The sequence below is a fragment of the Streptomyces sp. NPDC052040 genome (assembly GCF_044548405.1).
Lineage (GTDB): Bacteria > Actinomycetota > Actinomycetes > Streptomycetales > Streptomycetaceae > Streptomyces.
On the sequence record NZ_JBIUBV010000003.1, the window covers coordinates 172,559 to 228,481 of the forward strand.

A 55,923-nucleotide genomic window follows, 5' to 3' on the forward strand; every position below is an offset into this window, starting at 1 on the left:
CTTCGCCGTGATCCTGTGCGCGGGCGCCGTGCTCGGGGTCATCGTGCCGCGGATCAACCGGGCGAGCCGACAGGCCCAGGATGCGGTCGGCGCGATGGGCGCGGTGCTGGAGCGGACGCTCGGCGCGCTGCGCACGGTCAAGGCGTCGGGTGCGGAGCGCCGGGAGGAGGAGGCCGTCCACGCGGCGGCGGAGGAGTCCTGGCGGCAGAGTGTGCGGGCCGCCCGGTGGACGGCGGCCGCGGGCAACACGGCGGGACTGGCCATGCAGCTCGCGTTCATCACCGTACTGGCGGTGGGCGGCGCGCGGGTGGCGACCGGGTCCATCGATGTGGGCACCCTGGTCGCGTTCCTCCTCTACGTCTTCTATCTGATGTCGCCGATCCAGCAGGTGGTGGGGGCGGTCACGCAGTATCAGACGGGCTCCGCGGCGGTCGCCCGGATCCAGGAGGCGCTGCGACTGCCCGCCGAACCGCCCCTGCGGTCCGCGCCCTTGCCGTCGCCCGGTGCGCGGCCGGCCTCGGTGGCCTTCAAGGAGGTGCGCTTCCGGTACGCCGACGACCTGCCGTATGTGCACCACGGTGTGACCTTCACGGTGCCGCCGCAGGGGATGACCGCCTTCGTCGGCCCCTCGGGGGCGGGCAAGACGACGGTGTTCTCGCTGATCGAGCGGTTCTACGACCCGGAGTCGGGCACCGTCGCGGTGGACGGCCGGGACGTGGCCGAGTGGGAGCTGTCCGAGCTGCGCTCCTCGATCGGCTATGTGGAGCAGGACGCGCCGGTGCTGTCGGGGTCGCTGCGGGACAATCTGCTGCTCGGCAGTCCAGAGGCGGACGAGGCCGAGATGGCGCGGGTGGTGAGGACGACCCGGCTGGACGGTCTGGTGGCGCGGCTCCCCCAGGGGCTCGACACCCTGGTCGGGCACCGTGGGACCAGGCTGTCCGGCGGGGAGCGCCAACGGCTGGCGATCGCCCGGGCGTTGCTGCGCCGTCCGCGTCTGCTGCTGCTGGACGAGGCGACCTCGCAGCTCGACGCGGTCAATGAGGCGGCACTGCGGGACACGGTCGCGGAGGTGGCGCGGTCGACGACCGTACTGGTGGTCGCGCACCGGCTGTCCACGGTGACGGCGGCCGACCGGATCGTCGTCATGGACGCGGGCCGGGTGTGCGCGGTCGGGACCCATCGCGAACTGGTGACCGGGGACTCGCTGTACGCCGAGCTGGCGGCGACCCAGTTCCTGGCGGCGGTCGAGTGAGGGTGCGGGAAGTGTCCGGGGCGGGTCGGCCTGTCGTCGGCCGTGTCAGGCACCGACCGCGTCATGTGGTGCGGGAGCGGACGGGCGGGGCCAGCCGTGGTCGGCCAACCGCCCGACGGCGTAGCCCCGTTGTTCACAGGTGTCGAGGATCCGCGGCAGTGCGCCCAGTGCGGAGCGCCAGGCGCCCGGTGCCGAGGTGCAGTCGGAGTCGTGCAGCAGGATGGTCCCGCCGCCGTCGAGGTCGGCCGTGACCGTGCGGTGGACGGAGTCCGGTGTGGCCCGTGCGGTCCAGTCCTCGCCCCAGCAGGTCCACAGCACCGGGGTGAGGGCGAGGCGGCGGGCGGCCAGATGGGCGGAGCCGGACATGAGGCCGTAGGGGGGCCGGAAGAGGCGCGGCTGCCGCCCGGTGAGGGCGGCGACGGTGTCGCGGGCGCGGGCCAGGTCCCGGTGGGTGGCGCGGGGGCCGCGCAGCAGCAGATGCCGGTGCAGCCAGCCGTGGACGCCGATCTCGTGGCCCGCCGCGGCGATCTCGCGGACCAGCCCGGGAGAGCGGTGTGCCTGGCTGCCGAGCAGGAAGAAGGTGGCGTGCACCCCGCGGTCGGCGAGCAGCCGGAGGAACTGCGGGGTGGACGCGGGGTCGGGGCCGTCGTCGAAGGTGAGGGCGACATGGCCGGGCCTGCCGCGGCCGGACAGCTGCGGCAGGACACGTCTGCGCAGCGGTCCGAGGGCGGAGACCACGGGGACGACCTGGACGGCGGCGAGGGCGGGCAGCCCGGCACGGGCGACTGTGCGCAGCAGGCGTGCGGTGGTCATGGGTCGTGTCCCTCCGGTCGTGGCCGTGGGGTGGCCACCAGGGGTGGTCATCAGGGATGGTCACCAAGGGTGGCCGTCCGGTCGGAGTGGTGGTCCGGTGCGGGGCCGTCCCGGGCCCGGCCGTCTCGGCATCGGGGGTCCGGTGCGAGGCCGTCCGAGCCCGGCCGTCTCGACAGCGGGGTCCGGTGCGAGGCCGTCCGAGCCCGGGGCGGTCCGTCCGGTGCCGGGTCCAGGATGGCAGTCCGAGGGGCCGGACCCGTGCTTCTGGGCGGCGGGCCGCCTTCCGGGTCGGCGGAGGGGCACGACTCGGACGGACCCGGAGGGCGTCACCGCATCCAGGCGCTGTACGACAGCACCTCACCGGCCTTCAGGCCGAAGGCGGGGTCGGACCTGGTGGCGGTGGTCTCCAGGCCCAGCACCGCGCCGTTCGCGGGGTCCAGGATCAGCATCCCCCGGTCGGCGGAGGCGGCGTCGTCGTAGACGTACGCCTGCCCCGGTCGGCCGAGTCGGTCGGTCACCGCGCCGACCGGTCGCAGTCCCCTCGCGTCGGCGAGGACCCGTGCCAGGGCGGCGCCCTCCCGCGAGCCCGGCGTCCAGTTGTCGAGCAACTGGGAGACCGCCTCGACGAGCCGGGGGGTGTTCATGGTGTCGGTGGTGTCGATGGCCTCCAGATAGGCGCGCAGGGCCCCGGCCGTGTGCGGGGGCCGTGCCTGGGGCGGGGCGTCGCTCCAACTGGGCCAGTACGTCTGCCGACTGAGCACATGGCCGTCCTCGACCGTGCGCGGGGTGCCGTCGGCGTCGGTGATGACGGGCCTGCCGGGGTGCCGGGGGTCGGTGGCCACGACGAGTTCGGTGTGGCTGCCGTCGGCCTTCCAGCGGACCACCCGCTCCTCGGGGAGCGTGATCGGCGGACGTGACCCGGGGCCGCTGCTCAGGCCCAGGCTCCAGGTCTGCACATGGGTGCCCTGACGCAATGGCAGCGCGTCCCCCGCCGAGGCCGCCCGTGCGGCGAGTTCCGCCAGGGGGACGGGGGCGGAACCGGCCCGCACGGTCAGAGGGCGGGGCGCGGCCACGGCGGGGGCGGAGGCCGGGCCGGACACCAGCAGGGTGGCGGTCACCGCGGCGACGGCGGTGGCCGCGGCGAGGGACCAGGCCCAGCGCCGCACCGGGCGTCGGCAGGGCGCGGGGGTGGCGCTGTGCAGCAGCCGGTGCAGCCGCCGCTCGGCCTCGTGGCCGAGGGGGCCGTCCTGGTAGCGCGGGTCCGCGGCGGGCACGGGGTTGGCGCGGCGCAGCAGGGCGAGTTCACCGGGCGCGCCGGGCTCCGCTCGGGTGCGGTGTCCGTCAGCCATGGTCGTGCTCCTTCGGGGTGGCACACCGGGACGCCAGGGCGCGGGCCGGTGCGTTCGGGATGTCGCGGGGCGGGGGCGCCAGGACGCCGGGGGATGCGCTCACCGGGGCGGACGGGGGCGCTACGGCGGCGGTGTGCGCCCTGGATGCGGTGGGACCGTCGGCGGCACCGCGCGTACCGGAGGGACCGTCGGGGGCCGGACCGGCGGAGGCGGGGTCCGTACCAGGGGGCGTGCCGGTGTCGGGGGGACCGCCGGGCTGCCGGGGGATCCCCATCCGGTCGATCTCCGTTCTCAGGCGGCGGCGCGCACGGTGCAGACGCATCGCCGCCGCCCGGCTGCCGCAGCCGAGGGCCACGGCCACCTCGTCGATGCCGAGTTGCTCCCAGGCGGTCAGCCGGAGCACCTCCCGGTCCGCCGGGGACAGCCGGGCCAGTGCCTCGTGCACCCAGCCGCCGGGGGTGTCCTCGTCGGGGCTCGCCACCAACTGCCGCCCCCGCGCCGTCTCGTCGTTGCCGAGCCGGTCGAGGAGACGGCGGCGCCGGCCGTGGCCGCGTACGGTGTTGGCCAGGCAGTTGCGCGCCACACCGTAGAGCCAGGGCAGCGGGGAGGCGGGCAGGTCGGCCCGGCGCCGCCAGGCCACGGTGAACACCTCGGCCACCACCTCCTCCACGTCACCGCCGCCGCCGTCGAGCCGCCGCGCGACATAGCGGCTGACCGCCCAGTAGTGCGCGCGATAGGCCCCGGCGAAGATCTCGTCGTCGCTCATGTCCCTTTGGTGTCCGGCAGGTTCGGGTCGGTCACGCCCGTCGGTGTGACGCTCGTCGCGTTCTCCCGGGCTCGTACGCGGATCGCGGCAGCACCCGGCGGTACGCGGATCGCGGCTGTACGCGGCGCGGCTGTACCCGGCGCGGCACAAAGCCGCCGGGCCGACAGTCCCGGCCGGACGCCCGGCGTTCGCTGTCGGCCCGGCGGCCCGGACTCACGTCAGGTGCCGGCCGAAGAACCGGCCCCCGTCCTCCACCTCGAACCATGGAGTGCCGGTGTGGCCGCCCAGGTTGGCGTGCAGCGTCTTCTCCTTGCTGCCGAAGGCGTCGAACAGGTCCAGGGCACGCTGCCGGGGGTTTCCTTCGTCGTCCCACTGGAGCAGGAACAGCAGCGGAACGGTGACCTGCCGGGCCTCCTCGCGCTGGGCTCGGGGCACATACCCCCCGGCGAAGAAACCGGCGGCGGCGATGCGCGGCTCGGCCGCCGCGAGGCCGATGCCGACGGCCGTCCACCCCGAGTACCCGACCGGGCCGCCGATCTCGGGCAGTTCAAGGAGGGCGTCCAGGGTGGTCCGCCATTCCGGGACCGCCTGGTGGACCAACGGGCCGATGAAGGACTCGAAGATCTCGTCGACCGGCTCACCGGCCCGCATCGCCCGGCGGAGGTCGGCGCGGGCCTGCTCGTCGCCGGCGGAACGGGGGCGGTCACCGCACCCGGGGGCGTCGATGGCGGCCACCGCGTACCCGCACGCCGCATAGTGCCGGGCCCGGGCCACCAGCCGGGGTTCCCCCTTGGGCAGGCCGTTGTTGGGGGCCATCAGGATCAGCGGGGCCGGTGCGGCTTCAGGCGTCCACAGGGTTCCGGGGATCTCGCCGAGGGTGAATTCGCGTACGCGGACGCCGTCGTCGAGGCGCTGCTCGGAGATGATGTGCATGGTCGTGCCTTTCGGGAGTGCTCACAGACGGCGCTCCCGGACGACCTATCGCTCGACCGTGACCCCGGAGGGGAGCACCCATGTCGAAACTGCGTTCACGGGTACCACCTCCTCGTTCTCTCGCACGGTCTCGGGAAACGTAGCAGGGGCCGCCCTGATCCGCCAACGAGTTTCCCCGGAGCCGCCGGGGTGCTGCCGGGTGCTCAGGCGGTCCGCGGGGGCAGGCGGTGCAGCCGTACGTCCATGAGCCTGCCCCCGGTCACCGTCGCGGTCATGTAGGTGCAGTCGGGCTGGCGGCGGCGGTCGGTCGGGGAACCGGGGTTGAGCAGCCGCAGCCCGCTGTCGGCGGTGGTGTCCCAGGGGATGTGGCTGTGTCCGAAGACCAGTACGTCCAGGTCGGGGAAGCGCGCTGCACAACGGCGTTCCCGCCCCTGGGCGGCGCCGGTCTCATGGACCACGCCGAGGCGCAGGCCGTCCAGGTCGGCGCGGGCCACCTCCGGCAGCCGGGCCCGCAGCGCGGGACCGTCGTTGTTGCCGTGGACGCCGACCAGCCGCACGGACCGGCTCTCCAGCAGATCGAGGGTGGCGGTGTCCACCCAGTCACCGGCGTGGACCACCACATCGGCACGCGGCAGTTCGGCGAGGAGCAGCGGGGGCAGCTCCCGGGCGCGCCGGGGGACATGGGTGTCGGCCATGAGCAGCAGTCGCACCCCGCCAGGGTGCCATGACACCGTCCGGATCCGGGGCCCTCGGCCTCAGCCGTGGGCGCGTCCGGGTTCCTGCTCCAACAGCACTTCCGCCCACACCTGTTTGCCGCCGCTGACCGGGAGTGTGCCCCAGGCCGCCGCCATGGCCCCGACGAGCAGGATGCCGCGGCCGCCCGTGGCTTCCCAGCCGATGCTGGTCGGCTTGACCGGTGTCCGCGGTGAGGCGTCGGCGACCGCGACCCGCAGCCTGCGGCCGAGGAGGGTGAGGTCAAGGCGGACCCGTCCGTCGGTGTGCACCAGGGCGTTGGTGACCAGTTCGGAGACGACGAGCAGCACGGTGTCGAGGTCCTCCTGTGCCACGCCCCAGGTGCGCAGCGAGCGCCGGGTGAAGCGGCGGGCGTGCCGGACCGCCTCCGGTACGCGCCACACCGTCCAGGTCTCGCGCAGCGGGCGTACGCCCATGCCGTCGTAGCGGAGGAGCAGGAGGGCGACGTCGTCGCTGCGGTTGGCCTCGGCGAGCAGGAGGTCCGCGACCGGCCCGAGGTGTCCGGGGTCGGCGGCGGACAGTTCCCGGGCCAGCCGGGCGAGGCCGTCGTCGAGAGTGGTCCGGGCGGTCTCCACCAGCCCGTCGGTGGTGAGGGCGAGGACCGTGCCCGGGTGCAGCCGCAGCGGGGTCATCGGAAAGTCGGCCTGGTCGGCGACGCCGAGCGGCGGCCCGCCCTCGGCCTCCACGATCTCCGTTCTGCCGTCGGGGTGGCGCAGCACCGGCGGGATGTGCCCGGCCCGTACGCACCAGGCGGTGCCCTCCTCCAGGTCCACGTCGACATAGCAGCAGGTGGCGAAGAGGTCGGACTCCATCTCCACCAGGAGCCGGTTGGCGTGCGAGACCACCACGTCAGGGGGGTGGCCCTCGGCCGCGTAGGCGCGCAGGGCGGTGCGCATCTGGCCCATCAGGGCGGCGGCGCCCGCGTTGTGGCCCTGGACGTCGCCGATGACGAAGGCGGCGTGGTGGTCGGCCAGCGGGATGACGTCGTACCAGTCGCCGCCGAGTTCCAGGCCCGCGGTGGTGGGCAGATAGCGGGCCACCGCGGCGGCTCCGGGCAGCCGGGGCAGGCGGCGCGGGAGGAGCGCGCGTTGCAGCATGCCGATGAGTTCGTGTTCGGCGTCGAAGGCGTGGGCGCGGACCAGGGCCTGTCCTGCGAGGCCCGCGACGGCGGTGAGCAGGGCGCGTTCGTCGGGGGTGACCTCGTGCGGGCTGTCCCAGCCGATGAGGCAGACCCCGGCGGTGCGTCCGCCCGCGGGCAGCGGCAGTACGACCAGGCCGCCGGGCCCGACCTCGGCGAGTGCGGGCTCCAGTTCGGCACCGGCGGGCCAGATCGCCGCACGGCCCTCGCGCAGCCCGGCGTCGAGGGTCGGCATGGCGCGTACCGGGGCGTCGGGCCACTCGGTGCGCCATTCGGCACGCCACAGCTCGGGCCAGGCCTCGGGTTCGGGCGGGTCGAGGACGGTGACCACGAGGCGGTCGGACTCCAGCCCGGCCAGGGCGACCCGGTCCGCCCGCAGGGAGGTGCGCAGGGCGGCGACCACCGCTCCGCTGACGTCGCGGACGGTGCCCGCGGTGGCGAGGGCGGCGGCCAGCCGCTGGATGCGGGTGACATCGCTGACGGCGGGGCGCAGCTTCGATGCCTCGGCGACCGTACCGACGAGCCGGGCGGACCGCCCCTCCTCCGCGGGCAGCAGCCGCCCGCGCAGCCGCAGCCAGGCGGGCTGCCCGGAGGGCTGAAGGATACGGAACTCCAGTTCCCGGTCGCCGGAGGTGAAACGGTCGGGTTCGACGACGGACATCAGGCCCGGCAGGTCCTCGGGCACGGTCCGGGCGAGCAGGGTTTCGACCCGGCCGTCGAAGGCGTCCGGGTCGATGGCGAAGAGGTCGAGCACCTCACCGTCGACCTCGACCCGTCCGCTGTCGACGGCGAGGCTGAAGGAGTTGGCGACCGGGGCGGTGGCGGCGGCCGGGGCGGGACCGGCGAGGGCGTCGGCGACCAGGTGGAGGCACTCACGGTCCTCGGTGTCGAAGCCGTCCGGCTGGTCGGTGACGGCGGCCAGGCAGCCGCCGTCGCGCAGGGGCAGCACTCCCAGCCAGAAGTCCGGGTCCGGCAGCCGTCCCGCGACGGCGCACCGGCCGAGCTCCTCGGGGCCCAGCCACAGGGGCCGTCCGGAACGCCGGGCGTCCGCGGCGGCGGAACCCGGAGGGAGGGGGTAGACGTCACGCAGTCCGTACAACGCCCTCGGTACGCCGACCGCCTCGGCGAGGCGCAGCGCCTCGCCGTCCTCGTGCGGGACGTAGACGGCGGTGAGGGTCGCCCCGGTGAAGGCGAGGGCCTGTTCGAGGACACGGCGCAGGCGCTCGCGCGGTTCGAGGTCGGCGGTGAGTGTCTTGAGCGCAAGTTCCGCTCGCTGCGTCCTCGTTCTGCGTCCCGCAGCGCTCTCACTGCCCACTCCGCAATTACAGCGCTTTCGCGACGCCCGCGCAGCCCCTGTGCGCGTGTCGGCGCAGCTCCCTGTGCGTTTCGGCGCGACTCTCCGTGCGTGTCGCCGCCGGTCCGGCCGATGTGGGTCCGCCGGTCCGGCCGACGTGGGGGGGCCGCCCTCGCGTCCGCACGGGGTCTCGCGACTCCCGCGGAGGTGAGGGGAGGTGACGGGGCGACGGGAACACCCTCGGGCTCGTCGCCCGCTCCGGCGGATGCCCGGTGAACGCGAGCGGTCCGGCCCTCCCGTCGGAGGGCCGGACCGCGTCCGGGGGGATGTGTCGGCCCAGGAGGTCAACGCCTCACCGGCAGAGGGGGTGTGCCGGTCCGATTCCGGTGCGTCCCCACGCACCGGCGCCTGGGCCGTTCAGTGGCCGACCGGCGACCGACCGGCGACCGGTCAGCGGCCGGTCAGCGGCCGGTCAGTGACTCGACAGCGAGGAGCCGTCGGACGCGCCGCCGCCCTGTGACTGCCCGTCACCCGGCGACTGGCCATAGCCCTGAGACTGCCCGGACTGATCGGCACCGGACTGACCGGCACCGGACTGACCAGCGCCGGACTGGTCGCCGCCGGACGGATCGGACGCGCCGCCCGACTGGTCCCCGGCACCGCTCTGGTCCCCGGCACCGCTCTGATCGCCCGCGCCGCTCTGGTCACCCGGGGTGGCGCTCTGGTCGCCCGGGGTGGCGCTCTGGTCGCCCGCGCCGCCCTGGTTGTCGCCCGCGCCGCCCGCGCCGCCCGAGCCGAGGGTCGCTCCGGTTGCCTTGAGGGCCGCGGTCACCGGCTGGAAGAAGGTCTCGCCGCCGGAGGTGCAGTCGCCGCTGCCGCCCGAGGTGAGGCCGACGGCGCTGCCGTCCTGGGTGAACAGGGAGCCGCCGCTGTCCCCCGCCTCGGCGCACACATTGGTCTGGATGAGGCCGGTGACGGTGTCGACCCCGCCCGGGTTGGTCTCGCTCTGGAAGTTGACAGTGGCGTCGAGTCCGGTGACGGTTCCGTCGTGCAGTCCGGTGGTGCTGCCCATCCGGAAGACCTGCTGGCCCACCACCGCGTCCGCGGCCTGGGTGATCTGGACCGTCTGCCCGTTGCCCGAGTTGACCTCGCTCGGGGCCTGGGTGTTGGGGTCGTCGTACTTGACGAGCGAGAAGTCGTTGCCGGGGAAGGTGGCCTGGTCGACCGTGGCGATCGGCTGGCCGCCCTGGGAGTCGGACCACTGCTTGGCCGCGACTCCGCAGTGACCGGCGGTCAGGAAGGCCGGGCTGCCGTCGCTCGCGGTGACGTTGAAGCCGAGGGAGCAGCGGACACCGCCGCCGTTCGCCTGGGCGAAGATGGCGTCTCCGCCGGAGACCAGCGTCTTGAACGTGCCGCCGGACTTCTTGAGGGTCGCCATGCCCGAGCCGAGGCTCTTGACCGTCGACTGCACCTTGTTCCACTTGGCGCCGGTGACGGTGCTGTCGGCGGAGACCCGGATCTCGTTGGTCCTGGGGTCCACGGACCAGGCGGTGCCGGGGACCGCGGCCTTGGCCCGGAGCGTTCTGGCGGCGCTGCGGAGCGAGGCGGTGCTGTTCTGCACCTGATGCGGGATCGCGCCCGCCATCTTCACGGCGTCGACGGCCTTGCTGTCGTCGCCGACCACATTGACGACGACCTGCTTCTTGTCGGCGTTGTAGTACGAGCCCGCGAAGGCGTCACCGAGCCGGGTGGCGAGCGTCGAGGCAAGGCCCGAGGCGTCGTTCGCCCGGAACGTCTTCGGGGTGGCGTCGGCCCCGTTCGTCTGGGACGCGTTGGCGTTGGGCAGAAGAAGGGCCGCCGCTCCGAGCGCCGCCACGCTTCCCGCCGCGATGGCGGCCTTGCGCTTGGGTATGCGTTTGTGACTCAACTTTTTGACCTCCTGGGGACGGGAGCGCGGTGCCGCCGTCCGGCAGCTGACTGGGGCGCCTGGATGCCCGTTGATACGCAAGTGCCGGGAGGGGTGTTCAACCGCAGTGCAAACTGGCCGAGTTGGCGTATGCGAAAGCGTGACATCACCGGACGTAGGCCGTGGCGGGCGGCCGGTCCCGCACTTCGGACGGAGAGCGACCGTACGGTGACGTTCGGTTGTGCACGGAGGGCGGAATCCCGGCTTCAGGGAATCTGCACATCGATTGCGCAAGCGGGTCACCGTACGCGGGGGATCTGCACAGGCGCCGGACAGGGTCCGTGCCATTGGACCAGGAGTGTCCTATTCCGCTTCCTGGCCGCCGGGGGCCGACGGGCCCCGCGGAGCCCCTCTGGAGCCCCGCATGTGAAGAACTGGCCGACACCGCGTGCCCGTACCTGCACCGATCACCCCGCCGGACCGGCAATTGCCCTGGTGAGAGCGTTGATTGATTGGAAGCGCCATGCTCCGCCGTGCTTTGATCCGTTGCACCGCGGGGGCTTCCCCCCATGGGACCCGGCAACGGGTTCCCGGCGCCCGCGGACGCGGCCGACCATCTGTCCCCCAGAGGGGGCCGCTCTCCCCCTTGTGAATACCCATATGAAGGGAAGTTCCATCATGAACTCCACCCCCCAGGTTGCGACCGCCGAGATCTCCGACGCCGAGCTGGACGCCGTTTCCGGTGGTCTCCAGGTGAACGCCGTTGGCACCGTCACCGGTCTGGTGGACGGCATTGCCCCGGTTTCCGGCCTGGTCGGCACGGCCGTCGGCACCGTTGAGGGTGTCACCGGTCTGCACACCGCCCCGGTCACCCAGCTGGTCGCCGGTCTCTGATCGCACCTGTTGTGCCGTTGAGTCCCGGAACCGTCCCCCGGTTCCGGGACTCTCGGATGCCGTAAATCTCTCCGGACAGGTGAGGGAAAGTCCCGTGCAGTTCCGCCAACAGGCCCTCGCCAAGCTCCAGTCGCCCGAAGAGCTGGACCTCCCGGTGCGCTTCGCCCGGCCGCAGGGCTGGCTGGTGCTCGCCGTGACGGTGGCCGCGATGGCCGCCGCGTCCGCCTGGGCCGTCACCGGCACCGTGGCCTCCACGGTCACCGCGCCCGCCATCCTCACGCACGCCGAGGGCAGTTACCTCCTCCAGAGCCCCGTCGCCGGACAGGTGACCGCGGTCCTCGCCAAGGAGGGCGAACAACTGGCCGCGAACGCGCCCGTGGTGAGGGTGCGGACGAGCCAGGGCGACTCCGTGGTGCGCACGGTCGCCGCGGGGCGCGTCACCGCGCTCGCCGCCACCATCGGCCAGATCATCCAGACCGGCACCAATGTCGCCGCGGTGGAGAAGGTCGCGCACCCCTCCGACCCGCTCTACGCGACCGTGTACGTGCCCGCCGAGAACGCCGCCGCCATCCCCGCGGACGCGCCCGTGGACCTCACCGTCCAGTCGGTGCCGACCCAGCAGTACGGGGTGCTGCGCGGCCGGGTGAAGTCCGTGGACCGCACCGCCGCGTCGGCGCAGCAGATCTCCGCGTACCTCGGCGACAGCCAGCTGGGCGAGCAGTTCACCCGGAAGGGCCGCCCGGTGGCGGTCCTGGTGCGGCTCGACACCTCCGCCGCCACCCGCAGCGGCTACCGCTGGTCGTCCGCGGACGGTCCCCCGTTCCCCCTCACCTCCATGACCATGGCCTCCGGTTCGATCCGCCTGGCCGATCAGCGTCCCGTCGATTGGCTGCTGCCGTGACCGCTCCCCCGGACGCCCCGCCCCCGGTGCGGGGCAGACGCCGTGCCGCCCCGCCGAAGCGCACCGCGCCCAAGGGCCGCACCAAGTCCGTCCGCACCCCCACCGTGCTCCAGATGGAGGCCGTGGAGTGCGGTGCCGCCTCCCTGGCCATGGTGCTCGGGCACTACGGCCGCCATGTCCCGCTGGAGGAGCTGCGCATCGCCTGCGGTGTCTCCCGCGACGGCTCCCGCGCCAGCAACCTGCTGAAGGCGGCGCGCAGTTACGGTCTGACGGCCAAGGGCATGCAGATGGACACGGCCGCGCTCGCCGAGGTGCGGGCCCCGGCCGTCCTCTTCTGGGAGTTCAACCACTACGTCGTGTACGACGGCATGGGCCGCCGCTTGGGCCGCCGGGGCGTCTATGTCAACGACCCCGGCAAGGGCCGCCGTTTCGTACCCATGGAGGACTTCGACACCAGTTTCACCGGGGTCGTGCTGGTGATGGAGCCGGGTGAGGGCTTCAGCCGGGGCGGCCGCAGGCCCGGTGTCCTGGGCGCCATGCCCGCACGGCTGCGCGGCACCTCGGGCACGATGCCCGCCGCGATCCTGGCGAGCCTGCTCCTGGTCGCGGTGGGCGCCGCGCTGCCCGCGCTCAGCCGGACCTATATCGACATGTTCCTGATCGGCGGGCAGACCTCGCTGCTGGGTGTGCTGTTCACGTCGATGGCCGCGTGCGTCCTGCTCACCGTCGTGCTGACCTGGTTGCAGCAGGCGAATCTGCTGCGCGGCCGGATCATCTCCTCCACCCTCTCCAGCGCCCGCTTCCTGCGCCATCTGCTGCGCCTGCCGGTGACGTTCTTCGCCCAGCGCAGCCCGGCCGACCTGGTGCAGCGCCTCCAGTCCAACGACGCGGTCGCCGAGACCCTGGCCCGCGACCTGGCGGCGGCGGGCGTGGACGCGGTCGTCGTGGTGCTCTACGCGGTGCTGCTGTACACCTACGACCCCCAGCTGACCTTCGTCGGGATCGGGGTGGCGCTGCTCAATGTGGTGGCGATGCGGGTGGTCGTACGGCTGCGGGCGACCCGTACCGCCAAACTGCGCGCGGACAGCGCCCGGCTCACCAACACCGCCTACACCGGCCTTCAGTTGATCGAGACGATGAAGGCGACCGGCGGCGAGGACGGCTACTTCCGCAAGTGGGCCGGGCAGCACGCCACGACCCTGGAGGAACAGCAGCGGCTCGGGGTGCCGAGCGCCTGGCTGGGCGTGGTCGCGCCGACGCTCGCCACGCTCAACAGCGCGCTGATCCTGTGGATCGGCGGGCTGCGGGCGGTCGAGGGGCACATCTCGGTGGGTCTGCTGGTCGCGTTCCAGGCACTGGTGACCCGGTTCACCGCGCCGATCACCCGGCTCAACGGGGTCGCGGGCCGTATCCAGGACTTCGCGGCCGATGTGGCACGCCTGAAGGACGTGGAGAACTTCCAGGCCGACCCGCTCTACGGGCGCTCCGGCCGCGGCGAGTCGACCCGGCGGCTGCACGGCCATGTCGAGCTGGAGGGCATCACCTTCGGCTACAGCCCGCTGGACAAGCCGCTGCTGAACGGCTTCAGCCTGACGGTCGGCCCGGGCCAGCAGGTGGCGCTGGTCGGCGGTTCGGGCAGCGGCAAGTCGACGGTGTCCCGGCTGATCTCGGGCCTGTACACCCCGTGGGAGGGCGAGATCCGCATCGACGGGCGGCGCCTCGAGGACATACCGCGCGGTGCGCTCGCCGCCTCGGTGTCCTTCGTCGACCAGGACGTCTTCCTCTTCGAGGGCACGGTCCGCGACAACGTGGCACTGTGGGACCCCTCGATCCCGGACGAGGCGGTGGTCGCCGCGCTGCGCGACGCCGCACTCCACGACGTGGTGATGCGCCGTCCGGGCGGTATCCACAGCCGGGTCGAGCAGGACGGCCGGAACTTCTCCGGCGGGCAGCGCCAGCGCCTGGAGATCGCCCGGGCGCTGGTGCGGGACCCCAGCATCCTGGTGCTCGACGAGGTGACCAGCGCCCTGGACGCGGAGACCGAGCAGACCGTGATCGACCAGCTGCGCAAGCGGGGCTGCGCCTGCGTGGTGATCGCGCACCGGCTCAGCACCGTGCGCGACAGCGACGAGATCGTGGTGCTCCAGCACGGCACGATCGTGGAACGCGGGCGGCACGACGCCCTGGTGGCGGCCGGCGGGGCCTATGCCGAGCTGGTCAGGGAGCGGTGAGATGACGGCGGTTCACGAGGGTGACCTCGTTCTCGGTGCCCTGGGCGCCATGGGCTCCCCGGTCGACTGCTCCGGTCTGGGGCGGCTCGACCTGGAGGGCCCCCAGGTGCTGTGGCTGGTCGCGGCGGGAGCGCTGGACCTGTTCGCGGTGGACGCCGCCGCGCAGGGCCACTGGCACCATCTCGGCCGTCTGGAAGCGGGCTCGCTGCTGCTCGGCCCGGTCGCGGGACCCCAGCACACCCTGGTGGCCCGCCCGGTGCGGGACTGCGCGGTGCGCCGCATCCAGCTGCGCGAGCTGTATCAGCAGGTCGACACCCAGACCTGGTCCTACGACAGCTACGGCAACCCGCAGTACGTACCGCCGACGACGAGTCCGCTGGAGTACGCGCTCGCCCTGGGCGTGGGCCGGAGCCTGTCGATCCTGTTCCAGGCGCCGACGGCGAACGAACGGGCGGCGGAGATCACAGACGACGACGTGTTCTGGATGCAGGTGCCGCCGGGCAGCGTCCAGTACGGCTCCCTGCACGGGGCGGAGGCGGCCGCCGATCTGCTGATGGACCCCTCGGTCTGGCAGGGCATGGTCGACCAGCAGTACCGGCTGCTCGCCACCCTCGACCGGTGGATCGAGCAGGTGGAGCGCAGCCACGAGAGCCGGACCGCGGCCGGGATCAAGGCGGGCGAGGCCGTCCGCGCCCAGGCCGACCGCACCCTGCTCGCCTCGATCGGCAGGCCCTCGGGCCCCCGCACCACGGCGGCCGACGCGGACGCCACGTACGCGGCCTGCCGACTGGTGGCGCGCGCGGCAGGCATCGCCCTGGCGGACCCCGGCGGGAGCGGCACCGGGAGCGACCGGCTCGACCCGGTCGAACGCATCGCCGTCGCCTCCCGGGTCCGCACCCGGGCGGTACGGCTGGACGGGCGCTGGTGGCGCGACGACATCGGGCCGCTGGTGGGCCACCGGGCGCTGTCGGGCGCGCCGGTCGCGCTGCTGTGGCGCCGCGGCGGCTATGTCGCCGTCCATCCCACCTCGGGCCGTGAGACCCCCGTCGAGAAGGCGAACGCGGCGGAGTTCGAGCCGCGGGCGGTGATGTTCTACCGGCCGCTGCCGGACCAGCGGCTCGATCCGCTGCGGCTGATGCGCTTCAGCATGCGCGGCACCCGGGGCGATCTGCTGGGCCTGGTGCTCAGCGGCCTGGTGACGGTCGCCATCGGGGCGCTGGTGCCCATCGCCACCGGCAAGGTGCTCGGCGAGTACGTGCCCAGGGCCCAGACGGGGCCGATCGTCCAGGTCTGTCTGGCCCTGCTGGTCACGGGCGTGGTGGCGGCGGCGTTCATGCTGCTGGAGAACCTGACCATCCTGCGTCTGGAGGGCCGGATCGAGGCGACGCTCCAGCCCGCGGTCTGGGACCGGCTGCTGAGACTGCCGACCCGCTTCTTCGCGGACCGCTCCACCGGCGAGCTGGCGAGCGCCGCGATGGGCATCAGCGCCATCCGGCGGCTGCTCGCCGGAGTCGCTCCGGTGGTCGCCCAGTCGGTGACGGTCGGCGTGATGAACCTCGGTCTGCTGCTCTGGTACAGCGTGCCCATGGCGCTGGCCGCCGTCGCCATGCTGGTGGTCATCGCGGCCGTCTTCCTGGGGCTCGGGCTGTGGCAGGTGCGCTGGCAGCGGCGGCTGGTGCGACTCGGCAACAAGCTGAACAACCAGGCCTTCCAGACCCTGCGCGGCCTGCCCAAGCTGCGGGTCGCGGCGGCCGAGAACTACGCCTACGCCGCCTGGGCGGGCGAGTTCGCGCGCAGCCGGGAGCTCCAGCAGAAGGTGGGCCGGATCAAGAACCTCACCACGGTGCTGGGCTCGGTGTATCTGCCGCTGTGCACCCTGCTGCTGTTCATGCTGCTCGCGGGCCCGGCCAAGGGGGCCCTGTCGGCCGCCGACTTCCTCACCTTCACCACCTCGGTGACCATGCTGCTGACCTCGGTCACCCAGCTCACCGGCGCGTTCGTGTCCGCGGTGGCGGCGCTGCCGCTGTTCGAGGAGATCCGGCCGGTGCTGGACGCCTCGCCGGAGGTGCGTACGGCGAACACCCGGCCGGGTGTGCTGTCCGGGGCGATCGAGGCCCGTCGGCTCTCCTTCCGCTACGCCGACGACGGTCCCCTGGTCCTGGACGATGTGTCCTTCGCGGTGGAGCCGGGCGAGTTCGTGGCGATCGTGGGTCCGAGCGGCTGCGGCAAGTCGACGCTGCTGCGGCTGCTGATCGGCTTCGACCCGCCCACCTCGGGCAGTGTCCTGTACGACGGGCAGGACCTCGCGGCGCTGGACCGGTCGGCGGTGCGGCGGCAGTGCGGGGTGGTGCTCCAGCATGCGCAGCCGTTCACCGGTTCGATCCTGGACGTCATCTGCGGCACCGAGCCCTATACGCCCGAGGAGGCGATGGCAGCGGCGGAGATGGCGGGACTGGCGGAGGACATCCAGCGGATGCCGATGGGCCTGCACACCATCGTCCAGGGCAGCGGTGCGGTGTCCGGCGGGCAGCGCCAGCGTCTGATGATCGCGCAGGCCCTGATCCGCCGTCCGCGCATCCTCTTCTTCGACGAGGCGACGAGCGCGCTGGACAACGAGACCCAGCGCCGGGTCATCGAGTCCACCCGGGCCCTGAACGCCACCCGTGTCGTGATCGCCCACCGGCTGTCCACGGTGCTGGATGCGGACCGGGTCATCGTGATGGAGGACGGCAGGGTCGCCCAGCAGGGGCCGCCGGACCGGCTCCTCGCGGACCCGAGCGGGCGGCTGCACGAGCTGGTCAGGCGGCAGCTGGCCTGAGCGGCCGGGGCAGCCGTCAGCTTCTCCCCCGGCCGCGCCGCCGGGCCATGACCGCGGCGATCCGGGCCTGTTGCAGGATCTCGTTCCGGGGCAGCGCGGGCCGGTAGACGACGAGCGCCCGGTGCCGCTTCTCCAGCCGCAGCGCGCCGGGGGCCGGAACGACCTCGCCGTCATAGGCACAGGTGTCCATGGGGCCGAGGTCCTCGATCCGTACCCCGGGCACCCGTTCGGCGACGTAGACCCGGGAGCGTCCGAGCGCTCCGACGAGGGCCGCGAGGACCACCCGGATGCGGGCCAGCCGGTGGTCCCCGTCGACCAGCCGCAGGTCGATCAGCCCGTCGTCGAGCCGCGGCCGGAAGGCGGGTGCGAAACCGTCGGGGACATAGCGGCCGTTGCCCGCGAAGAGCAGCCAGAGTCTGCGGGGGCGGCCGTCGAGGCGCAGTTCGGTGGGCGCCGCGGTGCGCAGCACCCGGACCAGCGCCAGGGTCGCCGCGGGCCATTTGCCCAGCCGTGGTTCCAGCCGCTCGCGCAGCCTGACGAGTTCGGGGTAGAGCCCGAGGGCGAAGGTGTTGAGGAACTCCACCGGCGCCGCGTCCGGGCCCTCGCCCGCCGTCGCGCCGGTCAGCGGGACGGCGGCCCCGAGGTCGACGGCGACCGCCTCCCCGCGGACGACCGCGGCGGCCGTGTCCTCGAGGTGCGGGACGCCCACGTCGAGGGCGAAGTGGTTGAGGGTGCCGCCGGGGAACACCGCCAGCGGCAGACCGTGCCGGGCGGCGGCCCGGGCCGCCGCGTTGACGGTGCCGTCGCCCCCGTGGACGCCGAGCGCACCGCCCCGGGCGAGGGCGCGGCGGACCGCGTGGTCGAGCCGGGCCCCGAAGTCGTCGTCCGCCGCGCAGAGGACGAGTTCCGCCCTCGGCAGCAGTCCCGAGAGCAGCGGCGGCGCCGGGGTCCCGGCGCCGGTGTTGACGAAGACGACGAGCCCCTCGCCGCCGGGCAGCGCGGGCGCCGGGGCGGCCGGCCGCTCGCGCTCGGGGTTCACCTGACGCGGCGGCCACCACCGGCAGGTCAGTACGGCGGCGCCGACGCCGATCGCCGCACCGGCCAGGACGTCCCCCGGGTAGTGGACGCCGACGTAGACCCGGGAGAACGCGACCGCGGCGGCCACCGGGGCGACCAGCGTGCCGTAGCGGGTGCATTCGAGGGCGACGCCGGTGGCGAAGGCCGCGGCCGACGCGGAGTGGCCGGAGGGGAAGGAGGTGGTGCGCGGCTGCCGGACGAGGTGGCGGATCGGCGGTACGGGGTCCAGGAGCGGGCGGGGGCGCCGTGCGGTCCACTTGGCGACGGTGTTCACGGTGACGGAGGCGAGGGCGAGCGAACCGGTTCCGCGCAGGGCCGCCCGCCGGGCGGTGCGCCCGCCGAGCACGGCGAGACCGGTCGCGGCCCCCAGCCACAGCAGTCCGTGGTCGGCCGAGCGGCTGAGCCGGGTGAGGGCGGGCCCGGCGCCCGGCAGCCGGGCGGTGGCGACCCGGGTGAACAGCCGCTGGTCGAGGTCGCCGAGGAAGCGCATGGTCCACGGCTACCCGACCGGGCCGCCGCCGGCATCCGGGACGCACCCGACCGGCGTACCCCCGGCGCACCGGGGGCCGTCCCGAGGGGCGGCTGCTCACCCGCGTAGGGCTGCTCCAGGGCGGCGATGTCCAGCTTGGACATCGCCGTCATCGGCCGGGTGGTCCGGGCCGCCGTCAACGCATCACCGGGGCGCGGCGGCCTCCCGGGGCGCGGCGGCTTCACCGGGCGCGGCGGAATTCGCGTGGCGCCCGGAGCGGCCGGGACTACGATCCGCCCCCATGACCGCCTCCACGGAATCCGCGTCCATCGAGCCGTTCCGCATCGACGTCCCGCAGTCCGACCTCGACGATCTGCACGACCGCCTCGACCGCACCCGATGGCCCGACGCGCTGCCGGACACCGGCTGGTCGTACGGGGTCCCCCCGGACTATCTGCGCGAACTGGCACGGTACTGGCGCCGGGACTACGACTGGCGCGCCGCCGAGGCCCGGCTCAACGAGTGGCCGCAGTTCACCACGGAGATCGACGGCGCCCGGGTCCACTTCGCCCATGTCCGCTCCCCGGAGCCCGATGCCACTCCGCTGGTCGTCACCCACGGGTGGCCGGGGTCCGTCGTCGAGTTCCTCGACGTGGTGGGCCCGCTCACCGACCCGGCGGCGCACGGCGGCGACCCCGCGGACGCGTTCCATGTGGTGGTGCCGAGCATTCCCGGTTTCGGTCTGTCCGGGCCCACCCGGGACCGGGGCTGGGAGGCGGGCCGGGTCGCCGACGCCTGGGCGGAGCTGATGCGGCGTCTCGGCTACGAGCGGTTCGGCGCCCAGGGCGGCGACTGGGGGGCGGCCGTCTCCCGCGAGCTGGGCCGCGCCCACCCGGAACGGCTGATCGGCGTCCATCTCAATCTCCTCCCGGGGGCGCAGCAGCTCACCGAGCCCACGAAGGACGAGCTGGCCGCGCTCGGTCCCGGGGAGCAAGAGCGCACCCTGCTGTCCTGGCGCCGCTGGGAGGAGTGGCAGCGCGAGGGCGCGGCCTACGCGTCGCTGCACGCGACCCGCCCCCAGACCCTCGCCTACGCCCTCACCGACTCCCCCGTCGGCCAACTCGCCTGGATCGTCGAGAAGTTCCGTGAGTGGACGGACTCCGAGGAGCTGCCGGAGGAGGCCGTGGACCGCGACCGGCTGCTGACCAATGTGATGCTGTACTGGCTGACCGGCACGGCCGGTTCGGCCGCCCGGATCTACTACGAGCGGGCCCATGCCACGGGCCGGGCGGCCGCCCCCGCCGAGCCGTCGACGGCCCCGACCGCGGTGGCGGTGTTCCCCGCCGAGATCCAGGTCCCGCTGCGGCACCGGGCGGAGCGCACGGAGAACATCGTGCGCTGGACGGAACTCGACCGGGGCGGCCACTTCGCCGCGATGGAGGAGCCCGACCTGCTGGTGGCCGATGTGCGGGCCTTCTTCCGGGGGCTGCGCGAGAAGGGCTGAGCGGGGCCTCTGCCCTCGGCGGATCTGCCGGGGGCAGAGAAACCGCCGCGGGCCGCCGCCGGGGCCCGAGGGTGGAGTCGACGGTATCCGTGCCACCCCAAGGAGATCCGATGACTCCCCTCAGCATGCTCTCCCCCCGGGCCGAGGAGGACGGCACCCCTCCCGGCCGGTTCGACGACCACCTCGCCGCCCAGTTGCTCGCCCGGCGCATCGTCCTGCTCGGCACCCAGGTCGACGAGGTGTCGGCCAACCGGGTCTGCGCCCAGCTGCTCCTGCTGTCGGCGGAGGACCCCCGCGCCGACATCGGGCTGTACATCAACAGCCCGGGCGGGTCGGTCACCGCCGGGCTCGCCGTGTACGACACCATGCGGCTCATCCCCAACGACGTGGCGACGCTGGCGATGGGCTTCGCCGCCAGCATGGGCCAGTTCCTGCTCAGCGTGGGCACGCCCGGCAAGCGGTTCGCCCTGCCCAACGCGCGGATCATGATGCATCAGCCGTCGGCGGGTATCGGCGGCACCACGGCGGACATCGAGATCCAGGCGGAGAACCTGGAGTACACCAAGCGGGCCATCGAGCGGATCACCGCGGAGCACACCGGGCAGAGCCCGGAGACCATCGCGCGGGACGGCGACCGCGACCGCTGGTTCACGGCCGAGCAGGCCCGCGAGTACGGCCTCGTGGACCGGGTGGTGGAGTCGCTCGCCGATGTCCGCCCGGACTCCCCCCGCCGACGGATGGGGCTCTGACATGGCGTCGTACCCCGTTCCCTACGTCCTGGAGCGCACCGCCCGGGGCGAGCGGTCCTACGACGTCTTCAGCCGGCTGCTCTCCGAACGGATCGTCTTCCTCGGCACCGGGATCGACGACGGCGTCGCCCATGCCGTCATTGCCCAGCTGCTGCATCTGGAGTCGGCCGACCCGGAGCAGGAGATCTCCGTCTACATCAACTCTCCGGGCGGCTCGGTCACCTCGCTGATGGCGATCTACGACACGATGACCTTCGTCAGGTCGCCCGTCTCCACCTTCTGCGTGGGGCAGGCGGCCTCGACGGCGGCGGTGCTGCTGGCCGGGGGCGACCCGGGCCGCCGGTTCGTGCTCCGCCACGCCCGGGTGCTGCTCGGTCAGCCCGCGGCCGAGGGGCAGCGCGGAACGGTCTCGGACCTGAGCCTCCGGGCACAGGAGATGGTGCGGATCCGCTCCCAGGTGGAGGAGGTCCTCGCCCGGCACACCGGGCACGCCACGGCGGCCCTGCGGGCCGACATGGACCGGGACCGGGTGTTCACCGCGGAGGAGGCCGTCGCCTACGGCCTGGCCGACGAAGTGCTGAGCAGGCGGGGCCCCTTCGGGTGAGCGGGAGCGTTCGGGCCGCACGCACGTGTCCGGCCCGAACGCGTCGGGCGGTGGTCAGGCGGCGAGGCACAGCCCGTCGTACCGGCCGCCGCCCGGCACGGTCCGGCCCCGGACCGGGCGGCTGCGGACCGCCCGCCGCGCCAACTCGTCCTGGGCGAGCGAGAGCAGGTCCGGGAGGCCGAGCCCGAGGGCCCGCGCCGCGGCCGCGAGGACCTCGGAGGACGCCTCCTTGCGGCCGCGCTCCACCTCGGACAGATAGGGCATCGAGATCCGGGCCGCCTCCGCGACATCCTTGAGCGTCCGCTCCTGGGCGCGCCGCTCGCGTCGCAGGGTGTCCCCGACGAGGTCCCGCCACAGCGGTTCCCGGGCCTCGGCGGGCGCATCCGGGAGGGGCCTTCCGGGGGTGCCCGCGGAAGGTGTCGCGCCGGTGCGGGAGGGCGTGTTCCCCGGGCGGAGGGGGATGACGCGGGCTTCGTCCTGCGGGTGGGGGCTCATCCGTCCAGCCTAGGGACACCGGCCGCGGCGCGAACGGTGCCGCGTTGCGCCCTGGGTGAACCGCGCGCCGCGGCGGGGAGCCCGCGGCGGCGTTCCGGGGCCGCCGCCCGGTAAGCCGGGGGCGGCCATTCGGGGGAAACCGTGCACATGAGATGCCAACTCCGGGGTATACGCGCTCACACGACGCTTCACAACGCCCAAGAGGCCGAAGAGTGAGTTTCCTGGGAGAGGTAGAAGTAATGGACACCGCCATGAGCCGGTCGACGGTCACCGATGACAGCCTCCGTACCAGGACCGGTGCGGAGCCCCTGCCGACCGTCACGGACCCGCAGGCCGTGGCTCCCCGTGACGCGCGGGAGCTGTCCCGGCAGTTCTTCCAGCGCCTGTCCGCGCTGGAGGAGGGCACGCCCGAGTACCAGTACGCGCGCAACACCCTCATCGAGATGAACATGTCGCTGGTGCGCTTCGCGGCCGGACGGTTCCGCAGCCGCGGCGACGACATGGAGGACATCGTCCAGGTCGGCATGATCGGCCTGATCAAGGCGATCGACCGGTTCGAGATCTCCCGGGAGGTGGAGTTCACCTCCTTCGCCGTGCCCTACATCGTCGGCGAGATCAAGCGCTTCTTCCGCGACACCACCTGGGCCGTCCATGTGCCGCGCCGCCTCCAGGAGTTGCGGGTGGAGCTGGCCAAGGCGCGCGAGGAGCTCTCCTCCCGTCTGGACCGGGAGCCGACCGTCGCCGAGCTGGCCGCGCTGATGAACCTGCCCGAGGACGAGGTGCGGGAGGCTCGGATCGCGGCCAACGGCTACAACTCGTCGTCCCTGGACGCGACCCTGACCGGGGACGCCCAGGACGGGGAGGCGGTGCTCGCCGACTTCATCGGTGCGGAGGACGAGGGCCTGCGGCTCGTCGAGGACTTCCACACGCTCGCCCCGCTGGTGGCGCGGCTGAGCGAACGGGACCGGACGATCATCCATCTGCGCTATGTGGAGGAGGCCACACAGGCCGACATCGGCGAGCGGCTCGGCTGCTCCCAGATGCATGTGTCGCGCCTCATCAAGCGGATCATCGAGGAGCTGCGCAGCGGCATGCTGGACGAGGTGCGCCGCATCGACGCCCTCTGAGCCGCGGCCCGCGCGACCGGACGCCCCGGACGCCCGTGCGGGGTGTCCGGGGACGGTGCCCTCCAGCCAATGAGCCAAGGGGGCCGGCCGGACGACAGCTACTGGTGGCCCAGCCGGACGACGGCCCGGACGCACTTGCCGACCGGGACCAGTTCGGCCGTGACCAGGGTCGACAGCGCGTGGACGATCTCCAGACCGTGCCCGCCGATGCGCCCCGGGTCCCTGGGGTAGCGCCGGGGCAGCGCCGCACTGCTGTCGTAGACGGCGACCGTCACGGCGGTGTCGGTGCCCTCCAGCTCCAGGATGTACGGGCCGTGGCTGTGCCGCTGCGCGTTGGTGACCAGCTCGCTCACCACCAGCAGCACGTCCTGGGCGGCGCGCCGGTCGACCGGGGCGCACCACTCGGACCGGAGCTGCTCGACGAACAGCTCGCCGAAGGTCCTGGCCTCGGCGATGGACCCCGGCTCCCCGGTGTAATGCGCCGCCCGCCGCAGCGGTTCAACGGGCATGTCGAAGTCAGTAGGTATCACTGCTCCGTCCATGTGCTCGATCATGCCGTTCTCTCTCGGAAAGCCGGGTTCATGCGGTGCGGTGCCCCTGTCGGAGAAGCACCGCATCCGTGCTCGTACCCAGCAATGCGTTCTTAAGTCCACCCCCGTCGGTTCCGAGGACATCGTGACGGGCTGCGGGGAGGCCGTCACGGCGGGGCATCTTCGGGTACGTCCGGGGCATCCGCATGGTACGGCGCCCGGCCGACGGCGGACGGGGCCGGGGTACCGGAGGTGGACCGTGAGCTGGTGGGTGTGGCCGGTCCTCGTGGTGGCGGCGGTGGCGCTGCTGTCCGGACTGTTCCTGTGGATTCAGGCGCGCCGGCGGGCGGGCACGGTGATCGCCGTCCAGCGGGGCGCGGCGCCCGGAAGGCGGGATCGGCGATGAATGAGCTGGCGGGAGCGCGCGAGCTGTCCGGGCTTCCCGTGGTGACCCTGGGCGGCGATGCCGTCGCCCAGGTACGGGACACGGTCTTCGACGGCCCGGCGGGCCGGATCACGGGCTTCACGCTCAGCGGCCGCGGTCTGCTCGCGGGGCCGCTGAAGAAGAGCCTGCCGTGGAGCGCGGTGCACGCGCTGGGCCGTCATGCGGTGATGATCCGCGACCGGGACGTGCTCGCCGAGCCGTCCGCGGTGGTGGCGCGCCAGGAGGCGGCGCACGGGCAGGTGCTCGGTGCCCGGGTGCTGACCGACGCGGGCACGGAGATCGGTGTCGTCCTGGACGTGGTCGTCGAGGGCGGCACCGAGGGCCGGGTGGTGGGCTTCCGTATCAACGCGCGGGAGTCGCTGGTCGCCGGGTCGCGCAGGCACCGGCGCCGGGTGTTCGTACCGCGCGGGGAGACGCTCGCGGTGTCGGGGCGGGCGCTGGTGGTGCCCGCGGACGCGGTCCGTTTCGTGGCCGACGATCTCGCCGGTTTCGCGGCCCGGGTGGAGGCCTACCGGGCGCGGGACGGGGCCGCCGCCGAGGACATGGACCCCGGGGACGGCGAGGTCGGCGTCCGCGCTCCGGGCAGCGTGGACATGGAGAAGGGGCCGCTGCTGTGATGAGGTTCTCCGAGGCGCGGGGACTGCCGGTGGTGACCCTGGGCGAGGCGCGGGAGCTCGGGGTGCTGCACTCGCTCGCGCTGGACGCGGCCGCGGGGCGGATCACCCATCTGCGGGTGGCGGGGCCGCGCGGTCGGCGGAAGGAGACCGCCGTCGCCTGGCGGGCGCTGCACGCGATGGGCCCCGACGCCGTGCTGGTGGTGTCGGACGTGCCGCCGGACCCCGGCCCGCCCGGGCCGCGCAACGAGGTGCTGGGGCTGCGGGTGCTGTCGGAGGAGGGCGAGGAGCGCGGGACTGTCCAGGACCTCGTCTTCGACCCGGCCACCGGACGGATCGACAAGGTGGTGACCACGCTGGGCGAGGTGGGGGGCGACCGTCTGCTCGGGCTCGGGGACTACGCGCTCGTGGTGCGGTCCGGCTGAGCGGGCGCGGTCGGCCCCGGTCGGCGGGCGGAGCGTACGTGCTCTGCTTACGGTGGCTGCGTGAGCGCCCCCACTTCGTCCGACCGTGCCGCCGCCCGCACCGCCGGTCCTTCGCCCGCCTCGCCCGGCTGGCTCCTGGCCGCCCTGACGGTGCTGGCCGGGCTGGTCGCCATGGGCGTGCCCGCCGCTCTCGGGCTGTGGGCGGCGGGCGGCACCGGCATTCCCGACAACGGTTTTCCCCGGGCGGTCGTGGTCCTGGTCGTCGCCGCGGTCGGGGGCAGTGTGCGGCTGGGGGGTGACGCGGGACCGCTGGCCGGGACCCGGGCGGGTCTCACGGTGATGCCGCTCTCGGTCACGCTCGCGGGGGCGCTGGTGGTCGGCGCGGGCTTTGTGCGCCCGCTGCGGCGCCGGGCCGTCGCCGGGCCGCGTCAACTGGCGGGCTGGGCGGGCCGGATCGCCGTGCTGTGGCTCGCGGCGCTGATCGGGCTGGCGTCGGCGGCACATCAGACGTTCCCGGTCCCGCTCGGTGGGACCATCGGTGACATCGGGCAGTTGTTCGGCCTCTCCCCCAGGATCGGCTATACGACGGATGTGCCGGAGACCGTGCTGTTCGCCCTGCTGTGGCTGGCCGGTGTGCTGTTCATCGCGCTGCTGGTGTCCTCCGGGGCCCCGCTCACGGGCCGCCTGCTGCGCTTCCAGGAGGCCGCGCGCCCGGCCGCGTACGCCGTGGTGGCCCTGCTGCTCGCGTGTGTCGCCCTGGGGGCGGTGATCGCGCTGGTGGTGGCGGCGACACGGGGGCATCCCGTCCAGACCTTCGCGGTGATCCTGCTGGCCCTGCCCAACCTGGTGTGGCCGCTGTTCACCATCGGCTTCGGTGCCGCCTGGCACGGGCGGGTGGACGGGCCGTTCGGGCTGCCCGTGCCGCATCTGCTGGACGAGGTGCTGCGCACCCCGGGCATCTCGACGCTCGATCTGCACACCCTGACCGAACACGACGGCCGGGTGTGGTGGCTCGTGGTGGTGGACGCCGTTCTGCTGCTCGCCGCCGCGACACTGATGGCGGCGCGCTCGCCGAAGGGCACACCCCCGTGGCGGCACGCGGTGCGCTGGGCCGCGGCGCTGGTGGCGGCGGTGCTCATGATCTGCCTGGTGTGCCGGGTGCGGGCCCACTACGGGCTGTCGCTCCTCGGGGTGGGCGATCTGGACGGCGGACTGTCCGGGGTGCTGTTCCTGACACCCGCGTGGTGGACGGCGCTGGGCCTCGGGGCCCTGTGGGGTCTGGTCGCCGGGTTCGCGGCGGGTCCGGCGGCCGGGTGGCTGCGGCGCGGACGGGGCACGGCCGCCGGGTCGACGGTGCGGCGTGCGGGCGATGCCCGGACGGACGGCGGCTCCGAGGCCCCTCGGGACAGCTGAGGCGGTACAGCGGATCCGGACCTATGTACGCCGGTGGTCGGGCGGTCAGGCGGCCGGGGTGGACAGCGCGGGGGCCAGGCGCTGCATCCGCAGGGCGTCGACGGACTCGGCGAGCAGCTCGTACTCGGTGGTGTCGTCACTGATGGCGACCCGCACCAGCCGCCCTGCGGCCAGTTGGTCGGCCACCTGCTCCTGCCGTCGGGTGTCGCCGCACCAGGCCCGCAGCACGCTCGGCACGTCCGGGACGGTGTCGGCGACGGGGGCGACCGAGTTCGGCGGGAAGAGGGGGCTGTCGGGGTCCGGGTCGAGCCGCTCGGCGATCCAGGAGGCGCGGTCGCGCATCCACCACAGCGCCAGGGCGAGGGTGGGCGCGCGGTAGGTGCCCAGGGGCACTCCGACACGTCGGCCGCCGAAACTGCCGTAGGCCGTGACATGGCACAGGAATTCGTCGTGCACGATCGTCCCCCAGTGCGGTGCTCGGTGCCGGGCGGGCCCGTGGTGCCTTGCATACGCGCGCTGTGCACAGGGGTGACCCGGGGGGCGGCACATCCAGCGCCCGGGGAGGCGGGCCGGATCACCCTGTCACTCGAGTATCGCCACTCCTGACACTCTGTCACCATGTGATTTCAGCCAGTCTCCTGGCATATGCGGCGCCGTCGATGGCCGAAAGGGCCACCGTTCCGCCACGGGCGGCCGAGGCGCCCGTCGCCCGCGCCTTACCCGGGAGGTAATCGACGCCCGGCGGGCGTCCGGGCAGTCTGGTGTCACCGGCTCGGCGGGGAGCACAACTCCCCGGAACCGGCGCTCCTTTCCACCGCAACGACCTCGATGGAGGCTGAACCGCCATGTCCGCAGACACCCACCGCCACGAGTCCGCCGTCGCCCGCTACCTGGAGGCCTGGAACTCCCGCGACCCCCAGGCACTGGCCAAGGCGGTCGCCGCCGCCTGGAGCCCGGACGGCAGCTACACCGACCCGCTGACCGAGGTCTCCGGGCACGAGCAGATCGCCGCCGCCATCTCGGGAGCGCACACCCAGTTCCCGGGCTTCTCCTTCCGGCTCCTGGGCGTGGTGGACGGCCACCACGACATCGCCCGCTTCTCCTGGGAGCTGGTCAGCGACGCGGACGGCTCGGCGCCCGTCGCCGGGTTCGATGTGATCGCCCTCGCCGACGACGGCCGTATCCGCACCGTCCACGGATTCCTGGACCGCCTCCCCGCGGGCGCCTAGGAGACGTCCAGGAGACCCTACGAGGTCGGACCGGACCGGTTCGGAGGCTGCTCCCCGGAGCCCTCCGGACCGGCCGCCGGCTCCCCGCCGGCCTTCTCCTTCTCGGGCATCGCCTTGAGACTCAGGGCCAGTTCACCGTCCACGACATCGGCGATCACCGTGTCACCCGGGTTGAGCGTGCCGTCGAGGAGCATGTTCGACAGCCGGTTGTCGAGTTCCGTCTGAAGGGTGCGGCGCAGCGGCCGGGCCCCGAACTCCGGCTGGTAGCCGCGGTTGGCGAGCCAGGTCTCGGCCTTCTCGGTGACCTCCAGCTGGACCCCCTGCGCATGGAGCCGCCGCCGGGTGCCTTCGAGGAGCAGGTCCACGATCTGCACCAGGTCCCCGCGGCCCAGGGCGTGGAAGATGATCACTTCGTCGATCCGGTTGAGGAACTCCGGGCGGAAGTGGGCCTGGAGTTCGGCCATCAGATCGTCCCTGATCTCCTCGACGTCGCCCTGGTGATCCAGGATGTGCTTGGAGGCGATGTTGCTGGTCATGATGACGACGGTGTTGCGGAAGTCCACCGTGCGCCCCTGGGCGTCGGTCAGCCGCCCGTCGTCCAGGACCTGGAGCAGCAGATTGAAGATGTCCGGGTGGGCCTTCTCCACCTCGTCGAAGAGCACCACGCTGTACGGCTTGCGGCGTACCGCCTCGGTGAGCTGTCCGGCCTCGTCGTAGCCGACGTAGCCGGGCGGGGAGCCGACCAGGCGGGAGACGGTGTGCTTCTCCTGGAACTCGCTCATGTCGAAGCGGACCATGCGGTCGGGGTCGCCGAAGAGCAGTTCCGCGAGCGCCTTGGCCAGTTCCGTCTTGCCGACGCCGGTGGGGCCGAGGAAGAGGAAGCTGCCGGTGGGACGGTTGGGGTCGCCCATGCCCGCCCGGCCGCGCCGCACCGCCTGGGCCACCGCGGTGACCGCCTGGTCCTGGCCGATGACGCGCCCGTGCAGCAACTCCTCCAGTTTCATCAGCCGATCGCGTTCGGTCTCGGTCAGCTGGGAGACCGGTATGCCGGTACGGGCGGAGAGCACCTCGGCGATGTCGTCGACGGTGACCAGGGGGGTCGCCGCCGCGCCGCCGTCGCCCAGCTCGGAGAGCTGCTGCTCCGCCTCGGTGATCCGGTGCTTGATGTCACCGGCCCGCTGGAAGTCCTCGGTGCTGACCGCCTCATCCTTCTCCCGGCGCAACCGGCCCAGCCGTTCCTCCAGTTCGGCGGTCTCGGCGGGGCTGCCCATGGTGCGCAGGCTCACCCTGGCCCCGGCCTGGTCCATCAGGTCGATGGCCTTGTCGGGCAGGAACCGGTCGCTGATGTAGCGGTCGGACAGGGCGGCCGCGGCGTCCAACGCCTCGTCCATGTAACGGACTTGGTGGTGAGCCTCGTAGGGGTCGCGCAGTCCGCGCAGGATCTCGATCGTCTCCTCGACGGTGGGCTCGGGCACCATCACCGGCTGGAAGCGGCGTTCGAGTGCCGCGTCCTTCTCGACGTGCTTGCGGTACTCGTCGAGGGTCGTGGCGCCGACGACACTCAAGTCGCCCCGCGCGAGGGCCGGTTTGAGGATGTTGCCCGCGTCCATGGAGCCCTCGCCGGTGGCGCCCGCGCCGACCACCTGGTGGAGTTCGTCGATGAAGAGGACGATGCCCTGCTTGGCACCGGTGACCTCGTCGATGACCTTCTTCAGCCGTTCCTCGAACTGGCCCCGGTACTGGGCCCCGGCGACGAGTCCCGCCATGTCGAGGGCCACCACCCGGCGGTCCTTGAGCACCCTGGGCACCTCTCCGGCGACGATCCGCTGGGCCAGCCCCTCCACGATCGCGGTCTTGCCGACGCCCGGATCACCGATGAGGACGGGGTTGTTCTTGGAACGGCGGGACAGGATCTCGACGGTCTGCTCGATCTCGACGGCCCGGCCGACCACGGGGTCGAGGCGGCCGCTGCGGGCTTCGTCGGTGAGGTCGCGGCCGAACTCGTCGAGGGTCGGGGTGTCCGGGTGTCCGCTCGCGGCGCGCCCTTCGCGCCCCGCCCCGCCGAGCGCGCCGGGCGAGGCACCCTCGGACCTGAGGGTCTGGGCGAGCGGGGAGCGCGGGTCGTCGAGGAGCGCGGCGAGGATGTGCTCGGGGCCGATGTAGGAGGCGTCGGCCGCCTGGGACCGGGCGTGGGCGGCGAGCAGGGCGCGCTTGGCCGCCGGGGTGAGCGCGGGCTCCCCCTCGGCGGTCCCGGAGGGCAGCGACGGCTGGAGGTCGGCGGCGAGCCGGTCGGGATCGACGCCTGCCTGCTCCAGGACCTGGCGCGCGGACGGCACCCGGGTGGCGGCCCACAGCAGATGGACGGCGTCGAGGTCGGCCCCGTCCTCCGCGGCCCGCGCCCCTGCGGCGCCCAGCAGTTCATGCGCCGAGTCGCTGAGCAGACGTCCGATGGGGACGCGCTGCACGGCCGGCGGGGAGGTGGCGGGGCTCATGCCGAAGAAGCGGTTGAAGAGGTCGGAGAAGGGGTCACCTGACCCGAAGGGTGAGATCGTCACGGTTGACCGCCCGTCCGGCGGCGACACGGCCGCATCGCACGCCGTAGTCGAATTGCCCGTACTTGCCCGGTCCTGTACGTGCCCAGTCTTGGCCAGGTGGCGCCGGGCCACAACCCGGCTCAGGGCCGGGGGACGCCTGGTCGGTCGGGGTGGCCGGGGGACGGTTGGGGCAGCGCGGCAGGGGTACTTGGACCGTTTCGGCCGCACCCCGAGCGCGCGGCCGGTCAGCTCCGGGCCGCGTCGCGATAGCGCTTGGGGGCGATGCCCACGGTGCGTTTGAAGGCGTTGCTGAAGGCGCTCTCCGAGGTGTAGCCGAGGGACCGGGCGAGCGCCGCCACGGGGGTGTCGTCCGCGCGCAGGGCTCGGGTGGCCAGGCTCATCCGCCAGTTGAGGAGGTACGTCAGGGGCGGCACACCGGCGGCCTCCTTGAAACGCACCGCGAAGGCGGTCCGGGACATGGCAGCGGCCCGCGCCAGTTCCTCCAGCCGCCAGGGGCGCGAGGGCTCGCCGTGCATCAGGCGCAGGGCCGGGGCGAGGCGCTCGTCGGCGAGGGCCCGCAGCCAGCCCGCGGGGAGCGTCCCGGCGTCCACCAGGCAGACCCGCAGCACCTGGAGGAAGAGCAACTGGGCGATCTGGTCCGCGGCGAAGCCGGACCCCGCCCGGCCCTCCGCCATCTCCGCCACCAGACGGCCGATCAGCCAGCCGAGCACCGGCGCCTCGGCGGCACCGGCCCCCACCTGGATCATCTCGGGCAGGGCCCGGCGCAGCAGATCGCCGCCGTCCCTGCTGAGGTCGATATGGCCGGACACACAGTGGACGTCGTCGCCGTCGCCGAGGTGCGCCATGCGGCTGTCCGGGTCCACCGCGACCCGGCCCGACTCCAGTGGCTCAAGGCCCGGGGCGCTGCACAGGACGTAGGACTGTCTGCCGTCGGAGACGACGACATCGCCCGCTTCGAGAGCGACGGTCCTGCCGCCCTCCTCCCGGACCAGCAGACACCGTCCCCGCACCACCACATTGACCTTGAGCCGGTCCCGGCCCCGCAGCCGGATCGCCCAGTCGCCGCCCGCCGTGAAGCCGCCGGAGAAGACACAGCGGGCGTCGGCGACGGCGAGGGCGTCGGAGAGGGGATCCGGGGACACGTCTGAACTATCACGCAAGAAATGCGGATTCTCAAGCATTCATCGTACGGATCCCCCGACCTACGGTGATCCCGACAGCCCATGCACCGCCCTGCCGGGATCCCGGCACTCCAGGGGCCCGGGGGCTCAGGGGCCCAGGGGCCGGGAGCCCGGGGCGCACTTCGGGGCACCCGAGGGACACACGAGGAGAGATCCGTCATGATCACCGCACAGCAGCCCGTCCGCTCCGGTTTCGGCGCCGCCTCCACCGCCGAGGAGGTGATCGAGGGGATCGGCCTGGCCGGAAAGGTGGCCGTCGTCACCGGCGGCTACTCCGGTATCGGCCGGGAGACGGTCCGAGTGCTGCGGGCCGCGGGCGCCGAGGTCGTCGTACCCGCCCGGAGTGTCGAACGGGCCGAGGCCGCGCTCCGGGGCGTCGCGGGCGTCGAGGTCGAGCCGATGGACCTGATGGATCCCGCCTCGGTGGACGCCTTCGCCGCACGGTTCCTGGCCTCCGGGCATCCGCTGCACCTCCTGGTGAACAGCGCCGGGATCATGGCGACCCCGCTCGCCCGGGACGCGCGCGGCCACGAGGCCCAGTTCGCCACCAATCACCTCGGCCACTTCCGGCTCACCTCCCGGCTGTGGCCCGCGCTGGCCGCGGCCCGCGGGGCGCGGGTGGTCGCGGTGTCCTCCCGGGGCATCCGCTTCTCCCCCGTCGTCTTCGAGGACCTGCACTTCGAGCACCGGGCCTATGAGCCGTTCGCCGCCTACGGCCAGTCCAAGACGGCGAACTCCCTGTTCGCGGTCGAGCTGGACCGGCGCGGCCGGGCGGAGGGGGTGCGGGCCTTCGCCGTGCACCCGGGCACGATCGTCGACACCGGGCTCGCCCGGCATCTCTCCACCGAGGTGATCCGGGCGGCCGGTGCCCTGGACGACGAGGGCCGCCCGGTGCGGGACCCCGCCCGGCAGCTCAAGAACGCCGCCCAGGGGGCGGCCACCGGCGTCTGGTGCGCGACCAGCCCCCGGCTCGACGGCCTGGGCGGGGTCTACTGCGAGAACTGCGACATCAGTCCGCTGGTGGCCCCGGCGGACGAGGCGGCCTGGCGCGCCGGGGCGGAGATCCCCGGCGTCCTGGACTACGCGGTCGATCCCGCGGCGGCCGCCCGGCTGTGGGAGGTCAGCGAGCGCCTCATCGCGTGAGCACCTCGTCGATCCGCGCCAGCTCCTGCGCGTCGAAGTCCGGGCCGCGGACGGCCGCGACGCTGTCCTCCAGCTGCCGTGCGCTGCTCGCGCCGACCAGGGCCGAGGTCACGCGCCCGCCGCGCAGCACCCAGGCCAGCGCCAGCTGGGCCAGGGACTGGCCGCGGGCGGCGGCGATGTCGTGGAGTGCGCGCAGCCGCCGCACCAGGTCCTCGGTGACCTGGTCGGCCTTGAGGAAGGGGCTGTCGCTCGCGGCCCGGGAGCCGGCCGGGACGCCGTCGAGATAGCGGCCGGTGAGCAGGCCCTGCTCCAGCGGCGAGTAGACGATGGAGCCGACGCGGAGTTCGTCGAGGGTGTCGAGGAGCCCTTCGTCCTCGGGGCGGCGGTCCAGCATGGAGTAGCGGGGCTGGTGGATCAGCAGCGGGGTGCCGAGGTCGCGCAGGATGCGGGCGGCCTCGCGGGTCTGCTGCGGGGAGTAGTTGGAGACACCCGCGTAGAGCGCCTTGCCCTGCTGCACCGCCGAGTGCAGGGCGCCCATGGTCTCTTCGAGCGGGGTCTCGGGGTCGGGGCGGTGCGAGTAGAAGATGTCGACGTAGTCCAGGCCCATCCGCTTCAGGCTCTGGTCGAGCGAGGACAGCAGGTACTTGCGGGAGCCCCATTCGCCGTACGGCCCCGGCCACATGAGGTGACCTGCCTTGGTGGAGATCACCAGCTCGTCGCGGTAGGGGCGGAAGTCGGCCGCGAGGGCGTCGCCGAGGGCGGACTCGGCGGCGCCGGGGGGCGGCCCGTAGTTGTTGGCCAGGTCGAAGTGCGTGATGCCGAGGTCGAAGGCCCGGCGCAGGATCTGCCGCTGGGTGTCCACCGGGCGGTCGGGGCCGAAGTTGTGCCACAGACCGAGGGACAGCGCGGGCAGCTTCAGACCGCTGTGTCCGGCGCGACGGTAGGGCATGGTCTCGTAGCGGGCGGGATCAGCCGTGTACAACGTGCACTCCAAGGGCGATTGCGGACGACGCCGTCCACTCTCGCGCCACCCCCGGGCATCAGTCCAGCAGAAGAATCAGATCGGATTCAGCGACTAGACTTCTCAATCATGGAACTGCGCCATCTCCAGCACTTCGTCGCGGTCGCCGAGGACCGGCACTTCACCCGGGCCGCGGAACGGCTCATGGTGTCCCAGTCGGGCCTGTCGGCCTCGGTCCGGGCACTGGAGCGGGAGCTTCAGGCCCCGCTGTTCGTGCGCACCACCCGCAGCGTTACCCTCACCGAGGCGGGCCGCGCCCTGCTGGCCGAGGCGGAGCGGATCCTCGCCCAGGTGCGTACCGCCCGGGAGGCGGTGGCGGCCGTGCAGGGGGTGCTGCGGGGCACCCTGTCCCTGGGCACCGAGCAGTGCATCGCCGGGGTCGCCGTCGCCCGGCTGCTCGCCGCCTTCCGGCGCCGCCACCCCGCTGTGGAGATCCGGCTGCGCCAGGCGGGCTCGGGCGCACTGGCCGAGGAGGTCGCGGCCGGGCGGCTGGACCTGGCGTTCGCGGTACGGACCGGCCCGGACACCGATCAGCTGCGGTCCGTCGCGCTGACGAGCGAGCCGATGACCGTGCTGTGCCACGCCTCCCATCCGCTGGCGCGGGGCGGTCCGGTGACCCCCGGGGGCCTGGGCGGCGAGGCCTTCGTCGACTTCCACCCGGACTGGGGGCCGCGGCGCATCACGGACGGGGTGTTCGCAGAGGCGGGGGTCCAGCGGACCGTGACGCTGGAGGTCAACGACGTGCACAGCCTGCTGGAGCTGGTCCGGGAGGGACTCGGGGTCGCGGTCGTCCCCCGCCACTTCGGCCACAAGCCCGAGGCGTCCACCCTGGTCCCACTGCCGGTCAGGGGCAGCGCCGAGTACGAGACGGTGGCACTGCTGCCACCGGACGACGCTGTCAGCCCGGCGGCGCGGGCACTGATGGGGCTGCTGACCGGGGGGACGGAAGCGGGGGCGGGTCCGGGGGCGGGGACGTTTCCGGACCCGGCTGCGGACCCGACTCCGGCTCCGGGCCCCACTCCGGCTCCGCTTCCGGACCCGGACCCGGCTGCGGCTGCGGGCGGCTGATCGGGGCCGCCGCCGGGCGGCCGTCCTACGGCGGGGGTGGGCGGCGCGCGGGGCACGCGTGCCGCCCGGCTGGCCTGCGGGCGTCCGTCCCGGAGGCCCGCATCGGCTCGCCGGGCGGGTTTCCCGGACGGTCGTGGGCGGGATGCGCGATGGTGGACGCATGCACGCCAAGGACATCCTCATCGACGGCTACGGCCGCATCCGGGAAGAAGTCCATGCCGCGGTCGACGGCCTGGGACCGGACGACCTCAATGCCCTCCCCACCGCGGAGACCAACTCCATCGCCTGGCTGGTCTGGCACCTCACCCGGGTCCAGGACGACCATCTGGCCGACGCCTTCGGCCACGACCAGGTGTGGCTGTCACAGGACTGGGAGAAGCGCTTCGGGCTCGGCCTGCCGCGCCGGGACATCGGCTACGGCCACAGCCCGGCGAAGGTCGCCAAGGTCCGGGTGGACTCGGGCGACCTGCTGACCGGGTACTACGACGCCGTGCACGAGCAGACCCTCGGCGCCCTGCGGCAACTGGCCGCCAAGGACCTGGAACGCATCGTGGACGAGCGCTGGGATCCCCCGGTCAGCCTGGCCGCACGCCTGGTCAGCGTCCTGTCCGACGATCTCCAGCACGCCGGACAGGCCGCCTATGTACGGGGGTTGCTTCAGAGCGCGGCCGCGTAGCCGGGCAGGACCACGTCCCGGATGAGGGCGTTGCGCTCGTCGAACGGGATGAAGGCGCTCTTGAGGGCGTTCACCGTGACCGTGCGCAGGTCCTCGACGGTCCAGCCCGCCTCCTCGACCAGCAGGGTCATCTCGCGGGTCATCGTCGTACCCGAGACCAGACGGTTGTCGGTGTTCAGGGTGACGCGGAAGCCCAGGTCCTTCAGGGCGGTGATCGGGTGCTCGGCGATCGAGGTGGCCGCACCGGTCTGGAGGTTGGAGGTCGGGCACATCTCCAGCGCGACCCGGCGGTCCCGCACCCAGCTCGCGAGGCGACCGAGCTTGCCGTCGACGATGTCCTCGGTGATGCGCACACCGTGGCCGATGCGCTCGGCACCGCACACCTGGAGGGCCTGGTGGATGCTGGGCAGACCGTGCGCCTCACCGGCGTGGATGGTGAAGGGGACGCTCTCCTTGCGCAGGTGCTCGAAGGCGGCCAGGTGGTCGGCGGGCGGGAAGCCGTCCTCGGCGCCCGCGATGTCGAAGCCGACGACCCCGGCGTCACGGAAGGCCACCGCGAGGTCGGCGATCTCCCGGCTGCGGTCGAACATGCGCATGCCGCACAGCAGGGTGCCGACCCGCACCGGGGTGCCCGCGGCCGCCGCCTTGGCCATGCCCGCGGCGAGACCCTGCTGCACGGTCTCGACGACCTCGGGCAGGGTGAGGCCGCCGGCGAGCATCAGCTCGGGGGCGTAGCGCACCTCGCCGTAGACGACACCGTCCTCGGCGAGGTCGAGCACGTACTCCTCGGCGGTGCGCAGCAGGCCCTCACGGGTCTGCATCACGGCGAGGGTGTGCTCGAAGGTGGCTATGTAGCGCACCAGGTCGCCGGAGTTGGCGGCCTCGAAGTACCAGTCGGCCAGCGCCGCCGGGTCGTTGGTGGGCAGGGTGTGGCCGACCGCCTCGGCGAGTTCCACGAGGGTGGCCGGGCGGAGGCCGCCGTCGAGGTGGTCGTGGAGTACGGCCTTGGGAAGGCGGCGGAGGGTGGCGGCGTCGATGCGCGGGGCGGTCATGTGCGGTGGTTCCTCGGCAGGTTGTTCTCGGAAGGGGGTCACTCGGCGGGCTGGAGCAGGTCCCAGCGGTTGCCGTACAGGTCCTGGAAGACGGCGACCGAGCCGTACGACTCGTGCCGGGGCTCCTCCAGGAAGGTCACACCGGCGGCGGTCATCCGGGCGTGGTCGCGGGCGAAGTCGTCCGTGTGCAGGAAGAGGCCCACACGGCCGCCGGTCTGGTCGCCGATCCGGGCGCGCTGTGCCTCGTCCTTGGCCCGGGCGAGCAGCAGTCCGGTGCCGTGGCCCGCGGCCCCGGGCTCGACGACGACCCACCGGGAGCCGTCGGGCCGCGGCTCGTCGCTCGCCAGCCGGAACCCCAGGGCCTCGGTGTAGAAGCGGATCGCCTTGTCGTAGTCGTCGACGACAAGGGTGACCAGGGCAATGCGTCTCATCGGGCCTTCCCGGGGCAGGTACGGCGTTATACGTAACACGAAGCGTACGTCATGCCGTCAAGTCTCCCGGGCGGGCCTCCCCGCGCATGTCACCCATCACAGGGGCGACGCGGGCGGTAGGCGCGGGCGGTCGGCACGGCCGGGCCGCTCGCCCGGGCAGGGGCACAGACGTCCACGTTCGGGGAGTCGCGGGAGTCGCGGGGAGTCGCGGAACCTTCCTCGCCCCGCAATCGTCTACATATATGTAGACCGACCCCTCTCCTGCGGCCTTCACGAGCCCCGGCCGGGGTCGTCCCGCACCGCGACGACGAGAGGGGCCCACCCACATGGGCGCAGCTTCGCGCACCCCGCAGCCACCCGCACCGCGCCTCCTGCGAGCGCCCTCATGAGGGGGGTGGCCGCCGCCCGTCCCGCCCTGTGGACTGCGGCGGGCGGCGTGGTGGCCCTTGGCCTGCTGACGCTGACCGTGACGGGCCGGGGTGGTGCTCCGTTCTCCGCCGACGTGGACCTGCTGCGCTGGGCGACGGAGCACCGGCCGTCCGCGGCGGTCGCGATGGCGAGGGCCGTGACCTTCACCGGCACGGGCGTCGTGCCCTATGCGCTCGCCGTACTGGCGGGGCTGCTGGCGGCACGCACCCCGCGCCGACGGGCGCCGTCCGTGGCCGCCGCGGTCGGCTGCCTGGCCGCGGGTCAGGCGCTGCGGTACGGGCTCATGACGCTGGAGGCGCGTCCCCGGCCGCCCCGGCAGGACTGGCTCACCCAGGCCTCGGGCTGGTCCTTCCCCTCGGGGCATGCGACGACGTCCGCGATCACGGCGGGGCTGCTGGCCGTCGCGGTCCTGGTCAGGGTGCCGCGGGCCGGTGCGGCGCTTGCGGCGGCCGTCGTCGGCTGGGGCGTACTCGTCGGGCTCACCCGGGTATATCTGGGCGTCCACTGGTTCTCCGACGTCCTGGGCGGCTGGCTGTTCGCCCTGAGCTGGCTGAGCCTGTGCGGGTACGCCGCGGCCCGTCTGGCCCCGGGCACCCGGAAAGCCGGAGCCGTTCGTTCGCCTCCTTCACCTCCTTCACCTCCTTCACCTCGTTAGCCGGACGCGTCGGCCGTCCTCATCCCCCGTGGTGCAGCACGTCCAGGCGGCGCGTCTCCTCCGCTGTCAGGTGCAGCGCGCCCGCGGCCACGTTCTGCCTGAGGTGGTCCGGATCGCCGGTGCCCGGGATGGCCAGTACGTGCGGGCCCTGTCCCAGCGTCCACGCCAGCCGGATCTGGGCGGGGGCGGCCCCATGGGCCCGGGCGATCGCGAGGACCTCTTCGTCCTGCTCCGCCGTCGACCCGCGGGCGCCGCCCTGCCCGGCGATCGCGAAGAAGGGTACGAAGGCGATGCCCTCCTCACCGCAGATCCTCAGCATCTCGTCCGCCTCCGGGTCGGTCCCGTGCAGCCCGTACTGGTTCTGCACGCACACCACGGGCGCGATCGCCCGGGCTTCGGCGAAGTGGCGGGGAGTGACGTTCGAGACGCCCAGATGCCGGATCAGCCCGGCGTCCCGGAGTTCGGCGAGCGCGCCGAAGTGCTCGGCGATCGAGTCCCAGCCGGCCATCCGGCGCAGATTGACCACGTCCAGGTGGTCGCGGCCGAGCTGGCGCAGGTTCTCCTCGACATGGCCGCGCAGCTGGTCCGGGCGGGCCGCGGTCCCCCACTCCCCCGTGTAGTCACGGTACGGACCGACCTTGGTGACGATGACGAGGTCGTCCGGGTACGGCGCCAGCGCACAGTTGATCAGCTCGTTCGCGGAGCGCAGCGGGGAGAAGTAGAAGGCGGCGGTGTCGATGTGGTTGACGCCGAGTTCGACGGCCGTGCGCAGCACGGCGATCGACCGCTCGCGGCTGCTCGGAGTGCCGAGGTGGAAGGCGGCGCTGCCCGTCAGCCGCATCGCGCCCAGGCCGATGCGGTGGACGGGCAGGTCGCCGAGTTTCCAGGTACCCGCGGCGTCCGCGGTCATGGTCGGAGAGGTCATCCGCGGATGATGCACATGATCCGGGGCCCCACCGCAAGAAGATGCCGGGTCCTTTACGAACAGGTGGCCTCGATCACGTGGCCGGGGATGGCCGACCAGGGACAGCAGAGGTGCAGGGATGGACGGTCAGGGATAGATGTACGTGTTCAGGGTGTTGACGGCGGCCGTCGGGTTCCCCAGGTCGTAGCGGTCGACCGCGAGGAAGTTGGGCTTCTTGCGGGCGGCGGGCTGGCAGAACCGCTGGGCGCGGTCGGCGAGTTTGGTGTTGTCGGACTGCGCCGTGAGGCCGATCGTGACGTCCCGGAAGTGGTTCATGACGAAAAGCGGGCGGAAGGCGGGCTCGGTGTGGGTGAGGGGGATGGCGGTGTTCGCGTCGTACCAGCGGCTGTAGCAGGACCAGTCGGAGGTGCCGATGCCCGAGCCCATCGACCAGTAGTTCTCCACCGTCCACTCCCGCTGGTACATCACGCCGAAGCTGTCGCGGGTGAGTCCGGCCGCCTCGTCGGAGGAGCGGCTGTGGTCGGTGAAGATCAGCAACCGGTGGCCCGCCGCGGTCAGATCGGCCATCTTCGGCCAGCCGTTCTGCCGTACCCCGGTCTGGTCCGGCCGGTAGAGCACGTCCGACAGGCCGTTCACCCGGGAGAGTTCGCCGCGCAGGACGCCGGGGTCGACGTAGTCCTCCAGGAAGACGGTGACGAACTGGTCGGGGTGCGCCTTGAGGAAGTCCACGATGCGCTCCAGGTCCACCCACAGCGCGACCGGCCTGCTGACCAGGGTGCAGCTGTCGTGGCAGAGGATGGCGCCGTCGGGTGTCTGGTGGATGTCCAGCATGAATCCGCGCACACCGTCGGCGAGTTGCTGGTTGATGCCGCGGGTCTGGTTGGGCGCCAGATTGATGAAGGGCGGGGCGAAGCCGCCGTCGACCCCGTTGGCGTAGGCGTTGTGGGCGGTGAGGAAGGTGACCTGGTCGAGGGTGCGCTGATCCGCGGACGGCATGGGGCGGGTCGGGGAAGTGACCGGGGTGAGGTACCAGGAGGCGAGGCCGCCCGGGGCACCGATCGCCAGCTGGGCCGGGTAGTTGGCGCCTGCGGGCTTGGCGGCGACCGTCAGATAGCGCTCGGTTCCCGGGACCTTGAGCGTGTACTGGTCGCCGTCGGCAGGAGTGATCTCCCAGGCCGCGTCGGCGCCGGTGCAGGCGACGGTGCGGGCCTGGTCCGCGGAGCGGCCGAGGCAACTGCCCACGGTGTCGGCGCTTTCGAGGACGTAGGAGGATCCGGCCGCTCTGAGGTTCCACTGCTGGTGGTCCTCGTTGCCCTTGGGGTTGTGCTGTTCGACGGCTCCCTGGGCGTCGGCCGCGTCGAGCCCGGTGGTGGCACTCTGCACGTAGTAGGCCCCGGCGGCGGGAACCGCGGCGGCCGCGTGGGCGGGGGGTGACACGAGGGAGGCGGCCAGCGCGGTGGCCGCGGCGAGCAGGGCGTGGGGGGTGCGCATGGGGGCCCTTCCTTCGACGGATGCTCACGGATGGACGGATAGTCAGGGACATGACAGCACGTTCAACGGTCGTCCGTCAGCAGGAAAGGTTGCCGCGGGGTGAAAGCTCTCCATGGAACGGGGCACGGCCGCTCCCGGGCAAGGCGCCGTCGAAGCGGTCCTTGCGCGCCCGCACCGGCCCCACGCGAATGGTCGTCGCGGCACTGACGGTCGGCAGTGCCGCGATGAGGTCACCGGGCCCGGAACACGGCCCCGACCGCCACTCCCCCGTCGCTGGTGACACCGGTCGGCGGAATCACCCGATGGGTGTCGTCGCAGCGAGGGTGGAAGAGGTTCACTGCTGGCCTGGTTTCACGGGGACTGGGACACAGGCGCGAAGGGACCCGGGTGAGGGTGCGGGCGAAGTCGACCTGGGGCGTCTGGGCCCACAACTGACCTCCCAGCTGGGAGGAACTGCTGCTTGTCGTCAGGAGCAGGCACGGCTGGCACGGGAGGCGATGTTCCTGCTGGTGCAGGGGCAGACGGCCGAGGTGCGCCGCGCACAGCTCGGCCATCTCTCCCGCTGAGCCTCAGCTTGCGAACGGCACGGAGGTCTCGGCCTGCCGGGCCGCGGCGGACGGATGGCGCCACAGCCCCTGGGCCGCCAGCCGCGGCAGCACACCCTCGCCGAACCAGTACGCCTCCTCCAGATGCGGATAGCCGGAGAGTACGAACTCGTCGATGCCGAGGGCGGCGTACTCCCTGATCCGTTCGGCGACCTCGTCATGGCTGCCGACGAGCGCAGTGCCCGCGCCGCCGCGGACCAGGCCGATCCCCGCCCACAGATTGGGGTGTATCTCCAGCCCGGCCCGGCTTCCACCGTGCAGGGCGAGCATCCGCCGCTGGCCCTCCGACTCGCTGCGGGCCAGCCCGGCCTGGACGGCGCTCACGGTCTCGGGGTCGAAGCCGTCGAGGAGCCGGTTCGCCTCCGCCCAGGCCTGTTCGGAGGTGTCGCGGGTGATGACATGGAGCCGAATGCCGAACCGGAGGACCCGGCCCCGGGCGGCGGCCAGCGTACGGACCCAGGCGATCTTCTCGGCGACCTGAGCGGGCGGTTCGCCCCAGGTGAGATACACATCGGCGTGCCGGGCGGCGACTTCGCCCGCGACCGGCGAGGAGCCCCCGAAGTACACCTCGGGGACCGGGTCGGGCAGCCGGGCGAGCTTCGCTTCCTCGACCCGGAGGTGCTCGCCGTGCAGATCGACGGTCCTTCCCTCCCACAACTCCCGGACGATCTGGAGGAATTCGCCGGTACGGCGGTAGCGGGCGTCCTTGTCCAGGAAGTCCCCGTAGGCCCGCTGCTCATGGCTCTCGCCGCCGGTGACCACGTTCAGCAGAAGCCGTCCGCCGCTCTGCCGCTGGAAGGTCGAGGCCATCTGCGCGGCAAGGGTGGGCGAGACGGATCCGGGCCGGAAGGCGACCAGGAACTTCAGCCGCTCGGTGTGGCGGCTCACCATCGCGGTGGTCAGCCAGGCGTCCTCGCACCAGGCGCCGGTGGGCGTGAGCGCGCCCTCGAAGCCGACATCCTCGGCCGCCCTGGCGATCTGGCTCAGATAGGCGACCGTCGGCGGCCTGTCCCGGCCGGAGACCGTGGCCGGGCTGCCATGACCCCCGCCGACCACATGGCGGCTGTCGCCGTTGGTGGGGAGGAACCAGTGGAAGGTGAGGGACATACGGGAGCTCCGATCGGTACATGCGGTGCGGTGGGCGCGTGCGTGCGGTGAGGTGGGGTGGGATGGTGCGGGCCGTGGGCGGGACGGATCTGACACCGGTGACGGGATCGGCTGCGGGAACCCCTCACCGGGGAAGCCGAGTTCCGGCCGTGCGCAGCCAAGGGCGCGCCTACGGGCGGCCGTTGACGCAGACGCCGGGATCCGGGAAGCCGCATACGGACACCCGCCGTACCAGGACGGCGGTGTCAGGCATCACGGCCCTACGGAACGGCCGGTCAGAACGGCCGGACGGAGAAGGGGAGAAGGCGGCGGACCGGAGGTGGTGGTGGCGGCGGCGGTCAGGCCGCGGGGCGACAGGAGGCGCTGGAGACGCGCGCGAGATCGACATGGCGTCGCCGCGTAAGGTCCAGTCGCATCGTCATGCCCTTGATCGTGGCAGTCTGCTGCTTCGGCAGTCAAGGAAAGCCCGGCCGGTCTCGTATCACGGACCGCCCGGTGCACGCGTCGGCACGCCGCCGGGACCCGGGCCGACGGCACCGGCCGTCCGCCCCGGTGACCGTCCGTTCAGTCGTCGTCGCGTGCCGGGACCACCACGAGGAACGCGTCGGACGTCAGATCCATGACGACCTTCGCGGGCTCACCCTCGGCGCGGCGCGCCGCCGCGAACTCCTCCGCCGGCCAGGCTCCGCGCGGAGCACCGGCGGGAAACCGCTCCAATACCTTCGCACCCATGGCGCAGACACCTCCAGCTTCGGCCGGGACGGCCGTCGGCTTCCGCCGATGGTCTTTTCGTGGAATCCGCCTGCCCCCGATCGACGGTGACATGTCCATCTCGTGGTCCCTCCTTCCGGTGTCGCGTGGAGACGTCCTTCCGCCCGCCGCGCCCCGATCGCCCCGTGGTACTCCCCTGGCGCATCCGTAGCACCCCCGCGCGGGGAAGAGATCATCGAGGGAGCCCACCGCAGGAAGAGTTCACCGCGGGACATCGCACGACGAGGGAGCGAGGACACGATCCGATGAACGGCGACGAGGCCGGACCGGGGCTGCGCTGCCTGGTGACCGGCGCCACGGGATACATCGGCGGGCGGCTCGTGCCCGAGTTGCTGGCCGCCGGGCACACGGTGCGCTGCCTGGCCCGTTCACCGGGCAAGCTGCGCGACCATCCGTGGACGGCCGAGGTCGAGGTGGCAGCGGGTGATGTCACCCGGGCGGAGACGGTCGCCGAGGCGATGCGCGGCGTCGACGTGGCGTACTACCTGGTGCACGCCCTCGGCACCGGCCCCGGATTCGAGGAGACGGACCGCCGGGCCGCGCAGATCTTCGGTGAGCAGGCCCGGGCGGCGGGCGTACGGCGCATCGTCTATCTGGGCGGTCTGACGCCCGCCGGGGTCCCCGAGCAGGAGCTGTCCCCGCATCTGAGGTCGCGCTCCGAGGTGGGCCGCATCCTGCTGGCCTCGGGGGTTCCGACCGCGGTGCTGCGGGCCGCCGTCATCATCGGCTCGGGCTCGGCCTCCTTCGAGATGCTGCGCTATCTCACCGAACGCCTGCCCGCGATGGTCACCCCGCGCTGGGTGCGCACCCGGATCCAGCCCATCGCGGTACGGGACGTGCTGCGCCTGCTGGTGGGCAGTGCCCGGATGCCGGACGAGGTGAACCGCGCCTTCGACATCGGGGGGCCGGACGTGCTGACGTACCGGGAGATGATGATCCGGTACGCGGCGATCGCGGGTCTGCCGCGCCGGATCATCGTGCCCGTCCCGGTCCTCACCCCCCATCTGTCCAGTCTGTGGGTCGGCCTGGTGACGCCCGTGCCCACCTCGATCGCCCGCCCGCTCACCGAGTCGCTGCGCCATGAGGTGGTCTGCCGCGAGAACGACATCGAGCGGTATGTGCCCACCCCGCCCGGTCACCCGTTCGGTTTCGACGACGCGGTCCGGCTGGCCCTCCAGCGGGTGCGCGACGCACAGGTCACCACCCGCTGGTCGTCCGCCTCCCTCCCCGGCGCGCCGAGCGATCCGCTGCCCACCGACCCCGACTGGGCCGGTGGCAGCCTCTACACCGACCGCAGGGAGCTGGCGGTCGACGCCTCCCGCGAGGCGCTCTGGCGGGTCGTGGAGGGGATCGGCGGCGACAACGGCTGGTACTCCTTCCCGCTCGCCTGGGCGGCGCGCGGGTGGCTGGACCGGCTGGCGGGCGGGGTGGGGCTGCGCCGGGGGCGGCGTGACGCCCAGCGGCTGCGGGTCGGGGACTCCCTGGACTTCTGGCGGGTCGAGGAGATCGAGCCGGGGCATCTGCTGCGGCTGCGGGCCGAGATGCGGCTTCCGGGACTGGCCTGGCTGGAGATGTGCGCCGAGCAGGACGGCCGGGGCCGCTCCCGGTATCGGCAGCGCGCCCTGTTCCATCCGCACGGGCTCCTCGGCCATGCCTACTGGTGGAGCGTGTCGCCCTTCCACGCCGTGGTCTTCGGCGGCATGGCCCGCAATATCGCCAAGGCCGCCGCCCGGACCCGGTCCGCCCCGCACCGGGACGACGGACCGAACGGGGACAGCACCCCGGACCAGGGCGGCAGCCCGGACCAGGGTGGACGGACCGTGCGCTGACCCCCGCATCCGCCGGGCCCCCGCCGACGGAAACACAGCACAGCAACCCCTCGTGTCCACGGAGTGCACGTCATGAACGTCTCGGTCGTCCTGTTCACCTCGGATCTGCGGCTGCACGACCATCCGCCGCTGCGGGCCGCACTCGACGGCTCCCGCCAGGTGGTGCCGCTGTTCGTGCGCGACCCGGCGGTGGACTCCGCCGGGTTCGCCGCCCCGAACCGGCTGGCGTTCCTCGCCGACTGCCTGCGGGACCTCGACGCGGGCCTGCGCTCCCGGGGCGGCAGGCTGGTGCTGCGCTCCGGGGACACGGTCGAGGAGGTGTGCCGGGTGGCCGCCGGGACGGACGCCGACGAGGTGCACATGTCCGGTGACGTCAGCGCCTTCGCGCACCGGCGGGAGGAGCGGCTGCGCAAGGCCCTGGAGGCGGACGGACGCCGTCTGCACGTCCACGACACGGTGACCACCGCGGTCCCGCCCGGCGCGGTGACCCCGGCGTCCTCGGACCACTTCGCCGTCTTCACGCCGTACTACCGGCAGTGGTCGCAGCAGCGGCTGCGCGACACCCTGGGCGCGCCGCGGGCGGTGCGGGTCCCGGAGGCGGCGGGCTCCGAGGACCTGCCCCGGCGCGAGGAGCTGCCGGAGGTGTCGGCGGGGCTCGCCCCGGGCGGCGAGGACGAGGGCAGAAAGCGGTTCGCGGCCTGGCTGCGCGGGGGGATCGCCGCGTACGAGGACCGCCATGACGATCTGGCGGGCGACGCCACCTCCCGGCTCTCGCCGCATCTGCACTTCGGCACGCTCTCCCCCGTGGAGATCGTGCACCGGGCCCGCGCGGCGGGCGGTCCGGGCGCCGAGGCCTTCGTACGGCAGGTGGCATGGCGGGACTTCCACCGGCAGGTTCTGGCGGCGCGCCCGGCGGCGGCCGCCGCCGACTACCGCACCAAGCACGACCGTTGGCGTTCCGAGCGCACGGCGCGGGCGGACGTCGAGGCGTGGCGGGAGGGCCGTACCGGCTATCCGGTGATCGACGCGGGGATGCGCCAGCTGCTGCACGAGGGGTGGATGCACAACCGGGCCCGGCTGCTGACGGCGAGTTTCCTCGCCAAGACCCTGTATGTGGACTGGCGGGTCGGCGCCCGGCACTTCCTTGGGCTGCTGGTCGACGGAGACCTCGCCAACAACCAGATGAACTGGCAGTGGATGGCCGGTACCGGTACCGACACCCGGCCCAACCGGGTCCTCAACCCGATCGCCCAGGCCAGACGGCACGACCCGGAAGGGGAGTACGTACGCCGCTGGGTCCCCGAACTCGCAGGACTGGAAGCACCGTTGGTGCACGAGCCATGGAAGCTGCGCGGACCGGAACGGGCCGCCTACGACGCCTATCCCGACCCCATCGTGGACCTCGCGGAGGGTCTGGCGCGCTTCAAGCAGGCCCGCGGGCGCGACTGAAGGAGTGCTCATGGCCGTCCCCCACTGGCTGTTCGGCGACCAGCTCGGCCCGCACTTCCTCACCCCCGGCGACGGCGGTCCGGGCCGGGAGGCGCCCGTGGTGATGATCGAGGCGCGCTCGGCCTTGCGGCGGCGCCGCTTCCACCGGGCCAAGGCGCAGCTGGTGCTGTCCGCGATGCGGCACCGGGCCGCCGAACTGGGCGACCGGGTCCACTACATCCGGGCCGAGACCTACCGGGAGGGGCTGCAACAAGCCCGTGTAAAAGGCCGTCTGACGGTGCATCACCCGACGTCACGGGCCGCGCTGTCCCTGGTCGGCTCGCTGGCCGGGGTGACCGTGCTGCCCGCGCGCGGCTTCCTGGTCCCGCTGGACGACTTCCGGGCCTGGGCCGACGGCAGGGGCGGCGGACGGCTTCGGCAGGAGGACTTCTACCGCTGGGTGCGCCGCGACCACGACCTCCTCATGGACGGCGACACCCCGGCGGGCGGGCGCTGGAACCACGACCACGACAACCGGGAGCCGCCGCCGAAGGGCGCCCGGACCCTGGACGTCCCGGCGCCGTACCGGCCGCACGAGGACGACATCGACGCCGAGGTCCGCCACGACCTGGACCGCTGGGAGCGGAGGGAGGGCATCGCGTTCGTGGGGCGCGACGGTCCCCGCCAGTTCCCCGCCACCCGCCGGGAGGCGCTGGCCGCGCTGAAGCGGTTCGTCACCCGGCGGCTGACGACCTTCGGCCCGTACGAGGACGCGATGCTGGCCGGGGACCCGGTGATGAGCCACAGCCTGCTGTCCTCGTCGCTCAACCTCGGTCTGCTGGATCCCGCGGAGTGCGTGGAGGCGGCCGAGGCGGCCTGGCGGGCGGGCCGGGCGCCGGTGAACAGCGTGGAGGGGTTCGTACGCCAGATCGCCGGGTGGCGCGAGTACGTCTGGCAGCTGTACTGGTACTTCGGCGAGGACTACCGGGCGGGCAACGCGCTGCGGCACAGCGCTCCGCTGCCCGGCTGGTTCCTGGAGCTGGACGCAGACGCGGTCACCGCGCGCTGCCTGTCCACGGTGCTGGCCCAGGTGCGGGACACCGGCTGGACCCATCACATCGCACGGCTGATGGTGCTCGGCAGTCATGCCCTGCAACGCGGCTGGGATCCGCGGGCGGTGACGGACTGGTTCCACCGCTGCTTCGTGGACGGCTACGACTGGGTGATGCTGCCGAATGTGCTCGGCATGTCGCAGTACGCCGACGGGGGCCGGATGACGACCAAGCCGTACACCTCCGGTGGCGCCTATGTGCACCGGATGAGCGATCTGTGCGGCTCCTGCGCCTACCGGCCGACCGAGCGGGTCGGTGCGCGCGCCTGTCCCTTCACCTCCGGGTACTGGGCCTTCCTGGACCGTCATCGGGCCCTGCTGGAAGGCAATCCGCGGATGTCGCAGGCGGTGCGCGGGCTGGACCGGCTGTCCGGTCTGGAGGCGCTGCGCGAACAGGAGCGGCACCGGGGCGACGGGCCGCCGTGAGCCTGCCGCCGCCACAGGGTCGCGCAACCGGTCGCGCCGTCGCCGTACGCAAGCCCTCCGCAAGGAGACGCGGCGTGGAGGGGTCGGCCGAACAGAGGTCAGCCGAGCGGGGGCGCGGCTGCCGCGGTCAGGGCCAGCAGGGCGTCCCGCAGTCCGGTCGGCCGGTACAGGGCCCGTGGCCCGCGGCCCGTCCAGCCACTGCCGCCCAGCATGACGACCGGACGCCGTCGCGCCCCCTTCACGCCCCAGGCGGTGGCGGCGACCTGACGGGCGAGCGGGACGCTGGCCGTGGAGCGCGACTGCGACCACAGCACCACCGCCGACGGGCCGAGGCGCCGGACGGCCGCGATGAGCGCCTCCGCGGGCACCGCCGCGCCGAACATCCTGGCGGGTAGGCCCTGTTGGCACAGTGCGGCGCTCAGCGCCTCCAGCGGCAGGGTGTGCTCCTCCCCCGGTACGCAGGCCAGTACGAGGGGTCCCGTGTCCAGGGCCGTCCCCGCGGCGGGCGGGCGGGTGCAGCGGCGCAGCGCGGTGGACACATGCCAGGACAGCAGATGCTCCACCTCGACATAGCGGTCCCCCGAGGAGGCCCACTTGCGTCCGACCGCGTGCAGGGTGGGCACCATGACCTCCTCCCAGGCGACGGTCAGGCCGTAGCCCTCGACGGCGGCGGTCAGTTGCTCGTCCACGGCCGCGGCGTCGAGCCGGACGGCGGCCCGGGCGAGGCCCCGGCACTCCTGGCGCACATCGCCGAGCGGAAGCGGTCCGGCCGCCCGGGAGCGGCTGCCCGGCACGGGAAGGGGTACGGACTCGCCGGAGCCGGTGGCGCCGGGGGAGGCGGAGGCGGAGGCGGGCCCCGCGGGGTCGGGCCCGGCCGCGAGGGGCGGCGCGGCCGGGCCCCTGGCGGCCCGGGCGGCCTCGGCGGGCGGCAGCCCGGCCGCGGTCAGCCGGCACATCGTCTCCAGCATGGCCACGTCTCCCGGGGCCCAGCGCCGGTGCCGCCCCTCGGACCGCAGCGCGGGTCCCAGGCCGTATCTGCGGTCCCAGGAGCGCAGCGTGGTGGGCGACACGCCGAGCCGCCGGGCCAGCGCGCCCGTCGTCAGCCCCGGGTCCGCACCACCGGAAGGGGGAGCCGGGCTCCCTTGCGAGTCCTTCATGCTCCGACCATACGACGCAGAATCGATGCAAGTTGTCGCGATTCGTCCCGCGATCGACGATGGCGGTACCGGAGCCCGCCCGCCCCGGTGACCGGGCCTTCCGCCCCCGTGAGGAGCCGTCGCCATGCTCGTGCCGCAGCACTCCGGTCCACTCCCCGCACCGGACACCCTCACCGACGAGGCGGTGGCCCGGGGCCTGGTGGCGGGCGACGAGGCCTGTCTGACCGCGGCGTACCGGCGCTGGTCGCCGCTGGTGGAGCACATGGCCCTGCGCTCCCTCGGGGACGCGCGGGAGGCGGAGGACGTCACCCAGCAGGTCTTTCTCGGGGTGTGGCGCGGCCGGGGCGGCTACCGGGCCGAGCGCGGGGCGCTCCCCGGGTGGATCGTGGGCATCACCCGGCGGAAGATCGCCGATGCCCTGGCGGCCCGCTCCCACCGCGGCGAGCTGGTCGCCTCGGTGGGCGCGGCCCCGGCTCCCGCCGGACCCGTCGACGCCCGGCCCGAGGCCGTCCTCGACCGGGTGCTCGTGCGCGGTGAACTGGCCCGGCTGCCCGCCGCCCAGCAGCGGGTCCTGCATCTGGCGTTCTACGAGGACCTGACCCAGACCCAGATCGCCGCCCGCACCGGCTGGCCCCTGGGCACGGTCAAGAGCCACGCCCGGCGCGGACTGCTGCAACTGCGCCGGTGCCTGGAGCGGCAGACCGCCGTCTGACCGCCCCCGCGCCACCGCCCACGACGTAGCGACAGCCACCCGCCGCCGTACGATCACCCGGTTCCGTACGGCATCGGTCCCGTACGGCGGATCGGCCGTGCCGCATCATCCTTCGAAAGGGTGATGGCATGGCCGCTCCTTTGCGGGTCAGGGAATGGTGAGAGACGGATCCGTCCGGCGGCCCCCGCGGCAGCCCGGACGGGCGGTGCGACGGTCGCGTGCGACGCGGCCAGGACGGGAAGGCCACTGGTGAACGGGCAGGCGTCGGTATCCCCCAGAAGACGGACCTGGCTGCGCCGGGTCGGCGCACCGGCCCGCACCGGCGCGCCGCCCCTCCCCCGGCCCGCGCCCGCCCGCTCCGGCCGGTCCTGGCCGGTGCTGTGGCGGGCCCTGCGGCGGACTCCGGTGGCGATGTGGCGGGACGACGTGTCGGACTGGGCCGCGGCCCTGACGTACTACGCCATCCTGGCGCTGCTGCCCACGTTCCTGATGACCTTCTCCCTGATCGGGGCGGTCAGCCCGCATCTGACGGACGCCCTGATCATGCGGGTCACGGCCTGGGCCCCGGCCGAGGCGGGGGCGGCCCTGCACAGTACGCTGCGGCGCCTGGCCGGGGAGCGGTCGGCCGCGGTGACGGTGGCCGTCGGCGGCGGGGCGAGCGCGCTGTGGTCGGCGTGCAGCTATCTCGCGGTGTTCCGCAGGGCGCTGCACGACCAGTACGGCGTCGCGGACAACCGGCCTGCGCTGCGCAAGGCCCCCAGGATCCTGCTGACCGCCGGGGTGCTGCTGCCCCTCCTCTTCGGCAGCGCGCTGCTGCTGGTGCTGAGCGGGCCGCTGGTGCGGGCGGTCGGACGGTGGGCGGGGCTCGGCGAGGCGGGCGAGACGGCCTGGGAACTGCTGCGCTGGCCCGCGCTGATGGCCCTGGTGGCGCTGCTGGTGCTGGTGCTCTTCCGGACCGGCCCGCCGCAGGCGCGCGCCTGGCGCCAGGCGGTGCCGGGCGGGGTGCTCGCGGCGGTCCTGTGGCTGACCGCCTCCGCGTGCTTCACGGCCTACGCCACCGGACTCGGCGCCTACAGCAGGCTCTACGGGTCCCTGGCGGGGGTGGTCGTCTTCCTGGTGTGGCTGTGGATGTCCCATCTCTCGCTGCTGGCCGGGGCCCAGTTCACGGCCGAGCTGACCCGCGCGGAGCGCGAGGGGACGGAGACCACAGCCCACTCCTGAGCCGCTGCCCCATAGCTACACATAAAAGAAAAATAAGAGCACACTGGTCGTACGCAGCCCTTCACCGCATACCGCATCAGCCGCGGTCATGCCTGCGAAGCCGAAGGAGTCCAGTGATGGCTGACGTCTCACACACCAGAGCGGATATGACGACCCACCCCGACGTACACGAAATGCGGGCCCGCTACGACCGTGTACTCGGTGGCCGCGATGTGGCGCTGATGGACGGACCGGTGTTCCTGCTCGGTCTGTACTGCGCCGCGTCCCCGTGGATAGTCCACTACACGACGAGCCAGCCCCCGCTCGCGACCCACAACCTCATCATGGGGATCGCGATCGGCCTGCTGGCTCTCGGCTTCACCATCATGCCCGAGCGCATGTACGGCCTGAGCTGGGCCATCTGCGCGCTGGGCGTATGGATGATCATCTCGCCCTGGATCGTGGGCAGGTCCCCGGACACCGGGGTCGTGGTCAACAACATCGTCATCGGTGCTCTCGCCATCGTGCTGGGCGCGCTGTGCGCGGGCATGGCCACGAAGGGCACTCGCACGAAGGGCACTCGCAGGACCGAGCCGCTCACCCGGACGCAACCGCGCCCCTGAACCCGCACACTCCGCACTCCTGAAGGGCGAGCCTCCGCAGGGAGGCCCGCCCCCCGCGGGTCAGCTCACGGTGAGCGACGCGTCGTCGACGGTGAACGACGTCTGGAGGCTGGAACCTTCGGTGCCGGTGAACTTGAGGGTGACGGTCTGCCCCGCATAGCTGGAGAGGTCGAAGCTGCGGCGCGTGTAGCCGCTGGCGGCATTGAGGTTGGAGTACGTCGCCAGGGTGCCCAGCACATTGCCCGAGCCGCCCAGGACCTGGACCTTCAGGGTGTCGTACGCGGTGGTCGCGGTGGTCTCCGCGGTGTCGACGTGCAGATAGAAGTCCAGGGTGGCGGAGGTGCAGCCGGACGGGATGGTCACCGACTGGGACAGGGTGTCGGAATGGGCGGAGCCGTAGCCGTCCAGCCAGGCGTAGGAGGAGCCGGTACGGGGGGACTCGTCGCTGGAGTCGGTGATGACACCGCTGCTGGCGCTCCAGGCCGTGGCGCCCGACTCGAAGCCGCCGTTGCCGAGGAGCTGGCCCGCGGCGCAGGAGCCGGTGCCGCCGCCGGTACCTCCCCCGCCGCCGGTACCGCCGCCTCCGCCGCCCGTGCCGCCGCCCGCGCCGGAGAGCCACGCGGTGGCGTTGAGCGCGAGGGCGGCGTTGGTCGCCCCGGAGTCGTTCCAGCCGTCGTAGAGCGTGTTGCCGGACTGGCCGGTGCCGTCGTCGATCGGCGAGCTGTCGCCCCAGAAGGCGACACGCCCGCTGCCGAAGGTGCTGGTCAGGAAGAAGGCACCGGTGTTGCCCGAGGAGCCGCTGCGGTAGACCAGGCCCTTGACGGCGGAGTTGTCCGAGGGCTTGAGGGTGGCGGTGGTGCCGTTGGCGATGAGGCTCTTGGTGACGGTGCCGAAGGAGCCGTGCAGCACCGGGTCGCTGCTGTCGCTGATGGCGGCCGGGTAGCCGGAGGCGATGTTCAGCGAGTCGATGGAGAAGCCGAACGGGTCGGTGGAGTCGACGCTGTTGCTGGTCATCAGATCGTTCAGGATCTTGACCGCGTCGGCACCGTCGTTGTTGCGGTCGGAGCCGGTGTGGTCGGAGATCATGAACAGACCGCCGCCATTTTTGACGAAGGTCATGATGGCGGACTTCTCGGCCGCCGTGAACAGCGTGTTCGGTTCGGGCAGCACCAGCGTGTCGAAGTTCGACAGGTCGGTCGAGGAGGAGCCGCCGTAGCTGAGGGCGGAGCCCGAGGGCAGCGTCTTCAGGCTGTAGTCGCCGGTCTTCTGGAGCGCGACACCCCAGGAGGAGAGGGCGCCGGTCCAGTCCGTCTCGGCGGACGGGGAGGAGTTCTGGCCGAGGGGGTCGGGCTGACTGGTGGAGATGATCCAGTCGGCGTTGCCCGCCGTCTCGGCGTGGGCGTTGTCGAACAGAACACGATGGGTGGCGGCGGCATGGGCCGGGGTGGCGGCCGCGGTGGCCTGGACGGCGACACCCGCGGTGAGCAGGCCGAACGCCGCGAGGGCCGTGGTGAGTCTGTGGCGGGACCTGATGGGTCCGGGCATCGCAGACCTCCGTGAGGGAGTTGGGGAGTCGGGGAGTGGGAGGCGCGGGACGGCGCGGGATGCGTGTACCGCGTGTCTGCGCGCGTAGAACCGTGGCCGAGGTTCCCGCGCGGAGAAGTTCTTCCTACGCCGCCCGCGCGAAGAACGGTTGAACGGTACATGGCAGAACGGGCGGCCACCAGAAGAAAGAGGCGCTGCCGGGCGGAGGATTGACCTGGCGTTGACCGGCGGTTGAACGTTGACCGGAAGTCGAAACGGAGCGGAGTGTTACCCCGTTCAGCGGGCACATTCCAGAAGGGCAGAGACCTTCACGATAAGGGGCAGAGATGGAGATCTCGGGCATTATCAGTGCCATCGTCATCGGACTCGTCATCGGTGTCCTGGGGCGCCTCGTGGTGCCCGGGCGCCAGCACATCGGTGTGCTGTGGACGATCGTGGTCGGCATCGTGGCGGCCTTCATCGGCGCCGGGATCGCCTCCGCGCTCGGCGTGGCGGACACCAAGGGCGTGGACTGGATCGAGTGGCTCATCCAGATCGCTCTGGCGGCAGTGGGCATCGCGGCCCTGGACCGGGCACGGGCACGGCGCTGACGAGGAGTTCCGGTGGTCACGGGACGCGCCACGGCGGCCCGTGACCACCACAGGAGCATGACCCACCACAAGGGCATGACGGCGGCCCGTGACCACCGCGAAGGCACCGCCGCCACGGACAGCGGCCGTCACCGGCAGGACCCGGTGACGGCCGCATCGCTGTTCCCCGGGGGTCAGCCGAGTTCCAGCGTGGTCACCCCGTACACCCGGTCCTCGGCGAACGCCCGGACCGGGCCGGTGTACATCCGGGCCGTCTCGAACGACGGGGCGAGTCCGGCGCGTTCGGCGAGCGCGACGGCGGCCTTGTTCGGTTCGGGGATGTCGATGGCGATGTCCCGGCCCGCGGCCTCGGCGGTCAGCGCGCCGAAGAGCGCCTCGGCGTCGGCGGGCGTGTCGGCGAACAGCGGGCCGATCCGCAGGCCGTCGCGGGCGGGACGCAGCACCGCGTAGCCGGTCAGCGGACCGCCCTCGTCGCGGACCAGGACCCGGTGACCGGGGGCGGTGAGCCAGTGCGCCAGGAAGCGGGGCCGCTCGGCCGGGTGGCAGGCGCTGTCGTAGGCCGTGACGGCGTCGTGGTCCGCCTTCTCGGCCGGGCGCACCCCGGGCGCCGCCGTCCCGGCCGGGGCGGGTCCGGCGTACCGCACGGTGCGGTGGGCGAACTCGAAGCCGGACCGGCGGTAGTTGTCCTGCTGGGCGACCACGCCGTCCAGGCCGATGGTGCGGGGACCCGCATGGGCGAGCCCCGCCTTCCAGGTGGCCAGCCCGAGCCCCCGGCCGCGCAGATCGGGGCGTACGAGATAGCAGCCCAGAAAGGCGTAGTCGGCTCCGTAGGTGACGACGGAGACCGCGGAGACGGGCTCCTCGCCGAGGCGGCCGATGAAGAACCCCCGGGGGTCCTGGGCGAAGAAGGCCGGGCCGTCCGCCAGGCCCGGGTTCCAGCCCTCGTCCGCCGCCCAGCCGCTGATCACCGGCCAGTCGTCGAGCGTGGCCCGGGTGACGACGAGGGCTTCGGCGCCCGCAGAGGTCATGGTTGCGCTCCCTTTCATGGGGGGTGGGGGTCGGTGCGGTGCTCGGCCGCATCCGCAGCATCCTTCCCGATCCCGGTGCCCTGCGCCATGCCGGACCCCTTTCCGTGGCCGGAGTGATCTCCCTTTATCCGTACGGAATCTGACGGTCCGTGAAGCGTTGCGGAGTGATGGAGCCGGCGCGGTCTCCGGTGCCGCTATGGACGAGGGCCCCGCGGACCGTTTGTCCGGCGGGGCCCCCATCGGGGTGCGGGGCCCGGCTCAGCGGGTCGCTCCCCCGCGGAACCGGCGGTAGAGCAGCGTGCCGCCGAGCACCAGGGCGGCGCCTCCCGCGAGCGTGGGCAGCGGCGCCTCCGCACCCGTGTGGGCGAGCACCGCGGGGGCGGGGCGGGCCGCGACCGGGGCGGGGGTCACCGCCGTCGGGGGCGCGACCGGGCGCGTGGCGGGGTGGTGGGGCCGGGCGGGCGGGGTGTTGACGGAGATGTTGTGGTCCGCGCCGTTGCCGATGCCGACCACATTCACCGAGTTGCCGCTGACGTTGACGGGGATGTCGACCGGGATGCGGATGTCGTTGCCCGCGAGCAGACCGCCCGAGCCCCTGCTTCCCCCGTGCGCCGAGGCGCCGCCGGAGGCGGTCCCGGCCGCGTGGTGCGCCACGCCGCGCCGACCGCCCCCGTTCACACAGGCGTTGCCGACGGCCGGGTCGAGGACGCCCACGACGTTCACGGTGTTCCCGCACACATTGACCGGCACATGCACCGGCAGCTGGACGCTGTTGCCGGAGATCAGTCCGGGCGAACCCGCATCGGTGCCGCTCGCCGCGGAGTCCGCGTGCGCCGGGAACGCCGCGACAAGCGCACCCGACGCGGCGGCCACGGCGATCAAACCATTTCGGGTAACCCGTTTCATAGGTTCTCTGCCTTCCAGACATGGTCGCGAGCGTTCGCCCGCACCGGATAAAACGCAGAGGCACCAATCCGAGTTATGGCTTATCTGCCTTTCACCCCTTCGAGTGGACCGCTGTCGAACTCCGGAGAAGCCCGGAGAAGCCCCGAGAAGCCCGGGGATCCCCGGAGAAACCCGGAGAAGCCCGGAGATCTCCGGAGTTGAGCGTCCTCCGTGCGGGCGCCGTCCGACGGTGCCCGGGACACGGGGTCAGCTCAGCGACACCTCGGGCCGGTAGAGGTCCAGCCAGAGCGCGAGGTCCAGGGTCCGTTCCAGGCCCCGGCGGGAGTTCTGCATGATCTGCGGTGTGTCCCGCCCGGCGGCCTCCCGCACCTTCTCCCGGTCGACCAGATCGAACACCGGGTGGCCGGGGCGGGCCAGGAGTTCCTTCACGTGAGCCTGGAGGGCCACGGCGTAGCGGGGGTCCTGGGTGGACGGGTAGGGGCTCTTGACGCGGTCGTAGACCGACTTCGGGAGCAGGTCCCGGGTGGCC

The 55,923-nt window shown here is 73.1% G+C and carries 50 protein-coding genes and 1 pseudogene (2 of these 51 only partly in view); 25 read left to right on the plus strand and 26 right to left on the minus strand.

What is annotated here, in order from left to right; genetic code table 11:
- Positions 1 to 1,252, plus strand: partial view of an ABC transporter ATP-binding protein gene (locus ACIHAA_RS09100; RefSeq protein WP_399815430.1) — the 3' portion only. Its footprint begins 536 nt before the window's first position; the window shows 1,252 of its 1,788 coding nt (coding positions 537-1,788); its start codon lies beyond the left edge, outside the window; the stop codon is at positions 1,250 to 1,252.
- A 45-nt stretch (positions 1,253 to 1,297) separates the two neighbouring features.
- Here the strand turns inward: ACIHAA_RS09100 and ACIHAA_RS09105 are convergent, their stop codons facing one another.
- The 7 genes and pseudogenes from ACIHAA_RS09105 to ACIHAA_RS09135 form a co-directional block, all read right to left on the minus strand.
- Complete coding sequence (locus tag ACIHAA_RS09105; protein ID WP_399814739.1) at positions 1,298 to 2,065, minus strand: polysaccharide deacetylase family protein; 768 nt, start codon at positions 2,063 to 2,065, stop codon at positions 1,298 to 1,300.
- 326 nt (positions 2,066 to 2,391) lie between these two features.
- Positions 2,392 to 3,414, minus strand: a complete 1,023-nt coding sequence (locus ACIHAA_RS09110) for a CU044_5270 family protein (RefSeq protein ID WP_399814741.1) — start codon at positions 3,412 to 3,414, stop codon at positions 2,392 to 2,394.
- A 271-nt stretch (positions 3,415 to 3,685) separates the two neighbouring features.
- Positions 3,686 to 4,180 (minus strand): annotated as a pseudogene (locus ACIHAA_RS09115) (RNA polymerase sigma factor); the annotation flags it as partial.
- 213 nt (positions 4,181 to 4,393) lie between these two features.
- Positions 4,394 to 5,113 carry an alpha/beta hydrolase gene (locus tag ACIHAA_RS09120; RefSeq protein WP_399814742.1) on the minus strand — a complete coding sequence of 240 codons (720 nt, stop codon included), beginning with the start codon at positions 5,111 to 5,113 and terminating at the stop codon, positions 4,394 to 4,396.
- A gap of 203 nt (positions 5,114 to 5,316) precedes the next feature.
- A complete protein-coding gene (locus tag ACIHAA_RS09125; protein ID WP_399814743.1) occupies positions 5,317 to 5,823 on the minus strand; it encodes a metallophosphoesterase family protein in 507 nt (168 codons plus the stop codon).
- Between the two features lie 45 nt (positions 5,824 to 5,868).
- Positions 5,869 to 8,319 carry a SpoIIE family protein phosphatase gene (locus tag ACIHAA_RS09130; protein ID WP_399814744.1) on the minus strand — a complete coding sequence of 817 codons (2,451 nt, stop codon included), beginning with the start codon at positions 8,317 to 8,319 and terminating at the stop codon, positions 5,869 to 5,871.
- A gap of 451 nt (positions 8,320 to 8,770) precedes the next feature.
- Positions 8,771 to 10,225 (minus strand): alpha-lytic protease prodomain-containing protein, encoded by a 1,455-nt coding sequence (locus tag ACIHAA_RS09135; protein WP_399814746.1) that lies wholly within the window; start codon positions 10,223 to 10,225, stop codon positions 8,771 to 8,773.
- A gap of 657 nt (positions 10,226 to 10,882) precedes the next feature.
- Between ACIHAA_RS09135 and ACIHAA_RS09140 the strand changes: the two genes are divergently transcribed.
- The 4 genes from ACIHAA_RS09140 (at position 10,883) to ACIHAA_RS09155 (ending at position 17,048) form a co-directional block, all read left to right on the plus strand.
- Positions 10,883 to 11,098, plus strand: coding sequence for a type A2 lantipeptide (locus ACIHAA_RS09140; protein ID WP_399814747.1), 216 nt, complete (start codon positions 10,883 to 10,885; stop codon positions 11,096 to 11,098).
- Positions 11,099 to 11,192: 94 nt separating this feature from the next.
- Complete coding sequence (locus ACIHAA_RS09145; protein WP_399814749.1) at positions 11,193 to 11,999, plus strand: HlyD family efflux transporter periplasmic adaptor subunit; 807 nt, start codon at positions 11,193 to 11,195, stop codon at positions 11,997 to 11,999.
- Positions 11,996 to 14,230: an NHLP family bacteriocin export ABC transporter peptidase/permease/ATPase subunit gene (locus ACIHAA_RS09150; protein WP_399814751.1), complete on the plus strand. Its 2,235-nt coding sequence runs from the start codon at positions 11,996 to 11,998 to the stop codon at positions 14,228 to 14,230. The genes ACIHAA_RS09145 and ACIHAA_RS09150 overlap by 4 nt, the downstream gene beginning before the upstream one ends.
- 1 nt (position 14,231) lies before the next feature.
- Positions 14,232 to 17,048 carry an NHLP bacteriocin export ABC transporter permease/ATPase subunit gene (locus tag ACIHAA_RS09155; RefSeq protein WP_399814753.1) on the plus strand — a complete coding sequence of 939 codons (2,817 nt, stop codon included), beginning with the start codon at positions 14,232 to 14,234 and terminating at the stop codon, positions 17,046 to 17,048.
- A gap of 16 nt (positions 17,049 to 17,064) precedes the next feature.
- Here ACIHAA_RS09155 and ACIHAA_RS09160 read toward each other — a convergent pair whose 3' ends face one another.
- Entirely contained in the window at positions 17,065 to 18,615 is a 1,551-nt protein-coding gene (locus ACIHAA_RS09160) for a bifunctional phosphatase PAP2/diacylglycerol kinase family protein (protein WP_399814754.1), read from the minus strand.
- A gap of 280 nt (positions 18,616 to 18,895) precedes the next feature.
- Between ACIHAA_RS09160 and ACIHAA_RS09165 the strand changes: the two genes are divergently transcribed.
- From ACIHAA_RS09165 to ACIHAA_RS09175, 3 genes are all read left to right on the plus strand, one after another.
- Entirely contained in the window at positions 18,896 to 20,098 is a 1,203-nt protein-coding gene (locus ACIHAA_RS09165) for an epoxide hydrolase family protein (RefSeq protein ID WP_399814756.1), read from the plus strand.
- 110 nt (positions 20,099 to 20,208) lie between these two features.
- Complete coding sequence (locus ACIHAA_RS09170) at positions 20,209 to 20,847, plus strand: ClpP family protease (RefSeq protein WP_399814757.1); 639 nt, start codon at positions 20,209 to 20,211, stop codon at positions 20,845 to 20,847.
- 1 nt (position 20,848) lies between these two features.
- Entirely contained in the window at positions 20,849 to 21,451 is a 603-nt protein-coding gene (locus tag ACIHAA_RS09175) for a ClpP family protease (protein ID WP_399814759.1), read from the plus strand.
- 54 nt (positions 21,452 to 21,505) lie between these two features.
- On the opposite strand, the gene ACIHAA_RS09180 is transcribed toward ACIHAA_RS09175, so the two are convergent.
- A complete protein-coding gene (locus ACIHAA_RS09180; protein WP_399814761.1) occupies positions 21,506 to 21,946 on the minus strand; it encodes a helix-turn-helix domain-containing protein in 441 nt (146 codons plus the stop codon).
- Between the two features lie 239 nt (positions 21,947 to 22,185).
- Between ACIHAA_RS09180 and ACIHAA_RS09185 the strand changes: the two genes are divergently transcribed.
- Positions 22,186 to 23,073 (plus strand): RNA polymerase sigma factor SigF, encoded by an 888-nt coding sequence (locus tag ACIHAA_RS09185; RefSeq protein WP_399814763.1) that lies wholly within the window; start codon positions 22,186 to 22,188, stop codon positions 23,071 to 23,073.
- Positions 23,074 to 23,171: 98 nt separating this feature from the next.
- On the opposite strand, the gene ACIHAA_RS09190 is transcribed toward ACIHAA_RS09185, so the two are convergent.
- Positions 23,172 to 23,627, minus strand: coding sequence for an ATP-binding protein (locus ACIHAA_RS09190; RefSeq protein ID WP_399814764.1), 456 nt, complete (start codon positions 23,625 to 23,627; stop codon positions 23,172 to 23,174).
- Positions 23,628 to 23,862: 235 nt separating this feature from the next.
- Between ACIHAA_RS09190 and ACIHAA_RS09195 the strand changes: the two genes are divergently transcribed.
- The 4 genes from ACIHAA_RS09195 to ACIHAA_RS09210 are packed head-to-tail and all read left to right on the plus strand — an operon-like array spanning position 23,863 to position 26,500.
- On the plus strand, positions 23,863 to 24,009 hold the full coding sequence (locus ACIHAA_RS09195) for a hypothetical protein (protein ID WP_399814765.1): 147 nt from the start codon (positions 23,863 to 23,865) through the stop codon (positions 24,007 to 24,009).
- Positions 24,006 to 24,665, plus strand: coding sequence for a PRC-barrel domain-containing protein (locus ACIHAA_RS09200; protein WP_399814766.1), 660 nt, complete (start codon positions 24,006 to 24,008; stop codon positions 24,663 to 24,665). Before ACIHAA_RS09195 ends, ACIHAA_RS09200 begins: the two co-directional genes overlap by 4 nt.
- Entirely contained in the window at positions 24,665 to 25,087 is a 423-nt protein-coding gene (locus ACIHAA_RS09205; protein WP_399814767.1) for a PRC-barrel domain-containing protein, read from the plus strand. Before ACIHAA_RS09200 ends, ACIHAA_RS09205 begins: the two co-directional genes overlap by 1 nt.
- A 60-nt stretch (positions 25,088 to 25,147) precedes the next feature.
- Positions 25,148 to 26,500 (plus strand): streptophobe family protein, encoded by a 1,353-nt coding sequence (locus ACIHAA_RS09210; protein WP_399814768.1) that lies wholly within the window; start codon positions 25,148 to 25,150, stop codon positions 26,498 to 26,500.
- Positions 26,501 to 26,545: 45 nt separating this feature from the next.
- Here the strand turns inward: ACIHAA_RS09210 and ACIHAA_RS09215 are convergent, their stop codons facing one another.
- A complete protein-coding gene (locus tag ACIHAA_RS09215; protein WP_399814769.1) occupies positions 26,546 to 26,956 on the minus strand; it encodes a hypothetical protein in 411 nt (136 codons plus the stop codon).
- Positions 26,957 to 27,345: 389 nt separating this feature from the next.
- Here ACIHAA_RS09215 and ACIHAA_RS09220 point away from each other — a divergent pair, with 389 nt between their 5' ends.
- A complete protein-coding gene (locus tag ACIHAA_RS09220; protein WP_399814771.1) occupies positions 27,346 to 27,729 on the plus strand; it encodes a nuclear transport factor 2 family protein in 384 nt (127 codons plus the stop codon).
- Positions 27,730 to 27,746: 17 nt separating this feature from the next.
- Here ACIHAA_RS09220 and ACIHAA_RS09225 read toward each other — a convergent pair whose 3' ends face one another.
- Both ACIHAA_RS09225 and ACIHAA_RS09230 read right to left on the minus strand, forming a co-directional pair.
- The gene (locus tag ACIHAA_RS09225; RefSeq protein WP_399814773.1) at positions 27,747 to 30,284 is read right to left on the minus strand and encodes an ATP-dependent Clp protease ATP-binding subunit; all 2,538 of its coding nucleotides are present in this window, start codon (positions 30,282 to 30,284) and stop codon (positions 27,747 to 27,749) included.
- A 224-nt stretch (positions 30,285 to 30,508) separates the two neighbouring features.
- The gene (locus ACIHAA_RS09230; RefSeq protein WP_399814775.1) at positions 30,509 to 31,426 is read right to left on the minus strand and encodes an AraC family transcriptional regulator; all 918 of its coding nucleotides are present in this window, start codon (positions 31,424 to 31,426) and stop codon (positions 30,509 to 30,511) included.
- A gap of 198 nt (positions 31,427 to 31,624) precedes the next feature.
- On the opposite strand from ACIHAA_RS09230, the gene ACIHAA_RS09235 reads away from it, so the two are divergent.
- Positions 31,625 to 32,608 carry an oxidoreductase gene (locus ACIHAA_RS09235; protein WP_399814777.1) on the plus strand — a complete coding sequence of 328 codons (984 nt, stop codon included), beginning with the start codon at positions 31,625 to 31,627 and terminating at the stop codon, positions 32,606 to 32,608.
- Here ACIHAA_RS09235 and mgrA read toward each other — a convergent pair.
- Positions 32,598 to 33,590 (minus strand): L-glyceraldehyde 3-phosphate reductase, encoded by a 993-nt coding sequence (mgrA, locus tag ACIHAA_RS09240; protein ID WP_399814779.1) that lies wholly within the window; start codon positions 33,588 to 33,590, stop codon positions 32,598 to 32,600. The two genes, ACIHAA_RS09235 and mgrA, sit on opposite strands and share 11 nt — an antisense overlap.
- Positions 33,591 to 33,698: 108 nt before the next feature.
- On the opposite strand from mgrA, the gene ACIHAA_RS09245 reads away from it, so the two are divergent.
- Complete coding sequence (locus ACIHAA_RS09245; RefSeq protein ID WP_399814780.1) at positions 33,699 to 34,697, plus strand: LysR family transcriptional regulator; 999 nt, start codon at positions 33,699 to 33,701, stop codon at positions 34,695 to 34,697.
- A 160-nt stretch (positions 34,698 to 34,857) separates the two neighbouring features.
- Positions 34,858 to 35,373: a DUF664 domain-containing protein gene (locus ACIHAA_RS09250; RefSeq protein WP_399814782.1), complete on the plus strand. Its 516-nt coding sequence runs from the start codon at positions 34,858 to 34,860 to the stop codon at positions 35,371 to 35,373.
- Here the strand turns inward: ACIHAA_RS09250 and ACIHAA_RS09255 are convergent.
- A complete protein-coding gene (locus ACIHAA_RS09255) occupies positions 35,355 to 36,425 on the minus strand; it encodes an adenosine deaminase (protein WP_399814784.1) in 1,071 nt (356 codons plus the stop codon). The genes ACIHAA_RS09250 and ACIHAA_RS09255 overlap by 19 nt on opposite strands.
- Before the next feature lie 38 nt (positions 36,426 to 36,463).
- A complete protein-coding gene (locus ACIHAA_RS09260) occupies positions 36,464 to 36,856 on the minus strand; it encodes a VOC family protein (protein ID WP_399814786.1) in 393 nt (130 codons plus the stop codon).
- Between the two features lie 385 nt (positions 36,857 to 37,241).
- On the opposite strand from ACIHAA_RS09260, the gene ACIHAA_RS09265 reads away from it, so the two are divergent.
- A complete protein-coding gene (locus ACIHAA_RS09265) occupies positions 37,242 to 37,940 on the plus strand; it encodes a phosphatase PAP2 family protein (protein WP_399814788.1) in 699 nt (232 codons plus the stop codon).
- 19 nt (positions 37,941 to 37,959) lie between these two features.
- Here the strand turns inward: ACIHAA_RS09265 and ACIHAA_RS09270 are convergent, their stop codons facing one another.
- The 5 genes from ACIHAA_RS09270 to ACIHAA_RS09290 form a co-directional block, all read right to left on the minus strand.
- On the minus strand, positions 37,960 to 38,865 hold the full coding sequence (locus ACIHAA_RS09270; protein WP_399814790.1) for an oxidoreductase: 906 nt from the start codon (positions 38,863 to 38,865) through the stop codon (positions 37,960 to 37,962).
- 126 nt (positions 38,866 to 38,991) lie between these two features.
- Positions 38,992 to 40,356: an RICIN domain-containing protein gene (locus ACIHAA_RS09275; protein WP_399814792.1), complete on the minus strand. Its 1,365-nt coding sequence runs from the start codon at positions 40,354 to 40,356 to the stop codon at positions 38,992 to 38,994.
- Between the two features lie 569 nt (positions 40,357 to 40,925).
- Positions 40,926 to 42,068, minus strand: a complete 1,143-nt coding sequence (locus ACIHAA_RS09280) for an LLM class flavin-dependent oxidoreductase (RefSeq protein WP_399814794.1) — start codon at positions 42,066 to 42,068, stop codon at positions 40,926 to 40,928.
- A 338-nt stretch (positions 42,069 to 42,406) separates the two neighbouring features.
- Positions 42,407 to 42,490, minus strand: a complete 84-nt coding sequence (locus tag ACIHAA_RS09285) for a putative leader peptide (protein ID WP_361374499.1) — start codon at positions 42,488 to 42,490, stop codon at positions 42,407 to 42,409.
- Positions 42,491 to 42,632: 142 nt separating this feature from the next.
- On the minus strand, positions 42,633 to 42,800 hold the full coding sequence (locus ACIHAA_RS09290; protein WP_399814795.1) for a hypothetical protein: 168 nt from the start codon (positions 42,798 to 42,800) through the stop codon (positions 42,633 to 42,635).
- A gap of 284 nt (positions 42,801 to 43,084) precedes the next feature.
- On the opposite strand from ACIHAA_RS09290, the gene ACIHAA_RS09295 reads away from it, so the two are divergent.
- The 3 genes from ACIHAA_RS09295 to ACIHAA_RS09305 all read left to right on the plus strand — a co-directional run bounded on the left by ACIHAA_RS09295 (position 43,085) and on the right by ACIHAA_RS09305 (position 47,633).
- Positions 43,085 to 44,668, plus strand: coding sequence for an SDR family oxidoreductase (locus tag ACIHAA_RS09295; RefSeq protein ID WP_399814797.1), 1,584 nt, complete (start codon positions 43,085 to 43,087; stop codon positions 44,666 to 44,668).
- 72 nt (positions 44,669 to 44,740) lie between these two features.
- Complete coding sequence (locus ACIHAA_RS09300) at positions 44,741 to 46,117, plus strand: cryptochrome/photolyase family protein (protein ID WP_399814798.1); 1,377 nt, start codon at positions 44,741 to 44,743, stop codon at positions 46,115 to 46,117.
- A gap of 10 nt (positions 46,118 to 46,127) precedes the next feature.
- Complete coding sequence (locus ACIHAA_RS09305; RefSeq protein WP_399814800.1) at positions 46,128 to 47,633, plus strand: cryptochrome/photolyase family protein; 1,506 nt, start codon at positions 46,128 to 46,130, stop codon at positions 47,631 to 47,633.
- A 98-nt stretch (positions 47,634 to 47,731) separates the two neighbouring features.
- On the opposite strand, the gene ACIHAA_RS09310 is transcribed toward ACIHAA_RS09305, so the two are convergent.
- Positions 47,732 to 48,790: a MerR family transcriptional regulator gene (locus ACIHAA_RS09310; protein ID WP_399814802.1), complete on the minus strand. Its 1,059-nt coding sequence runs from the start codon at positions 48,788 to 48,790 to the stop codon at positions 47,732 to 47,734.
- Between the two features lie 124 nt (positions 48,791 to 48,914).
- On the opposite strand from ACIHAA_RS09310, the gene ACIHAA_RS09315 reads away from it, so the two are divergent.
- From ACIHAA_RS09315 to ACIHAA_RS09325, 3 genes are all read left to right on the plus strand, one after another.
- On the plus strand, positions 48,915 to 49,502 hold the full coding sequence (locus tag ACIHAA_RS09315; RefSeq protein WP_399814804.1) for a sigma-70 family RNA polymerase sigma factor: 588 nt from the start codon (positions 48,915 to 48,917) through the stop codon (positions 49,500 to 49,502).
- A 249-nt stretch (positions 49,503 to 49,751) separates the two neighbouring features.
- Complete coding sequence (locus ACIHAA_RS09320; RefSeq protein WP_399814806.1) at positions 49,752 to 50,723, plus strand: YihY/virulence factor BrkB family protein; 972 nt, start codon at positions 49,752 to 49,754, stop codon at positions 50,721 to 50,723.
- 116 nt (positions 50,724 to 50,839) lie between these two features.
- On the plus strand, positions 50,840 to 51,325 hold the full coding sequence (locus ACIHAA_RS09325) for an SPW repeat protein (RefSeq protein ID WP_399814807.1): 486 nt from the start codon (positions 50,840 to 50,842) through the stop codon (positions 51,323 to 51,325).
- A gap of 60 nt (positions 51,326 to 51,385) precedes the next feature.
- On the opposite strand, the gene ACIHAA_RS09330 is transcribed toward ACIHAA_RS09325, so the two are convergent.
- Entirely contained in the window at positions 51,386 to 52,870 is a 1,485-nt protein-coding gene (locus ACIHAA_RS09330) for a hydrolase (RefSeq protein ID WP_399814809.1), read from the minus strand.
- A 326-nt stretch (positions 52,871 to 53,196) separates the two neighbouring features.
- Between ACIHAA_RS09330 and ACIHAA_RS09335 the strand changes: the two genes are divergently transcribed.
- Complete coding sequence (locus tag ACIHAA_RS09335) at positions 53,197 to 53,460, plus strand: GlsB/YeaQ/YmgE family stress response membrane protein (protein ID WP_399814810.1); 264 nt, start codon at positions 53,197 to 53,199, stop codon at positions 53,458 to 53,460.
- Between the two features lie 173 nt (positions 53,461 to 53,633).
- On the opposite strand, the gene ACIHAA_RS09340 is transcribed toward ACIHAA_RS09335, so the two are convergent.
- The 3 genes from ACIHAA_RS09340 to asnB all read right to left on the minus strand — a co-directional run.
- Positions 53,634 to 54,488, minus strand: coding sequence for a GNAT family N-acetyltransferase (locus ACIHAA_RS09340; RefSeq protein ID WP_399814812.1), 855 nt, complete (start codon positions 54,486 to 54,488; stop codon positions 53,634 to 53,636).
- A gap of 258 nt (positions 54,489 to 54,746) precedes the next feature.
- A complete protein-coding gene (locus ACIHAA_RS09345) occupies positions 54,747 to 55,361 on the minus strand; it encodes a chaplin (protein ID WP_399815431.1) in 615 nt (204 codons plus the stop codon).
- 279 nt (positions 55,362 to 55,640) lie between these two features.
- Positions 55,641 to 55,923 carry the end of an asparagine synthase (glutamine-hydrolyzing) gene (gene asnB / locus ACIHAA_RS09350; RefSeq protein WP_399814814.1) on the minus strand. Its footprint extends 1,559 nt past the window's final position, so 283 of the gene's 1,842 nt are visible here — the last part of the coding sequence; its start codon lies off the right edge, out of view; the stop codon is at positions 55,641 to 55,643.

Excerpts from the sequence above, each read along its gene's own strand:
- ACIHAA_RS09105 (WP_399814739.1), bottom strand. The coding sequence starts at position 2,065 with ATGACCACCGCACGCCTGCTGCGCACAGTCGCCCGTGCCGGGCTGCCC.
- ACIHAA_RS09110 (WP_399814741.1), bottom strand. The coding sequence starts at position 3,414 with ATGGCTGACGGACACCGCACCCGAGCGGAGCCCGGCGCGCCCGGTGAA.
- ACIHAA_RS09120 (WP_399814742.1), bottom strand. The coding sequence starts at position 5,113 with ATGCACATCATCTCCGAGCAGCGCCTCGACGACGGCGTCCGCGTACGC.
- ACIHAA_RS09140 (WP_399814747.1), top strand. The coding sequence starts at position 10,883 with ATGAACTCCACCCCCCAGGTTGCGACCGCCGAGATCTCCGACGCCGAG.
- ACIHAA_RS09155 (WP_399814753.1), top strand. The coding sequence starts at position 14,232 with ATGACGGCGGTTCACGAGGGTGACCTCGTTCTCGGTGCCCTGGGCGCC.
- ACIHAA_RS09160 (WP_399814754.1), bottom strand. The coding sequence starts at position 18,615 with ATGCGCTTCCTCGGCGACCTCGACCAGCGGCTGTTCACCCGGGTCGCC.
- ACIHAA_RS09165 (WP_399814756.1), top strand. The coding sequence starts at position 18,896 with ATGACCGCCTCCACGGAATCCGCGTCCATCGAGCCGTTCCGCATCGAC.
- ACIHAA_RS09170 (WP_399814757.1), top strand. The coding sequence starts at position 20,209 with ATGACTCCCCTCAGCATGCTCTCCCCCCGGGCCGAGGAGGACGGCACC.
- ACIHAA_RS09175 (WP_399814759.1), top strand. The coding sequence starts at position 20,849 with ATGGCGTCGTACCCCGTTCCCTACGTCCTGGAGCGCACCGCCCGGGGC.
- ACIHAA_RS09180 (WP_399814761.1), bottom strand. The coding sequence starts at position 21,946 with ATGAGCCCCCACCCGCAGGACGAAGCCCGCGTCATCCCCCTCCGCCCG.
- ACIHAA_RS09185 (WP_399814763.1), top strand. The coding sequence starts at position 22,186 with ATGGACACCGCCATGAGCCGGTCGACGGTCACCGATGACAGCCTCCGT.
- ACIHAA_RS09190 (WP_399814764.1), bottom strand. The coding sequence starts at position 23,627 with ATGATCGAGCACATGGACGGAGCAGTGATACCTACTGACTTCGACATG.
- ACIHAA_RS09200 (WP_399814766.1), top strand. The coding sequence starts at position 24,006 with ATGAATGAGCTGGCGGGAGCGCGCGAGCTGTCCGGGCTTCCCGTGGTG.
- ACIHAA_RS09205 (WP_399814767.1), top strand. The coding sequence starts at position 24,665 with ATGAGGTTCTCCGAGGCGCGGGGACTGCCGGTGGTGACCCTGGGCGAG.
- ACIHAA_RS09220 (WP_399814771.1), top strand. The coding sequence starts at position 27,346 with ATGTCCGCAGACACCCACCGCCACGAGTCCGCCGTCGCCCGCTACCTG.
- ACIHAA_RS09235 (WP_399814777.1), top strand. The coding sequence starts at position 31,625 with ATGATCACCGCACAGCAGCCCGTCCGCTCCGGTTTCGGCGCCGCCTCC.
- ACIHAA_RS09245 (WP_399814780.1), top strand. The coding sequence starts at position 33,699 with ATGGAACTGCGCCATCTCCAGCACTTCGTCGCGGTCGCCGAGGACCGG.
- ACIHAA_RS09250 (WP_399814782.1), top strand. The coding sequence starts at position 34,858 with ATGCACGCCAAGGACATCCTCATCGACGGCTACGGCCGCATCCGGGAA.
- ACIHAA_RS09255 (WP_399814784.1), bottom strand. The coding sequence starts at position 36,425 with ATGACCGCCCCGCGCATCGACGCCGCCACCCTCCGCCGCCTTCCCAAG.
- ACIHAA_RS09260 (WP_399814786.1), bottom strand. The coding sequence starts at position 36,856 with ATGAGACGCATTGCCCTGGTCACCCTTGTCGTCGACGACTACGACAAG.
- ACIHAA_RS09265 (WP_399814788.1), top strand. The coding sequence starts at position 37,242 with ATGAGGGGGGTGGCCGCCGCCCGTCCCGCCCTGTGGACTGCGGCGGGC.
- ACIHAA_RS09270 (WP_399814790.1), bottom strand. The coding sequence starts at position 38,865 with ATGACCTCTCCGACCATGACCGCGGACGCCGCGGGTACCTGGAAACTC.
- ACIHAA_RS09275 (WP_399814792.1), bottom strand. The coding sequence starts at position 40,356 with ATGCGCACCCCCCACGCCCTGCTCGCCGCGGCCACCGCGCTGGCCGCC.
- ACIHAA_RS09280 (WP_399814794.1), bottom strand. The coding sequence starts at position 42,068 with ATGTCCCTCACCTTCCACTGGTTCCTCCCCACCAACGGCGACAGCCGC.
- ACIHAA_RS09285 (WP_361374499.1), bottom strand. The coding sequence starts at position 42,490 with ATGACGATGCGACTGGACCTTACGCGGCGACGCCATGTCGATCTCGCG.
- ACIHAA_RS09290 (WP_399814795.1), bottom strand. The coding sequence starts at position 42,800 with ATGGGTGCGAAGGTATTGGAGCGGTTTCCCGCCGGTGCTCCGCGCGGA.
- ACIHAA_RS09295 (WP_399814797.1), top strand. The coding sequence starts at position 43,085 with ATGAACGGCGACGAGGCCGGACCGGGGCTGCGCTGCCTGGTGACCGGC.
- ACIHAA_RS09300 (WP_399814798.1), top strand. The coding sequence starts at position 44,741 with ATGAACGTCTCGGTCGTCCTGTTCACCTCGGATCTGCGGCTGCACGAC.
- ACIHAA_RS09305 (WP_399814800.1), top strand. The coding sequence starts at position 46,128 with ATGGCCGTCCCCCACTGGCTGTTCGGCGACCAGCTCGGCCCGCACTTC.
- ACIHAA_RS09310 (WP_399814802.1), bottom strand. The coding sequence starts at position 48,790 with ATGAAGGACTCGCAAGGGAGCCCGGCTCCCCCTTCCGGTGGTGCGGAC.
- ACIHAA_RS09315 (WP_399814804.1), top strand. The coding sequence starts at position 48,915 with ATGCTCGTGCCGCAGCACTCCGGTCCACTCCCCGCACCGGACACCCTC.
- ACIHAA_RS09325 (WP_399814807.1), top strand. The coding sequence starts at position 50,840 with ATGGCTGACGTCTCACACACCAGAGCGGATATGACGACCCACCCCGAC.
- ACIHAA_RS09330 (WP_399814809.1), bottom strand. The coding sequence starts at position 52,870 with ATGCCCGGACCCATCAGGTCCCGCCACAGACTCACCACGGCCCTCGCG.
- ACIHAA_RS09335 (WP_399814810.1), top strand. The coding sequence starts at position 53,197 with ATGGAGATCTCGGGCATTATCAGTGCCATCGTCATCGGACTCGTCATC.
- ACIHAA_RS09340 (WP_399814812.1), bottom strand. The coding sequence starts at position 54,488 with ATGACCTCTGCGGGCGCCGAAGCCCTCGTCGTCACCCGGGCCACGCTC.